The organism is Nocardiopsis eucommiae, assembly GCF_965344335.1.
GTDB classification, from domain to species: Bacteria; Actinomycetota; Actinomycetes; order Streptosporangiales; family Streptosporangiaceae; genus Nocardiopsis; species Nocardiopsis eucommiae.
Genome location: NZ_CBDRIY010000006.1, coordinates 115,343 through 170,791, shown reverse-complemented (window position 1 = coordinate 170,791; position 55,449 = coordinate 115,343). Strand labels below are relative to the sequence as shown.

Below are 55,449 nucleotides of genomic sequence, written 5' to 3'. Positions count from 1 at the left end.
GTCCTGGTCGGCGCGCTCACCAGCGTCTGGATCTTCGAGCTCGTGGAGATCCTCAAGGGCCGCCGCGACATCGAGGAGGTCGAGGGGCGGCTCCAGACCGCTGCCAGCCGACTCCTCTCCTCCTTCTAGGGGGCGGGGCTAACGGGCTAGTCGGTCGGCTGGTCCGCCTCACTCTGGCCGCTGCCGAACAGCAGCCCCAGCAGGTCGCCGAGCAGGCCGGGGGAACCGTTCCCCGGAGCTCCGCCCCCGTCTCCGGGCGGCTCCTCCTCGTCCGCGTCCTCTCCGGGGTCGGGTTCCTGGGCCGGGGGGCCGGGTGCGCCGGGTGCCTCCTCCGGGACCTCGGGGGCGTCGCCGCGTTCGGGCGCCTCCTCACGCTCCTCCTCCGTCGACCCGCTCGGGCCGGTGCTGGGGTCGTCGCTCCCCGACACGTCCGCCCCGGGGCTCTCGGCGTCCGCGTCCCCGGTGACCGTGACCGAGGTCGGCTCTGACCCCGGCTTGCCGTCGGAGGCGGTGGAGGCCGCCTCCGCCTCGGACAGGCCCGGACGCTGCCCCGGCAGGACCGGGCCGGAGTCGATCACGGTGGTGGGGCCGCCCACCGAACTGGCCCACCACCACAGCCCCACCGCCACCGCCACGGTGGCCAGGCCCGAGATCGCGGGCAGCGGCCAGCGTCGGCGCCCGGTGTCGGTGACCTCGTCGAGCGGGTCGTGGTCGGGCGAGGGCAGCGGGGAGCGCGCGTCGTCGCGTACGGGGTGGTCGGCGGTGGTCAGCAGGTCGCGGGGCAGGGCACGGGGGAGCGGGACCTCGACGGGCCCGACCTCCTCGGGGTCCTCGACCACCGTCGCGCCCAGCGGGCGTGCGCGGTGGACCGGGTAGCCGTCCGTGGCGAGCGGCTGCATCGCCGAGGTGATCCGGGATCGCTCCTCGGCGGCGTCGGGTGAGGTACAGGTGTGCACGACCCGGTCGCGCAGACCGGGCGGGGCCCCCGGGGGGCGCAGCAGCGCCAGCGCCGAGGAGACCTGGTGCACCTGGGTCCGCCAGGTGCCGCTCGGGGTGTCCTCGTCGGGTTCGGGCGCGGGGAGCTCCTCCAGCCCCTCCGCCGCGCGGCGGATCGCGGACCGGGACAGTTCGCCGCAGATCCTCGGTTCCAGTCCCAGGACCCGGGAGACGGCCGAGGTGGACAGCGCGTGGCGCAGGTTGAGCTCGACCAGTTCCCGGTGGCTCGCCGGCAGGCGGGAGAACATGCGCGCGACCGGGGCCTCGTCGGGCACGGTGGCCAGCCGGGTGTAGGGGCAGGTGGGCGCGAAACCGCGCTGCTGGCAGGCGGTGCGGACGAGGGCGAAGAGCCAGGGGCCCCGGTCGGCGGGGTCGGTGAGCCTGGACTCCAGCCCGATCCCCGCGACGAAGGCCTCGTGGACGGCGTCGGTGACCGGGTCCTCGTCCGGGCGGTCTCCGTCGTCGGTGTACTGTTCGGGGTCGCCCAACAGGGACCACGCGTACCAGAAGAGCGGCTGCGCGAACGCGTCGTACAGCGCCTCGACGGTCTCCGCCTCCGGTACGCCTGTTTCGTTACCTCTGGTCACGATTCTCCCCCCGCTCCTGAGGTGACGCTAGCGAGGGGAGGCGTCTGGTGTGGGCGAATGGTTCAGCTGTGGCTGGAAGGTGAGACTTCTGTTACCGACCACGCGCGTGCGGCGCCACTCGCACGCGCGCCTCCGCGCACGACGCGTCGGCTACTCGCCGCCCCGTGAGGGCTGTCCGATGGCGACCATCCGCTCCACGGAGCGGCGGGCCCGCTCGGCGGTCCCGGGGTCCACCAGGATCTCGGTGGTGCCGTGGCGGAGCGAGTTCAGCAGCTTGTCGGCGTCGATCATCTTCATGTAGTGGCACTCGGCGCGCGAGTTGACCGCCTCGAACTCCGTGGTGGAGTTGGCGTTGCGCAGCTGGTGCAGCATGCCGGTCTCGGTGGCGATCAGCACCTTCTTGGCCGTGGTGTTCTCCGCGGCGCTCAGCATCCCGCCGGTGGAGAGGACCTTCACCCGCTCCTCGGGGACCGCTCCGCTGCCCACGAGGTAGAGGGCCGAGGTGGCGCAGCCGCACTCGGGGTGGACGTACACCTCGGCGTCGGGCTCGGAGGCGACCCGCTCACGCAGGGTGTGGCCGTCGATCCCGGCGTGCACGTGGCACTCGCCCATCCAGACGTGGATGTTCTCGCGGCCGGTGACCCGCTTGACGTGGGCGCCGAGGAACTGGTCCGGGAGGAACAGGATCTCCCGGTCCTCGGGGATGGACCGGATGACGTCGGCGGCGTTGGACGAGGTGCAGCAGATGTCGGTCTCGGCCTTGACCGCCGCCGTGGTGTTGACGTAGGCGACCACGACCGCGCCGGGGTGCTGGGCCTTCCACGCGCGCACGTCCTCGGCGGTGATCGTGTCCGCCAACGAGCACCCGGCGTTGGGGTCGGGGAGCAGAATGGTCTTCTCCGGCGCGAGGATCTTGGCGGTCTCGGCCATGAAGTGCACGCCGCAGAAGACGATGGTGCTGGCGTCCACGCTCGCGGCGAGCCGGGACAGTGCCAGGGAGTCGCCGGTGTGGTGGGCGACGTCCTGGATTTCCGGGCGCTGGTAGTTGTGCGCGAGGATGACAGCGTCGCGCTCCTCTGCCAGGCGGCGGACCTCGGTGGCCCACTCCTGCCTGGTCATGGTGTCCGCCGTCGCGGTGACCGATGCCATGTCCTACTACTTCCTTGGGGCTGTGGGCACGCCGTGCGGGCGCCGTGCCAGGGGAGATGCGTGCGGAGACCTAGTTTTTGTCTGTCAGGCACAAACCTGGTGAAGCTTAACATGGCGTGGAACGGAAGGGACAGGGTGGATATCCCGGAAGCAAACGGACAGGCCATGGTGGCCGACGCGGGCCCGACCGCGACGGCCGACCCCGATCGGAGGGGAGGGGCGGCGGTGCTCTCGGCGCACGAGGCGATCGCGGTCGTCCTCCAGATCCGCGCGGGAGAACTGTGCGTCCTGTTGTGGCGGCGCGCCCTGCCGCCCTGCGAGGGCGAGTGGGCGCTGCCCGGTGGTCGGCTCGGCGCCGACGAGAGCCTGGGCGCCTCGATCCGCCGACAGCTCGCCCAGAAGGTCGACGTCCGCGACGTCAGCCACATGGAGCAGCTGGAGACCCGCAGCGACCCCCACCGCGACCCCCAGCGCCGCACCCTGGCCACCGCCTACCTGGGTCTGGTCCCGGCGCACATCGACCCCGTGGTTCCGGCCGACACCGGCTGGCACCCCGCCGCCGACCTGCCGCCGATGGCCTTCGACCACGCCTCCATCGTCCGCTCCGGCCGCCGACGGCTGCGCTCCAAACTGAGCTACACCAACCTGGGCTTCGCCCTGGCCCCGCCGGAGTTCACGATGTCGGAGCTGTCGGCCCACTACCGGGCCGCCCTCGGGCACGACGTGGCCGCCACCAACCTGCGCCGGGTCCTCCTGCGGCGCGGGCAGATCGAGGAGACCGGCCGCTCCGTGCCCTCCGGTCGCTCCGGTGGCCGACCCGCCGCCCTCTTCCGCTTCCGCGCGCGGGAACTGGAGGTCACCGACGCCTTCGCCGTGCTGCGCCCGCCGGGCGCCTGAACCCGCCACGGCGCGGGCCCGAGCGGTGGCGGGCCGGGTCCGCGCCGGTACACGCCTTGTACACTCCCTAACCGTGGCAATTCGTACTGTGGTGTTCGACGTCGGCGAGACGCTCATCGACGAGACGCGGATCTTCGCGCGCTGGGCGGACCGGTTCGCCATCCCGCACATGGCGTTCTTCGGCACCATCGGCGCGGTGATCGGCTCCGGCGGCACGCTCACCGACGGTTTCCGGCTGCTCGTGCCCGGGTTCGACCTGGAGGCCGAGAGCGCCCGTTGGCGGGCCGAGGACCCGGAGGGCGTCCGTGAGCACTTCGACGAGCGCGACCTCTACCCGGACGTCCGCCCCGCCTTCAAGGCCATGAACCAGGCCGGGCTGTCCCTGGTCATCGCGGGCAACCAGCCTCCCGAGGCCGGACCCACCCTGGACGCCATGGGCCTGGGCGTCGACGGCATCGGCATCTCCGACGTGTGGGGCACCCAGAAACCGCAGCCGGAGTTCTTCGACCGCGTCCTGGAGCTGGCCGACCGCGGCCGTCCGGGCGTCACCGCCGAGGAGATCCTCTACGTCGGTGACCGCGTCGACAACGACGTCCTCCCCGCCCGCCGCGCCGGGATGGGCACCGCCCTGCTGCGCCGGGGCATCTACGGGTACCGGCACGCCGCCACCCCCGACGCCCGGCGGGCCGACGTGATCGTGGACGACCTTCACCAGCTCACCGACTGGATCGCCGCCCGGGGCTGAGCTCGACCGGAGCGAAGCGCGCGGGATCATACTCCTGTTCGAGTGGGGCGGCGTGTCGTCGTGTCCGTAACCTCCCGGCCTGGGGTACTCTTCCCGGCACGCCCAGGGACGGACCGGGGTCGCGGTCCGGTCACGGTGTCCGCTTCCACCCGTTTGAACCCCGGGCCCAGGGGAAGGCCGCGTATCCGCGTGGCTCCCCCGCGGAAATCCCACAGGCCCCCGAACGGAGACGACCCCGCGATGATCACATTCGAGGGCGCCGCCAAGACCTATCCGGACGGCACCGTCGCCGTCGCCAGTCTGGACCTGACAGTGGAGTCCGGCGGGACCACGGTCTTCGTCGGCCCCTCCGGCAGCGGCAAGACCACCTCACTGCGGATGATCAACCGCATGGTCGAGCCCACCGCCGGAACCATCCGCGTCGACGGCGCCGACATCCGCGAGCAGGACCCGGCCCAGCTGCGCCGCTCCATCGGCTACGTCATCCAGCAGGCGGGACTCTTCCCGCACCGCACCGTCCTGGACAACATCGCCACGGTGCCTCTGCTCCTCGGATGGCGACGCTCCAAGGCACGCGCGCGAGCGGCCGAACTCATGGAACTGGTCGGCCTCGAACCCGCCCAGGCCAGGCGCTACCCCCACCAGCTCTCGGGTGGACAGCAGCAGAGGGTCGGCGTCGCCCGCGCCCTCGCCGCCGACCCGCCGATCCTGCTCATGGACGAGCCCTTCAGCGCCGTCGACCCGGTCGTGCGCACCAGCCTCCAGGACGAGCTGATCCGCCTCCAGCAGGAGCTGCACAAGACCATCGTGTTCGTCACCCACGACATCGACGAGGCGGTACGCCTCGGCGACCGGATCGCGGTCTTCCGGCCCGGCGGCGAACTCGCCCAGTACGACACCCCGAAACGGCTGCTCGCCGAACCCGTGGACGCGTTCGTGGAGTCGTTCATCGGCTACGACCGGGGAGTGCGCCGCCTCTCCTTCTTCCCCGCCAGCGCGCTCTCCCCGCGTGAGGACGTGGTCTTCGACGACGAGGACCGGGTCGAACGCGCCAAGGACGTCGTCACCGGGGACGGCGAACCGTGGGCGCTCGTGGTGGACGCCGACCGCATGCCCCGGGGGTGGGTCAGCGCCGCGCAGCTCGACCGGGCCCCCACCGGTGTGCCGCTCGGCTCACTGGAGCTGGCCCCCTTCGGCCACACCTTCGACGTGGGCGCCGACTCCCTGCGCGCCGCCCTGGACGCCGCAGTGCTCTCCCCGGCGGGACGGGCCGTCGGCGTGGACGACGAGGGCCGCGTCGTCGGAGTGGTCTCCCAGGACGACCTGGGCGCCGCGATCTGGTCGGTGTCCGAGTGATCGCCGCCGACGGCGGGAACTGGGCCGTGGGTGCCTGGGAGTGGGCCGTCCGGGTCACCGACTGGGGCGTGACCAACTGGAGCTACCCGGGCGAACCCGACCGGGGGATCCTGCCCCGGCTCCTGGAGCACATGCGCCTCGCCTACCTGTCCATCCTCATCGGGCTGGCCGTCGCCGTGCCCCTGGGGCTGGCCTGCGCGCGCTGGCGCGGGCTCTACCCGCCGGTGCTCACCGGCGTGAACGTGCTCTACGCGGTGCCCTCCATCGCCCTGTTCTTCCTCATGCTGCCCTACACGGGGTTCAGCGACTGGACCGCGATCGTCCCGCTGTCCCTCTACACCCTGGTGATCCTGCTGCCCAACGTGGTGGACGGTCTGCGCCAGGTCCCCGACCACGTACGCCAGGCGGCGGTCGCGATCGGCTACGGACCGCTCCGGCGCCTGGTGACCGTGGAGATGCCGGTGGCGGTGCCGGTGATCATCGCCGGGCTGCGCGTGGCCTCGGTGGCCACCATCAGCATGGTCAGCGTCGCCTCCCTGGTGGGCCTGGGCGGACTGGGCCAGCTCATCCTCAGCGACGGGTTCCGCCGTCAGTTCGACGCGCCCATCGTGGTCGGCATCGTGCTGGTGGTGCTGCTGGCCTTCGTCACCGACGCCCTGCTGGTCATCGCCCAGTACCTGCTCACCCCCTGGACCCGGGGCAACGGGCGGCCGGGCTCCGGGCTCAGGGCCCGCACGCGCCGAGCCGCCGCCGTGCCCACACCGTCGACCACGGGCGCCGCCGCGCACCCGAGCCCAGCCACGGCGGGGGAGTGACCATGGACATCCTGAACGAACTCGTGGCGTGGTTCTCGGACCCCGCGCAGTGGAGCGGCTCGGCGGGCATCCCGGCCCGGCTGGGCGAACACGTCTACTACTCGCTGCTGGGCCTGCTCATCTCGACCGCCATCGCGGTCCCGATCGGCCTGTTCACCGGACACACCGGCGTGGGCGGCTTCCTCACCGCGAGCCTGGCCAACTTCGCCCGGGCCCTGCCCACCATCGGCGTGCTCTTCCTGATCGTGCTGGCCGCCGGGATCGGGCTCGTTCCCGTCATCGCGGCCCTGGTGGCCCTGGCCGTCCCGCCGATCCTCGTCAACACCCACGAGGGCGTCCGGGGCGTCGAGCCCCGGCTCAGGGACGCCGCGCTGGGCATGGGCATGCGCGGCCGCGAGGTCCTGTTCAAGCTCGAACTCCCGGTGGCCACACCGCTCATCCTGATCGGGATGCGCACGGCCGCCGTCCAGGTGGTGGCCACGGCCACCATCGCCGCCTACGTGGGAGTGGGCGGGTTGGGCCGCTACATCGTCGACGGCCAAGCCCGCCAGGACCTCACGATGATGCTGGGCGGTTCCGTACTCGTGGTGGCGCTCGCGGTGGTCACCACGCTCCTGTTCGCCGGGCTGCGACGGTTCCTCGTCGCGCCCGGACTGCGTGCCGAGTCCGCGGTGGCGCGCTGACCTGGCGGTCTTCGGGCACCGCCTGTCAAGTAGGACTCCCCAGAGAGAAGGTTCGGACATGCACAAGAAGCTCGCCCTCATCGGGCTTCCCCTGGTGTTGCTCCTCAGCGCGTGCGGTGGCAGCGACCCCTACGAGGAGGACGGCGGCGGAGGCGCCGCGTCGGGCGCGGTGGTCATCGGTTCGGCCGACTTCCCCGAGAGCACCCTGCTCGCGGAGCTGTACGGCCGGGCCATGGCGGCCGAGGGCGTGGAGGTCGACTACCAGCTCAACATCGGCAGCCGCGAGGTGTACTACTCGCAGATCGAGTCGGGCAACCTCTCCGTCTTCCCCGAGTACAACGGCGCGACCCTGGCCTACCTCGACGACGAGGCGCCCAGCGCCGACGCCGAGGAGACCAACGCCCTGGTCGAGGAGGCCCTGCCGGAGGGGTTGGAGATCCTGGACTCCTCCAGCGCGGAGAACAAGGACTCGGTCACCGTGACGAGAGAGGTGGCCGAGGAGCACGACCTGGCCAGCCTCACGGACCTGGCCGAGGTGGCCGACCAGCTCGTGCTGGGCGGACCGCCCGAGTTCGAGACCCGCCACCAGGGCGTGGTGGGACTGGAGTCGGTCTACGGGATCGAGTTCTCCGAGTTCCGCTCGCTGGAGGTCGCCCTCCTGACCAAGGCGCTGGAGGACGGCGACATCCAGGCGGCCAACCTGTTCACGACCGACCCGCAGATCGCGGTGGAGGACCTCGTGGTCCTGGAGGACCCGGAGAATCTCTTCGGATCGCAGAACATCACGCCGCTCATCAACGGCGAGCAGGTCGACGACACGGCGCGTGACGCCCTCAACGCCGTCTCCGCGGCGCTGACCACGGAGGAGCTCACCCAGCTCAACGAGCGCGTCGTGATCGACAACGAGAACGCCGCCGACGTCGCCCAGGAGTGGCTGGAGGAGCAGGGCCTGGTCTGACCGCCCGCACGACAGGGGCCCCGGAACCGCATCACGGTTCCGGGGCCCCTCGCACGTCCCGGCGGAATCACCCCAGGGAGTGGTACCGGCCGTCCCAGCGGACCATCGCCGGACCGCGCCGCTCCGCGCCCACCTCGGGCAGGCCCACCACGTCCGCGAAGAACACCGTGTGGTCACCGACCTCCACCCGCTGGCGCACCGAGCACTCCAGCGCCGCCAGGGAGTCGTCCAGCACGATCGCCCCGGTGTGCGCGCCCCGGTGGTGGGACAGGCCCGACACCAGGTGCCGGGCACTGGGGCGGCCCTCGGCGGCGAACCGCCCCGCCACGGCGCGCTGGTCGGCGGCGAGCACGCTCACCGCGAACGCGCCGACCTCACCCACGACCTCGGCAACGTAGCCCTCCCCGGCCACGCTCAACATCACCACCGGCGGATCCGTGGATATCGACACCAGGGCACTCACCGTCGCCCCGATGTCGTCGCGGCCGTCCGCGACGGTCACCACGGTCACACCGGTCGGCAGCAGCGCCATCGCCTCCAGGTAGGCGCCGCCCGGAACGCTCAACGGATCTCCCACGAGCCGGGCATGCTCAGCGGACCGGAGGCGGGCAGCCCCAACCGGGCGGCCAGGTGCTCCAGCGGCCCCCAGGCGCTCAGCACCGTCTGCGGCTCGGCGGAGGCCACGTCCTCGCTGGACTCGTGCTGACGGAGCCGGTCCAGCGGGTGCGCGCGCGGGAAGACACGGACCGGGAGCGCCCCGGACCCGGCCTTGGCGCGGGCCAGCCGCACCGCCGTCTCGACCCCGCCCAGCTCGTCGACCAGACCGTTCTCCAGGGCGTCCGCGCCGGTCCAGATCCGGCCCTTGGCCACCGCGTGGATCTCGTCCCAGGTGCGGCCCCGGGCGGCGGCGGCCTTCGCCACGAAGTCCTCGTAGATGGTGTCCAGCAGCGTGTTGATGCGCTCCCACTCGGAGTCGCTGAACCCGTTCAGGGTGTCGAACATGCTCGCGTGCGGACCCTCGCTCACGGAGTCGGAGGTGATCCCGAACCGCTCCCGGAGCGCGCCCAGGACCGGCTTGCCGATCAGGACGCCGATGGATCCGGTGATGGTGGCGGGCTGCGCCACGATCGCGTCCGACCCCAGCGCGACGTAGTAGCCGCCCGACCCCGCGACGTCGCCCATGGTCGTGATGACCGGCTTGCCGGCCTCACGGGTCAGCTGGCTCTCCCTGCGGATCAGGTCCGAGGCGATGGCCGAACCCCCGGGGCTGTCCACCCGGAACACCACGGCCCGGACCCGGGGGTCCTGGCGGGCGGCACGGAAGGCGGCGCAGACGGTGTCCGAGCCCATCACGGTGCCGCCCAGCGGGGAGCGGCGGCTCTTGCCCAGGTTGATGCCGCCGTTGGCGGAGATGAGGGCGATGTGGTCGCCGTTGTCCGCGAACCGGGGCCGGGGCGGCGGGACGTGCTTGCGGTGGTAGCGGGTGACGAACTGGAGGGCGGGCTCGGGGGAGTCCTCGCCCTTCCGGGCGCGCACCTCGGCGTTCAGCTCCGCGTACACCTCGTCGCGGTAGGCGAGCTGGTCGACCAGCCCGGCCTCCAACGCCTCCTGGCCGAGGATCGGCGCGGTCGCGACCAGCTCCCGGACCCGCTCCTCGGTGAGCCCGCGGCTCTTGGCGACCGCGGTGACGATCTGGTCGTTCATGGACTCGACGAGGCGTCCGGCCGCCTCGCGGTGGGCGTCGGTGTACTGCGTCTGGGTGTACGGGTTGATCGCGTTCTTGTACTCGTGCCGGGCCCCGGCCTCGAACTTCACGTCGAGCCGGTCCAGAGCGCCCTTGAGGAACGTGGTGCGCGACATCAGGCCGCTCAGCCCCACCAGGCCGGTGGGGGACAGGACCACCCGGGAGAACGCGGTGGCCAGGTAGTACGGCAGGTTGCCGTCACCGGCCTCCCCGAAGGTGTCCGCCCAGGCCACGGCGGGCTTGCCGGTGGCACGGAAGTCGGCGACGGTGTCGCGCAGCTCCTGGATCTTCGCGATTCCCAGGGAACGGGCGTCCACCCGCACGACGAGACCGCCCACCTCGGGGTCGCGGGCACCTCTGCGAATGCCCTCGAGCACCTCCAGGTAGTGCTGCTTGCGCCTGTTCATGATCTGGCTGAGGGGGTCGCCCGGCGCCTCGTCGGCGACACCCTCCGTGAGGTCCAGCTCCAGGACCAACGGGCCCTTGGGCTGGGGGCCGAACCGGTTGAGGGACAAGGGATCAGTGATCTTCGCGAGGTCCACCATGGACCCAGAGTAGTGCGGGAGGTGGTCCGGCGCGGAGGGTGTGTCGAGGGCGCTATGGTCGACTGTGCTCCGATCTGTCAGACACGAGGTCGGGGACCGTACGAGAAGGGCGGAACGTACCATGGCGGGCACGACGAACCTGGTTCGGCACCGGCAGGGGGTCGGTCGCGTCGCGGCGGTCGCCGCGGCGTCCCTGCTGGCGCTCACCGCCTGCGGTTCCGACGAGGCCTCCGGCGGGATCGAACTGGAGCGCGGCGAGAGCGGCATGATGCCCGCCATCGAACCGCCCGGCCCGGAGGGGTTCGACACCGCCGACGTGATGGGCGTGGCGATCGAGACCCCCGAGGAGTGGGAGGTCCAGAACGACGGCTCCCAGCTGTGCATGACCCCGCCCGGACAGAGCTCCTGCGCCTACGGCTCGATCCAGCTCGTCCCCAAACAGGCCGACAAGCACCCGCAGAGCTGGCCCAAGAAGGACGACGCCTTCCACGACGACGACGGCTGGGCGGACGACACCGACAGCTGCCGCAGCCTCAACACCGCCGCCTCGGGCAACATCGGGGTCGAGGGCGCGACCCTCACCACCGGGCCCGGCAACGTCTTCGAGCACGCGGACGGGCTCAAGTCCCACCACTCGCTGTGGACCGTCACCTGCGACAACGACGACACCTTCGAGGTGCGTATGTGGTTCCTGCCCGAGAGCGACGTGCTCCTCTACGTGTGGTCCGTGGACGCCCAGTACAGCGCCGTCTACGACGAGATCGCCGCGTCGATGGACACCACGGAGTACCGGAACGGGTAGGGGTGGGGGCGTACCTCTTGCACTGTGCCTGCTGAGACCCGGGCTCTAGGGCGCTCGAACGGGTACCTCCCTCGTGGCGGAGGGTGCGGGGGGACTCATGCCTGTGGTTGGGGTTCAGACGTGTTTTCTTTGGGCCTCCGCTTCGCTTCGGCCCGGGTTCGGCGCCTTTGCAGAGCTGTTCTTCATCCTCGTCTGCGCCTGGCTCGTTCCTCGCTGGCGGCTTGACTCGTCTTGCAGAACACTCTCCGGCGCTCGAACGGGGCACCCCCCAGCGGCGAGGCGTGCGGGCAGCAATCAGGCTTGTGGCGGAGGCTGGCGGCTCAGCTCCTGCTGAGGCCCGGGCTCTCCGGCGCTCGAACGGGGCGCCCCCCAGCGCCTGTGGCGAGGGTGCGAGGTCAGGGCTCACACCTGTGGTCGAGGTGCGGGGTGGGGCTCACCGCTGTGCCCGGGATCTGGAGGGGCTCGGGGGCCGGTTCCGTGCTCCGTGGAGGGGGCTGGGTTTCCGCCCGTGGATTGCCCGAATCGTGTGTCCCGGAAGGGGTCCGAGGACATAGGGTCGTGTTCGGTGAAGCAGTCAACGGAACTTGATGGGGTGCATGCGCTGGTGACCACCATGGGAACGGCGGGACGGGTCGAGCAGTACACGCTGGACAACGGACTGCGTCTGGTGACGGCTCCGGCCTCCACCGGCCAGGTCGCCTCGGTCAACCTCTGGTACGGGGTCGGGTCTCGGCACGAGGTGACCGGCCGCACCGGGTTCGCGCACCTGTTCGAGCACCTGATGTTCCAGGGCAGCGGCAACGTCACCAAGGGCGAGCACTTCGACGTGGTCGAGCGGCTGGGCGGCGACATCAACGCCTCCACCTCGACGGACCGCACCAACTACTTCGAGACGGTGCCCACGCACGCCCTCGACACCGTCCTGTGGCTGGAGTCGGACCGGCTGGCGACCCTGCGCGACGGCATGACCCAGGAGGTCCTGGACAACCAGCGCGACGTCGTCAAGAACGAGCGCCGCCAGCGTTACGACAACCAGCCCTACGGCACGGCCCTGGAGCGCATCCTGCGCCTGGCCTACCCCGAGGGCCACCCCTACCACCACTCCACGATCGGCTCCATGGCCGACCTGGACGCCGCCGACCTGGACTACGTCAAGTCGTTCCACAAGGCGCACTACGGCCCGGACAACTGCGTGCTGACCATCGTCAGCGACCTGGCGTCCGAGGACGTCCTGGCCAGGGTCGAGAAGTACTTCGGCGGTATCCCCGCACGCGAGGAGATCCCCGAGACCCCCGACCCCGCGCTGCACGCCCCCCTGGGCGGCCCCGTGCGGGACGCCGTCACGGAGACCGTCCCGGCCGCCGGGGTGTTCATCGGCTTCCGCGTCCCCTCCTACGGCGAACGCGGCCACGACGCCGCCCAGCTGGCCGCCGCCGTCCTCGGACAGGGCCAGGGCAGCCGCCTGTACCGTTCGCTGGTCGTCGACCGTCCGATCGCCGCCGACGACGGCGGCGGCTCCGCCGACATCCTGCCCTTCCGCTACACCGACAGCCTCCTGCTGGTGAACATGCTGGCCCGCGAGGGGGTGGAGGGCGACGTCCTGGAGCAGGCCATCCGCGAGGAGGTCGCCAAGCTCGGCAACGGGATCACCGACGAGGAGCTCGACCGGGCCCGCGCCGTCCTGGAGCGCGAACACCTGCACTCCATCGCCAGCCCCTCCGGCCTGGCCGACACCATCGGCAGCTGCACCCAGCTGCTCGGCGACCCCGAGCTCGCCTTCACCTGGCCCGAGCGCTGGGCGGACATCACCGCCGAGGAGGTCCGCGCCGCCGCCGCGAACCTGCTCGTCGACGACAACATGCTGATCGTCCGGTTCGACCCCGAACCGGAGACCGCCGCCGAGACGCTCCAGGCGGAAGCCGAGGCCGACGCCGCGGCCCACGCCCAGCAGGCGTAACCGCCCCGTTCCCGCCCAGCCGCAGAAAGAGCCGCAGAGCATGCAGCAGAACCGCCCGGACCTCGGCGCGCCCGCGTCCTTCACGTTTCCCAAGCCCCGGCGGGTCACCGTCGGCGGCGGCACCATCGTCGCCCTCGACGTGCCCGGCCAGCAGCTGGCCTCCCTCCGCCTCGTGCACCCCTTCGGCGGTGCCGTCGAACCGCTGGACGCCATGGGTGTCAGCGCGCTGACCAGCGAGGCGCTGGAGGACGGCCCCGGTGGCAACAGCTCCCTGGCCCCGGCCCTGGAGCGCCACGGCGCGGAGTGGATCGCGCGCGTCAACTGGGACGGCTTCATCACCGGCCTCGACGCGCCCACCAACCGCCTCGGTGAGGCCGTCCACCTGTTCGCGGACGCCGTGCGCCGTCCGGCCCTCAACCCCGACGACGTCGTACGCCGCCGTGAGCAGCTGCTGGAGCGCTTCTGGCTGGACGCCTCCTCCGCCTCCACGCTGGCCATGCGCAGCCTCGGCGGCCAGCTGTTCACCGGCCGTTACGCCACGCCGCTCGCGGGCGGCCCGGTCAAGCTGGCTAACATCACCCCCGAGACCGTCGCGCGCTTCCACGCGGACTCGATCGCCTCGGTCGCCGGAACCCTCGTGGTCGTCGGCGACCTCGCCAACGTGGACCTGGAGGAGCTGGGCCGGATCGTGTTCGGCGACGCCGCGCGCGCGCCCGAGCGCCAGACCACCGAGCCCGCCCCGCCGCCCGGCGACCAGCCGCGCGTGCTCATCGTGGACCGGCCCGGCTCCGTGCAGTCGGCCCTGGTCATCGCCCACCGCGCCCCCTCGCGTTCGCAGGTGGACCTGCCGCGCGCCGAGGGCATCGGGGAGATCCTGGGCGGGATGTTCACCTCCCGCCTCAACATGGAGCTGCGTGAGCGCCTGGGCTACACCTACGGCGCCGGGAGCCGCTTCGACCTGCGCCGCGACAGCGGCGTCTTCTTCATGAGCACGCAGGTCGAGGCAGGGACCACCGCGCACTCGGTCACCTCCTCGCTGGAGCAGGTGAACAAGCTGCGCGACCAGGGCGTCACCGAGGACGAGCTGTCCACGGTCCGCGAGTCCAACACGGTGGGCCTGCCGGTCACCTACTCCACGGCCCGTGCCATGGCCGGAGCGCTGGTCGACATGGTCGTGCACGACCTTCCCGACGACAACGTGGACCGCATCCGCGCCGGGTACGAGAAGCTCACCGCCGAGGACCTGAACACCGCGGCCGTCGAGTACCTTCGTCCTGAGGAAGCCGTCGTGGTGGTGGTCGGTGACGCCGACAGCCTGCGCGAACCGCTGGCCAAGACCGGTGTCGGTCCGGTCGAGGTGCGCACGCCCGAGTCCCTCTGGAGCTGATCGTCCGACTCCTCCCGCGCGGGCACGCGCGCACGCACGTGCACGTGCGTGCCGCCCGGGTCAAGGATCGGAGGGGGAGAGCCTCGTCACGGTATGCGCGGCTCTCCCTCGGACATAACGAAACCGAACCTATGTGTCAGCCATCAGACAACCAGCGGCGTGGCCCCGGCGTCATCCTGGTATAACGAGTGATCCGTGCACCTAAGTGGTGACAGCGACCGCAATGCTCCGCAGGAGGCCACCATGGCCGGTGAATGGACCCGTGGATAACCGTGTCCTCCCTAGAAGACCCGCACACCCAGCGGCCCCAGACGTCGCCCGACTCCGCGCGTCCCGAGGCGGCCGTGGCTGAGCCGGAGGGCGGTGGTCGGCTGCTCAAGGGTCGCTACCAGCTCACCTCCGAGATCGCGCGCGGCGGTGTCGGTACCGTCTGGCGCGCCACCGACCTGGTCATCAAGCGGGAGGTGGCGGTCAAGGAGCTCCGCCTGCCCTCGGACCTGAGTCGCAACGAACGCGAGTCGCTGGTCCAGCGCACCACGCGGGAGGCCAGGGTCGCCGGGCGCCTGGTGCACCCCAGCCTCGTCACCGTCCTCGACGTCGTGGACGAGGACGAGCGGCCGTGGATCGTCATGGAGCTGCTGGAGGCCTCCACCCTGGAGGAGATCATCCAGGTCGGTGGCCCGCTGCCCTACCAGCGCGTGGCCGAGATAGGGCTCCAGCTGATCGACGCGCTCAAGGTGGCGCACAACGAGGGCATCGTCCACCGCGACGTCAAGCCCGACAACGTCATGATCAGCGAGGCGGGCCGGGTGGTGCTGACCGACTTCGGCCTGGCCGCCTGGAACGGCGAGTCCGCGCTGAGCGCCTCCGGACGCATCATCGGTTCGCCCGCCTACATCCCGCCGGAGCGCGCCAAGGCAGGTCCGGTGGGCCCGGAGTCCGACATCTGGTCCCTGGGCGCGACTCTGTACGCGGCGGTCGAGGGCTACCCGCCCTACGACCGCAAGGGCTACATCAAGATCCTCCGTCAGGAGCCGTTGGACGAGCCCAAAGAGGCCACCAACGCCGGTCCGCTCGCCCCGGTGCTCGCGGGGATGCTGCGGGTCGAGCCGGGTGAGCGGCTGAGCGCGGAGAACGCCGCCAAGATGCTGCGGATCGCGGCCCTGGCCCCGTGGGCGCCCGAGCGCACCGACGGGGAACGGACCGCCGAGGCCGCCGCCGGAGGTGAGGACTCCGCCGAACCGGAGGAGCGTGAGTCGGCGCGGGAGCACTTCCGCGCGGGCGCGCACGTGCTGGCCGAGTCCATCAGCGAGCGCCTGCGCAACAGCTCCGAGGCGGTGAACTCGATCATGCTGTCGATCCGCGAGTCCACGGAGACGCTGGGCCTGACCAAGTCGGGCAAGCACTCGGAGCGCAGCCACCTGACCGTGGCCGCCGGTGTGGTCCTGGGCGTGGTCGCCCTGCTGGCCCTGGTCGTGTGGGCGCTCTTCGGCCTGTGACCACCGCACACACGAAGAGGCGCGCGAACGGGTTCGCGCGCCTCTGGTCGTTCCTGGGTCCCACGGGCCCCGCCGAGGGGACGCCGGGGGGGAGTGGGGCCGGCGGGATTCGAACCCGCACTGTACAGCACCTAAAGCTGCCGTCTCCTGCCGTTGGACTACGGCCCCGACGGGGTCACTCTACCGGGATCGGGGACTCGACCGGCCGTCCGGGGCCCGTGGCCTCCGGACGGCCGGTCGGCGGACTCAGACGCCCAGTTCCTTCTTGACGCGGTCCACGTGGCCGGTCGCCTTCACGTTGTAGAAGGCCTTGGTCACCTTGCCGTCGGCACCCACGATGACGGTGGAGCGGATGACGCCCTGGACGACGCGGCCGTAGTTCTTCTTCTCGCCGAAGGCGCCGTAGGCGCGGAGGGTGTCCTTGTCCGGGTCGCCGACCAGGGTGAAGGTCAGGCTCTCCTGCTCCCTGAACCGGGCCAGCTTCTCGGAGGTGTCCGGGGAGACGCCCAGGACGGTGAACCCGGCGGCGGCGAACTCCGCGATGTTGTCACGGAAGTCGCAGGCCTGCGTGGTGCACCCGGGAGTCATGGCGGCCGGGTAGAAGTACAGGACGACGCTCTTGCCGGTGTCGGCCAGGACCTTGCTCAGGGTGACGGGCTGGCCGTCGGCGTCGCTGAGGGTGAAGTCGGGTGCCTGGTCGCCGGGCTCAAGGCGGATGGGGTCGCTCACGTTGTGTCTTCCTGTCTGCTGCTGGCGGACCGCGTGCGACGGTCCGCGTCGTTTCACGCCTCACAGTACGAGATCCGCCTGAGCGCCGGGAGGGCTGGTTCGTCGGCGCTGGTCGTCCGGGCGGATGATCTTCGGTTGCGATTCCGGTTCGGTTCATCCGCTTTGGGATCGACCAACGGTTCGATCACCTATTGTTGAGCCTGTGCTATAGGTTGGTCGTCCTCTGGGACATGGCGCAGCGTGCGCGGGTCGCCCGTGACCCGATGGTGTGTCCGACGGCCACGGACCGGGACACATCCGCTTCGCTTTGGGAGTAGTTCGTCACGATGCCTGGATACACACTCGACGAGGTCAGGGCTCGTACCCTCAAGGAACGCGACTCCTGGTTGACGGTGTACCTGGTCGACCCGATCGCGGTCCGGCTCGTGCGACTCCTCGCCAACCGGACGGCCGTCACCCCCAACCAGCTGACCGTCGTCGCCCTCTTCCTCGGTCTGGGCGCGGCCGTGTGCTTCGCGTTCGGCTACTGGCAGCTCCTGCTCCTGGGAGCGCTGCTCTACTACGCCTGCTTCCTCGTGGACTGCACGGACGGCAAGCTGGCCCGCCTCACCGGCTCGGAGTCGCTCTTCGGAGCCTGGATGGACTACGTCTCGGACCGGTTCCGGGTCCTGGTGTGCGTGGTCGCCCTCATGGGCGGCCAGTTCCGGGAGACCGGCCACGTGGCGTTCGTCTGGCTGGCGCTGGCCGTGGTCTTCCTGGACATGCTGCGCTACCTGAACGCCCTCCAGGTGTACAAGGTCCGCCGTGAGATGCGCTCGCACCTGGCGGCGGCCCTGGAGCGGGCCCGCGCCACCCTGTCCATGCTGGAGCCGGAGCGCGACGCCACCGGCGACGCGACGGGTGGCGGCGGCCGCACCATGAGCGACGGCGGCGAGCAGGCGGTGCTGCGGCACGGCATCGGAGTCCTGGAGCAGATCCTGCGCAGCCAGAACGAGCGGGAGGCGCGCAACCAGCGGACCGCCGGGAAGCAGCCGGACCTGACGCTGCCCAAGGTGGACCTGCACCAGGAGTTCCGTACGCGTTTCCCCTGGTACCAGCGCTTCTGGGCGGCGCTCAACGCTCGTCGGGTCCGGACCCACCTGGTGGGCGGGATCGAGTTCCAGATGGCGGTCTTCGTGGTGGCGCCGGTCGCCGCGGTGGTCTTCGGGCCGCCGGTGATCGGCTGGATCACCGCGTTCGTGGGCGTTTTGCTGCTCGCCTTCGAGATCGCCATCATCTATAAACTGTGGTTGTCCACGCGGGACTTCTTCCGCGTGGTCGACGGAATCGATGGCGCGCTGAGATTCTCCGGTCCGTTCGACGGCGCGGAGGAACAGGGTCGGGACACCGGCTCGGACTCGGACTCTCAGACAACCGTGCGCTAGTGAAGAGAGGCACCCCATGACGGGACACGAGACCGAACCGCGCCAGACCCCCGCCGAACTCCAGGCCGAGATCACCCGAGAGCAGCGTCGGCTGGCGGAGACGCTGGACGAGCTCAGCGTGCAGGCCCGACCGGCCAACATCGCCCGGCGGCAGATCGACCGGGCCAAGGACCGGGGGACCCGGATCTTCGACGAGGCGCGTGCGCTCGTGTTCGGCGGCGGCGCCGTGCGAGTGGAGAGCCGCCTGGTGCACCCCGAGGAGGGCAGCATCGTGGTCAAGGGCGACGACAAGGTGGTGACCACCTACCAGTCGCGCGGCCAGCTGCCCCCGGAGGCGCTCATCCTCATGGCTGGGGTGGGTACGGTCGTCGCGGTGGGCGTCGTCGCCTGGGCGGTCCGCCGCAGGAGGAAGTAGCCGCGTCCGGGCCGTTCCCGGACCGCACCGAACGTGAGGACGGGGCCCGCGCGAACTCTCGCGCGGGCCCCGTCATCGTGTGGTGCGCCGTCGTCCGGGCGCGGGATCAGAGGAAGGTCCGGCCCTCGCCCCGGTAGGTGGGGACGGCTCCCTCGTAGGTCCCGGTGTCGGAGTCGACGAGGTGCAGGGTGTCGAAGCGTTCGCACAGCTCCCCGGCCTTGGCGTGGCGCATCCACACGCGGTCACCGACACGGAGCTCGCGCGCGGCCTCACCGATCAGCGGGGTCTGCACCTCCCCGGCTCCCTCCGTGGGGCTGTAGGAGAGCCCCGACGGCAGATGGGGGACCGGGGGACGGTGGGCGTCGGCCGGGCCGGAGGCCGGGTAGCCGCCGCCCAGGACGGTGGCCACGTTCGGCGCGGGTCGGCGGACGACGGGCAGGGCGAACAGGGCGGCGGGACGGCCCCGGAACGCCCGGTACTGGTCGAACAGGTGCGGTTGGTAGAGGCCCGACCCGGCGGCCAGCTCGGTCACCGCGCGTTCGCGCCCGGTGGTGTGGAGGCTGCCGGTGCCGCCGCCGTTGACGAAACGGGGCGCGGCGACGCCGCGGACGGCACGGGTGATCGCGGCTCTTCGTCTGGCCAGTTCGACGGCGGAGCGGCGCTGGACGGCGCGCAGGACCCGCCCGTACAGGGGACGGCCGGGGGGCGCGTCGCCCACTCCCGCGATCTGCCCCTCGTAGGCCATGATCCCGTCCAGTTCCAGCTCGGGGCGGCGCACGACGGCGCGGGCCAGCGCGGCGGCCTGCGCGGGGGTGCGGACGGGGGACCGGTAGGCGCCCACGCGCAGGCCGGAGCCGAGCGGCTGCCAGCTGGTGTCGATGTCCAGGCAGACCCGGATCGGGGGCGCGTCGGGAGCGCGGTCGGCCCGTGCGGCCGCGTCGCGGATGAGGTCGAGGTGGGCGGTGTCGTCGACCATCAGGGTGATGACGCGGGCGGCGGCCGGTGAGGAGGCGAGTTCGGCCAGGGCGTCGGTGTCCGCCGTGGGGTAGGCGACGAGGATGTCGTCGCTGAGCGGTTCGGTGTCGCCGGTGGCCAGCCAGAGCGCCTCCGGGAGGGTGAAGGCCATGACGCCCTCGTACCCGGGCAGGCCGAGGACGGTGCGCAGGAGTGCCCTGGAGCGTACGGACTTGCTCGCCACCCGGATGGGACGGCCGTGGGCGCGGCGGGTCAGGTCGGCGGCGTTGGCGCGGAAGGCGGCCAGGTCGACCATGGCGAAGGGGGCCTGGATGTCGCGCGTCGCGGCCTCGTACTTCTCACGCAGTCTCGTCATGTTCCCGAGGATGCCAGAACATGAATGAGCTTCATATTGTCCGGAGGGCCCGATTTCGTGCTTTTCCGGTCAGGAGCGGTGACGCGGGATACCCGGAGGGCGGCCCCGTGGGTGCCACACGCTGGATATCCTGGGGCGTCACGGCTGATCAGCCGGTCGACCCCGGGAGTTGTTTCCTTTCATGAACGAGCGCGAGTACGTCCTGACCCTCTCCTGCCCCGACAGTCGGGGTATCGTCGCGGCGGTGGCCAACCTGTTGGCCGACCACGGGTGCAACATCACCGAGAGTCAGCAGTACGGCGACCACTTCAGCGGTCGCTTCTTCCTCCGGACCCAGTTCGTGGCGGAGGCGGGGCCCGCGGGCGCGGTCAGCGAGGACGCCCTGCGCGGGGCCTTCGCGTCCCTGGCCGGTGGGTTCGGCGGCGGCGACGGCGGCTCGTTCGTGGAGTGGGACCTCCAGGCGCGGGACGTGCGCCCGCGCATGATCGTCATGGTGTCGCGGTTCGGGCACTGCCTCAACGATCTCCTGTACCGCCAGCGCAGCGGCCTGCTGGACATCGACATCGCGGCGGTGGTCTCGAACCACCCCGACCTGGAGTTCCTGGCCGACTCCTACGGCGTGGACTTCCACCACCTGCCCGTCACCCCCGAGAACAAGGGTGAGCAGGAGGGCCGGGTCCTGGAGCTGGTCGACTCCTACGACGTGGACCTGGTGGTGTTGGCCCGCTACATGCAGGTGCTCTCCGAGCAGCTGTGCACCAAGATGTCCGGGCGCATCATCAACATCCACCACTCCTTCCTCCCCAGCTTCAAGGGCGCCCGGCCCTACCACCAGGCGCACGCGCGCGGGGTGAAGCTGATCGGCGCCACCGCCCACTACGTCACGGCCGACCTGGACGAGGGCCCGATCATCGAGCAGGAGGTCTCCCGGGTCGACCACACCCACAGCCCGGAGCAGCTCACCGCGATCGGCCGGGACCTGGAGTCCGTGGCCCTGGCGCGCGCCGTGAACTGGCACGCCCAGCGACGGGTCCTGCTCAACGGGGACAAGACGGTGATCTTCGGCTAGGAGCCGCCGCCCGGCCCGGCGGCGTGGCGGCGCGACACGATTTCGGACGCAGGGGTGCCTACGGGCGCCCCTGACGTTTTTCCAGCCCAGCCGGGGTTCCGGAAGTGGTTTTGGGGCAAGGATGGTGACACCGTTACCCTTCTGACCTGCAAATCATGACTCCAAGTGTCTTGTTGGCTACATAGCGTGCGTATAAGGTGTGATGAGGTCGAAACCGTTCCGGTCGTCCCGACCGGGGCGACACGGGTTTCGGACTGACAACCCTGAGCCGTAACGGCTCTGATCAGGGGGACACTCATGGGCAAGCACTTCGACGACGCCGCCGGCAAGGGCAAGGAAGCCCTCGGCAAGGTCACCGGCGACAAGGGCACCGAGGCCGAGGGCAAGTTCGACCAGGCCAAGTCCGGGGCCAAGGACGCCGCCGACAAGGCGAAGGACAAGGCCGAGGACCTCAAGGACAAGGCCGAGGACAAGATCAAGGGCGTCTTCAAGAAGAAGTAGCGGCGTCCAGAACGGCTTTTCGCACTGCGTAGGGGGACCAGTGTCGGACATCAAGACCGAATCCGCGGTACCGAGCGCCCGTGAGTCCAAGGGCGGCCGCGACTCCGATAGCAGGCACGAGCAGGGGCACACCCAGATCGCTGACGGCGTCGTGGCCAAGATCGCCGGTATGGCGGCCCGCGAGATCGGCGGCGTCCACGCCATGGGCGGCGGGGCCGCGCGCGTGGTCGGTGCGGTGCGCGACGCCGTGAGCGGCGGCAGCTCCTCCGGGTCGGTGGCGCAGGGCGTCTCCGTCGAGGTGGGGGAACGCCAGGCCGCCGTCGACATCGACCTGGTCGTCGAGTACGGGGCCGCCATCCAGGACCTCGCCGCCGCGGTACGGCGCAACGTCACCCACGCGGTCGAGCGGATGACGGGCCTGGAGGTCACCGAGATCAACATCCGGGTGGACGACATCCACCTGCCCGGGGACGACGAGTCCGCCGACCGCGGCGACTCCGAGCCCAGGGTCCAGTAGCCGTGGGCGGCGACGACCGGGGCGCGATCGCACGGGCTCTCGCGGAGGGCGCGCTGCGCTTCTCCGACGTGGTGGAACTGTCCTCCGGATCCTTCGGAACCCTGAGCACCGCGGTGCCGGGGGGACGGGTCCGGGGGGTGGCCGTGCGGGACGACCACGTCGAGGTCGGTGTGGTCCTCCGCTACGGGCGACCGCTACCGGAGGTCGCCGCCGAGATCCGCCGGGGCCTGGCCCCGCTGTCCGGCGGCCGCGCCGTCCACGTGTCCGTGGAGGACGTGGTCGCCGGGCTCGGAGACGGCACACGCACCGCCAGCTAGACCTACAAGCAGGGATTAGAGGGGGTAGCCATGTGGCCCATCGTCGGACTGTCCTACGGGACGGTACTCGGGCTCGCTGCGGCGTTCGGCGGGTTCCCCGCCTTCGCGTTGGTACTGGTCCTCGGCCTCGTCGGGTTCGTCGCGGGCCGGGCGATGGAGGGTGAGATCGACCTCGCCGAGATGTTCACACGGCGGTCGGCGTAGACAGGGGTGAGGTCGTGGTCGGGGTTCGCAGTGACACCGTCCCTCGTCAGCGGGGGCACGCCCCCGAGGGGGAGCCCGGGAGGCACACCCGGGTCCGGGACCCCGGAGGCCGCACGGAGATTCCCGGGGCCGCCATCGAGAAGGTGGCGGCCAGGGCCGTCGGGGAGGTCGCCGGGGCACGGGCCGTGCGGTCGAGGGCGGCCCGCGCCAGGGTGAGCGGGGAGATCGTCCTCCTGAGGCTGCGGGTCGGGGTGCGCTACCCGAGGCCCGCCCGCCAGGTGGCCGAAGAGGTGCGCGGCCACGTCAAGGACCGGGTCGAGCGGATCACCGGCAAACAGGTCCACCACATCGACATCGAGATCGCGGAGCTGGTGCGCTGACATGACCACTGTGGAAGAGGCGCTCGCGCGTCCGAACCAGGGGATCGACCGCCGCGCCAAGCGGGTCGCCGTCCACACGTTCCGACCACGCAGGTCCTGGCCGGCGGTCCTCACCGGGTTGCTGATCCTGGTGGTGGCCGTGGTCGCCGCGGCCGAGGTGATCGCCGCGCTCGCGGGCAATCCGCTGCGGCTGATCCCGGTCGGCCCGGCCACGGACTACGCCGCCGCCACGACCTGGTCCGAACCGTCGGTGCAGATCGCCTCGGCGGTCCTGGCGCTGATCGGGTTGGCCCTGATCGTGGTGGCGCTGGCCCCGGGGCGGAGCCGGTGGACCGCGTTGCGTACCGACGACCCGGCGCTGGTCGTCGGCCTGACCCGGCCCGCGCTGAGGCGGGCGGTGGCGTCCGCCGCTCAGGACGTGAGCGGGGTCGAACACGTGCACGTGGCCGTGCGCGGCAACCGGCTCCGGGTTCACGTGCGCACCGGGATGCGTGACTCGCACGGGCTGCCCGCCGAGGTCACCTCGGCCGTGGAGCACCGGCTGGAGGAGTTGGCGCCGCTGCGCAGCATGCGGATCGCCACGCACGTTCGATACGCGGAGGGTTGACCATGGCGCGGGACAGGTCTCGAAGGTCGGCCCGGGGCAACCGCCTGGGCCTGGTGATCGTGGGAGTCGTCCTGCTGGCGGCGGGCCTCGCGGCCCTGGCCGTCGGACGGGGGCTCCTCGGCGGGGACCTCGCCGCCACCCCGCTGCTCGGGGACCGGACCAACGCGGTGCTCGCCCAGCAGTGGGTGCCCTACGTGGCGGTGGCCGTCGCGTTCGTGGCCGGGTTCCTGGCCCTGCGCTGGCTGATGGTGCAGGGCATGAACGACACTGTGGGCCGTCTGTACCTCGCCCGCGACGAGGCGGGCAACGTGGAGATGCCGGAGAGCGCCGCCCGGGGCGCCCTGGAGCAGGAGGTCGCCGACTATCCCGGGGTGCGTCGGGCCCGTGCCCGCCTCACGGAGTCGGGCGACTACCCCCACCTTCGGCTGGCGCTGACCCTGGAGGACGACGCCGACGTGGCGGGGATCTGGCGGCGCGTCCGCTCGGAGGCCATCACCAACCTGCGCGGCGCCCTCGAACTCGACCAGGTCCCCGCCGTCATCCGGATGTCCATGACCGCTCCGGCCAGGAACCCCCGGCGCAGTCTCGCCTGAGCCACCCCGCGAACGGGAAGGGGGCGGCGCCGGAAGCGCCGCCCCCTTCCGTGTGTGCCGGTCAGTCCAGTGCGGGACTACTTCCTTGAGCCAATACCGAGGTGGACCTGTTTCGATGTTCTGGCTCGATCGGAAGTTATGGGAACGACGTGAGAATGGCCGTGCTTTCCACGAGAATCGGTGGGAGGCCGAAAGCGACGTGGAGGCTGGCGGCCACCTGTGCGCTCATGGGACTCATCGCCAGCTGATGACCGTCGAGACGTTCCCGGGCATCTCGGAAAGCTCCTCCGGGGCGCCGGACCCGTCCGTCGGCACCTTGTACCAGCTGGCGGGACCGCTCTGGGGTTCGTTGCGGAAGAGGACCTCGCCGCCGTCGGGAGAGGGCACGACGTGCGAGTTCACCCCGTCGCCGTCGGGGGACAGCGTCCGATCGACCGGCAGGGGCTCCCACAGGTTCCGTGGGGTGGTGGAGTTCTCCTCCTCGTAGCCCTCGAGGGTGGTCTCGGTGAACTCCAGGACGCTCAGCACCTCGTCGTCGAAGAGCAGGGTGTTGGCGTCGAGGGCCCGGACGGTGCCGCTGGCGTCGACGTCCACCTCGGTGGTGCGGTCCCTGTTGAGGAAGTTGAGGGTCAGGTCGACCACGTCGTCGTCGGCCTGGTCCCCGATGTCGAAGAAGGACAGCCCCAGGTCGTTGTTCTGGACCACCGTCGAGCCGTCGAGGACCACGGCCATCGGTGTGCTCTGGCCGTCGTCGATGGCGGCCCTGTCCAGACCGGGCATGACCGTGAGGTGCTCGCACATCTGCTGGGTGTCGCAGGTGCCGAGGTCGGTGAACTCGCCGTTCTCCAGGTCGAGGGCCCGGACGACGTCCTCGCTCTCACCGGTCTCCGACACGAAGACGATCCTGTCCCGCTCCGGGTCGGCCACGGGGTGCAGGTGGTCGGCCGGGCCCTCGGAGCCGGCGTCCTCGGGGGCGGGGCTGAGCGCCGTGAACGTGCCGTCCTCGGCCATGACCCCGAACCCCGTGACGGCGACGCCGTCGACCCTCTCCGCGAAGGTGCCCAGGACCAGGCCGCGTTCGGGGAAGAGGGACGGCGCGCCCGTGTCGCAGGAGGTCTCCAGGGAGAGGCTCTGCGGTTCCACCGCACGACCGTGGGAGAGGTCGTCGGACTCCGCGTGGACGGCCTCGGCCGTGTCGAAGCGGACGCTGGTGATCTCCCGGGCGTCCTCGGGGGAGCGGAGGGTGAACTCCAGCCAGCCGGGCTGGCACTCCGCGGTGAGGATGCCCGGGGCGGCCAGCGAGCCCGACCCCGTGGACCTCTCGCGGGCGGGACCGCTCTCCTCGGTGTCGGGTGCCTCCGTCTCCTCGGAAGCGCTCTCCCCGGGCTCCGTGGGAGCGGGTTCCTCTGTTCTGAGGAGGCCGCAGCCGGAGAGCACCAGGGCCAGGGCGGCCGCGGGGGCGAGCACTCGGAGGGCGGGGGGAATGGTTCTGGAGGTCACGGCCGAAATCTATACCACGGGTCGTCCGGGCGAATTCCCGGAGCGGGGGGAATGGTGACGGAGACGGTCACGTGTTTCTCGCGGGAGCGCGCCGGAAAGCGGCGGACCGCTGGTGATCCGTGACCCCTCCGGGTGGCCGGAACCGGCCAGGAAGGGGCGAGTCTGGTGGCGAGCGGAGCTCAAGCCACCAGACCCGGGGTGCCGACCGACGAGGGCGAGCGGGTGGGAGCTCGAGCCCGGTCATCGGCCGTGCCCCCCGTACAACCAGGGGATGAACCAGGACATTCCCGGCACTGGCTCAGCACTCGATGACGTTGACGGCGAGGCCGCCTCGGCTGGTCTCCTTGTACTTGTCGTGCATGTCGCGGCCGGTGTCGCGCATGGTCCGGATGACCTTGTCCAGGCTCACGAAGTGGCTGCCGTCGCCGCGAAGGGCCATACGGGTGGCGCTGATCGCCTTGACCGAGGCGAGCGCGTTGCGTTCGATGCAGGGGATCTGCACCAGGCCGCCGATCGGGTCGCAGGTCAGCCCCAGGTTGTGCTCCATCGCGATCTCGGCCGCGTTCTCCACCTGCGCGGGGGAGCCGCCCAGGACCTCGGCCAGACCGGCCGCGGCCATGGAGGAGGCCGAACCCACCTCGCCCTGGCAGCCCACCTCCGCACCGGAGATCGACGCGTTCTGCTTGAACAGGATGCCGATGGCCGCCGCCGTCAGCATGAAGCGGACCACGCCCTCGTCGCCCGCGCCCGGGCTGAAGTGCAGGTAGTAGTGCAGGACCGCCGGGACGATACCGGCGGCGCCGTTGGTCGGCGCGGTCACCACGCGTCCGCCCGCGGCGTTCTCCTCGTTGACCGCCAGCGCGTACAGCGTGATCCAGTCGCTGCCGCGCATCGGGTCCGGGTCCACGTGGGTGGGGGCGAGCAGCCCGTGCTCGTCGCAGTTGCCGCCCAGCTGACGGTAGAGCCGGTGCGCGCGGCGGGGCACCTTCAGGCCCCCGGGCAGGCTGCCCTCGGTGGACACGCCGCGACGCACGCACTGGCGCATCGCCGTCCAGATCTCCAGGAGCTCCTCCCGGATCTGGTCCGGCGTCCGCCCGAAGGCCTGCTCGTTCGCGAGCATCAGCGCGCTGATCGACATGCCGGTCTGCTCGCACAGCTCCAGCAGTTCCTCGGCGGAGGAGAAGGGGTGGGGCAGGACGGTGTCGTCGGCCTTGATCCGGTCGGCGCCCGCGGCCCTCTCGTCCACGACGAAGCCGCCGCCCACCGAGTAGTACACCTTCGCGGCCACCTCGGCGCCGGAGGCGTCCAGCGCCAGGAAACGCATCCCGTTGGGGTGGTCGGGCAGGCTCTCCCTGCGGCGGAAGTCCACGTCGACGGCGGGGTCGAAGTCCACCGCCGGGCCCTCGGGGCCACCCAGGAACAGTCTTCGGTCCGACCGGACCCCCTCCACGAGGCGGGGGACGGCGTCCACGTCGACACCCTCGGGGGTGTGCCCCATCAGCCCCAGGATCACGGCGGTGTCGCTGCCGTGCCCCTTGCCGGTGAGTGCCAGTGAGCCGTACAGCTCCGCCCGCACGTGGGTCACGCGCGACAGGAGGTCCTCGGAGCGCAGGCCGGACACGAACGTCCGAGCCGCCTTCATCGGACCGACGGTGTGGGAACTCGACGGACCGATACCGATCTTGAACAGGTCGAAGACACTGATGGCCATGGCTGTCCTCCTCGTTGAGCACAGGGGTGGGGCCGTGGTGACCGGCGCCGTGTGGGCCCGCGCGGCCCACACGGCGGGGACTGCTACAGGTTCGGGTAGAGCGGACGCTTGGCGGCCAGAGCGGTGACCCGGTCGCGCAGGGCGGCCTCGTCGAACTCGGGCTTGAGCGCCTCGGCGATGACGTCCGCGACCTCGGCGAAGTCACCCTCGTCGAACCCGCGCGTGGCCAGGGCCGGGGTCCCGATCCGCAGGCCCGAGGTCACCATCGGCGGCCGGGGGTCGTTCGGGACCGCGTTGCGGTTGACCGTGATCCCGACCGAGTGCAGCCGGTCCTCGGCCTCCTGCCCGTTGAGCTGGGAGTCGACCAGGTCGACCAGGACCAGGTGGACGTCGGTGCCGCCGGTCAGGACCTTGACCCCGACCTTGGAGGCGTCCGGCTGGGTGAGCCGCTCCGCGAGGATGCGGGCGCCCGCCACCGTGCGGCGCTGGCGCTCGGCGAACTCCTCGCTCGCCGCGACCTTGAACGAGACCGCCTTGGCCGCGATCACGTGCTCCAGGGGTCCGCCCTGCATGCCGGGGAAGACCGCGGAGTTGATCTTCTTGCCGAGCTCGGCCCTGGACAGGATCATCCCGCCGCGCGGGCCGCCGAGCGTCTTGTGGGTCGTGGTGGTGACCACGTCCGCGAACGGCACCGGGTTGGGGTGCAGTCCGGCCGCGACCAGACCGGCGAAGTGCGCCATGTCCACCATGAGCAGCGCGCCGACCTCGTCGGCGATCTCGCGGAACCTCGCGAAGTCGAGGTGGCGCGGGTAGGCGGACCAGCCCGCCACGATCATCTTCGGCTGGTGCTCCCTGGCCAGGGCGGCGACCTCGTCGTAGTCGACGGTGCCGTCCTCGTCGCGCACGTGGTAGGCCACGGCGTTGAGGATCTTGCCGGAGTAGTTGATCCGCATGCCGTGGGTCAGGTGACCGCCGTGGGCCAGGTCCAGGCCCAGGATGGTGTCACCCGGCTTGAGCAGGGCGAAGTACACGGCCGTGTTGGCCTGCGCGCCCGAGTGGGGCTGCACGTTGGCGTGCTCGGCGCCGAACAGCTCCTTGGCGCGGTCGATCGCCAGCTGCTCGACGACGTCGACGTGCTCGCAGCCGCCGTAGTAGCGACGGCCGGGGTAGCCCTCGGCGTACTTGTTGGTCAGGACCGTGCCCTGGGCCTCCAGGACCGCCTGGGGGGCGAAGTTCTCGGAGGCGATCATCTCCAGGGTGTCGCGCTGGCGCGCCAGTTCGGCGTCGACGGCGGCCGCGACCTCCGGGTCGAGTTCGCCCAGGGTCTGGTTGAGAAGGTTGTCGCTGGTCATGCTAGTTCTCGCCTTCGGTCAGCTTGGTGTACTCCTCGGCGGAGAGCAGGTTCGCGGGCTGCTCGGAGAAGCGCACCCTGAACAGCCAGCCACCCTCGAAGGGCTCGGAGTTGATGGTCTCGGGGGCGTCCTCGAGCGCCTCGTTGACCTCCACGACCTCTCCGGTGACGGGGGAGTAGATGTCGCTGACGGACTTGGTGGACTCCACCTCGCCCGCGGTCTCGCCGGCGGTGACCTCGTCACCGACCGCCGGGGTCTCGACGAAGACGATGTCACCCAGCGACTCGGCGGCGAAGGCCGTGATCCCGACGGTGGCGATCCCGTCCCTGACCGCGATCCACTCGTGTTTGGCGGTGTAACCCAGCTCCGTGGGAACGCTCACTTCAACTCTCCTTGGAGGTGTTCCATTTGTCTGCCGTGCGCCCGTACGGCGACCCGGCCCGGCCTACGCCTGGCCACGCCCCGACCGTGCCGGTCCCTGGTGGGGATCCGGCCGCGCGGGGCGTGCAGGTTCTCGGGTCCGCCGGTGGCGGCCCCGCTTCCTACGACTGCCGCTGGTAGAACGGCAGCTCGACCACGTCGACGTCCTCGCCCCGTCCGCGCACGTCCACGGTGAACGCGCCGGTCGAGGTGTCGAGGTCGCCGTCCACGTAGGCCATGGCGATGGGGCGGCCCAGGGTGGGGGAGGGGGCGCCACTGGTGGTGACTCCGATGACGGTGCCGTCGCGCAGGACGTCCTGGCCCTTGCGGAGCGGACGGCGGCCGCGCGAGGCGAGGCCGATCAGACGCCGGCCACGGGCGGTGCGCGAGGCCTCCTCCAGCGCGGCGCGGCCCACGAAGTCGCCCGGCTTGTCGAGCTTGACCACGCGGCCCAGTCCGGCGTCGAAGGGGGTGAGGTCGGCCGAGAGCTCCTGGCCGTAGAGCGGCATCCCGGCCTCCATACGGAGGGTGTCGCGGGAGGAGAGGCCGGCCGGGACCAACCCGTGCGGGGCGCCCTCGGCCATGAGCGCCGCCCACACCTCGGGGGCGCGGTCGGCGGGCCGGACGAAGATCTCGAACCCGTCCTCGCCGGTGTAGCCGGTGCGGGCGAGCAGGACCGGTACCCCGGCCACGGTGTGCTCGTACCCCGCGTAGTAGCGGATGTCGTCCAGATCGGCGTCGGTGAGCGGGGCGAGGATCTCCACCGCGCGCGGGCCCTGGATCGCGATGAGCGAGTAGTCGGCGGACTCGTCCGCGACCTCGACGTCGAAGCCGGAGGCGCGCTCGGCCAGGGCGGAGGCGACCACGGGCACGTTGGCCGCGTTGGCCACGACCAGGTACTCGTCCTCGCCGAGCCGGTACACGATGAGGTCGTCCAGGACCCCGCCGTCCTCGGCGGTGATCATGGTGTAGCGGGCGCGGCCGACCTTGACCTTGGACAGGAAGCCGACCAGGGCGTGGTCGAGGGCCTCGGCGGCCTGCGGGCCGGTCAGCCGGATCTCGCCCATGTGGGAGAGGTCGAACAGCCCCGCGGCCTCACGGACGGCGGTGTGCTCGGCGGTCTCGCTGCTGTAGCGGAGGGGCATCAGCCATCCGGCGAAGTCGACGAGCGTCGCCCCGGCCTCTTCGTGGATCTTGTGCAGCGCGGTGAGACGCGGCGCGGTCGCGGACTCTGACATGGGCACTCCCGAGAGGATGGGTGTCGTGCGTAAGGCGTTGCCATCCTCCCCCTCTGTCATGGGTGCCTGAGAGCTTCACCGCGCGCTCGGCGTGGTTTGCACCTTCGGCGAGGGAACGCGTCCCTGCTTTCCAGAGTGGTCTCGCCCGTACGGTCCGCTGTGCCTGAGAGGTTGTCTTCGGGGAGGGATTGCTCCTTCGGCGGCCCACGCTGGATACGCGGACACTCTCCCGTACGGGGTCAGCAACACACTCAGCCTAGCAGCGGAGAACTGGGGCGCCCAAGACTGCCCGGGCGGTTGTGGACGACCGCGCCACCCCGGCTCCGACAGGCCGGGACGACCTTCGCGACACGGTCCGCCGAGGTCACGAAGCGTGGTGTGTGACCACCGTGCATGCCCTAGCTTTGTGGGTGGACGTTCCTTCGGACAGCCCTGTGGAGGAGACGAGTGCGTACCGACACCGAACACGCTCCCGGGAGGCCGGGGCACGCCCCCGGCCGTTTCGCCCTCGGAGCGGCGGGTTGTGCCCTCACCCTGTTCGGCGGGGTCGCCTGCGCGGCGACCGACGACACGGAGCCCGCCCAGGGCACCGTCGGCAACCCCGTACAGCTGGGCGACGTGCAGACCGTGGAGCGTGAGGACCTGGAGGCGGTCTTCGCCGAGGCCGGGGTGAAGGGGACGTTCGTGCTCTTCGACGCCGGTGACCGGTCCGCCGTCGTCGTGAACCCGGACCAGGCGGACGAGCGCGCCGTGCCCGCGTCCACCTTCAAGCTGCCGAACACGCTGATCGCCCTCCAGACCGGCGAGGTGTCCGACGTGGACGAGGTGATCTCCCCGGAGTCCGGCGACGAGCTGAGCCTGCGTGAGGCCCTGCCCACCTCCGACGTCCCGGTGCACCAGGAGGTCGCGGACCGGATCGGGTACGACCGGATGTCCACCTGGGTGGACCGGTTCGACTACGGCAACCGGAACGTGGGCGAGGAAGGGGCTACGGACCGCTTCTGGCTGGAGGGCCCCCTGGAGATCTCCGCGCTGGAGCAGGCCACCTTCGTCGCGGAACTCGCCCGCGAGGAACTGCCCGTGGACGTCCAGCACCAGCGCGCGCTGCGCGACCTGCTCCTGGTCGAGGAGGGACCGCACCACCAGCTCTTCGGCCGGACCGGCCTGGGCGTCGACGTGGACCCGGTGCCCGGCTGGTGGGTGGGCTGGGTCGAGCAGGGCTCCGACCTGCACACCTTCGCGCTCCGTCTGGAGGTCGAGGACCAGGAGGACGCCGACCTGCGCGAGTCGCTGGGCCGTGAGCTCCTGGTCGCCCTGGACGTCCTCCCGGCCGCCTAGGAACGCCGAGGGGCTGCCCGGGGCCGCCGGGGGCGACATCGCTTCTCGGGTCCTTTCGGCCCGTGAGACGACCAGACGTCCCGAGGGGTCGGGGGGACGCCTCGACCGTTCTCGCGGGAGAGGGATCGTGGCGTGCGGCCGGGTCGGCGGAGGGCGCCGATCCGGGGGACAGGTGTCCCCGCTCTCCCGCCCCGAACCTACGGGTCGCCCGGGGACCGGAGCTGGACCGGGACGGACCGCACGAAGCGCTGGTAGGCGTCGGTCACCCCGCCCATGAACTTGAACGTGCGCAGCGTCATCCGACGGTCCGCGATGCGCAGTCCCGGCAGCTCCTCCAGCAACCTGCGCTCCACCCGGGTGAGGTCGGGGGCGTCGCGCAGCCACAGGATGAACAGCGTGTTCTCCGGACCCGCGATGGTCGTGCACAGACGCACCTCGGGGATGCGCTCCCCCAGATCGGGAACGGCGTCCAGCACGCTCGGGTCCACGGTGCCCCACAGGGTGGCGGCGCTCGGCCACCCCATGTGCGCTCGGGAGATGTCGCAGCGCAGCCCGAGGAGGCCGTCGCGCAGGAGCCGGTTGATCCGCCGTGCGGCGGTGGTGGGCGCGACGTCCAGCCGGTCCGCGATGGCCTGGTAGCCCAGCCGGGCGTCCCGGCACAGCAGGTCCACGATCTCCTGGTCGAGCTCGGTGACGCGTTCGTCGCCCACAGGGTCACGCAGGGTGGGGGCGAGGGCGCGCAGCCGACGACGTTGCGCGGGCGACAGGGCGCGGACCTGCCACAGGTAGGCCTCCCGAGGGACCTCCGTGACGACGTGCACCCGGTAGGAGACCACGTCCGGGATGCCGCCCACCCAGTTGAGCAGGTAGTCCGCCAGACCCGCGCCGGGCACCACGGTGAGCATGAGCTGGTGGGAACCGGCCACGAACTGGATGCTCAGGGTGTCGCGGTCCTCGGCCAGCGCCGCCGCGACCCGTTCGACCGATCCGTTGCGGCAGCTCAGCTCCACGTAGCTGAGGTGCCGCCGTGCCATCACCCGGCGACGGGGGAACGCGGCTATACGGGCCAGACCCTCCTCCTCCAACCTCCTCCAGCGTCGGGCGAGCGTGGTGGGGTCCGCGTCCAGCACCGGTCCCAGCTCCGCCCAGGTGGCTCTGGGGGCGAGCTGGAGCGCGTTGATCAGGGTCAGGTCGAACTCGTTGGGCATGCTCGATTCCGGCAGGATCCACCTCCTCGATAGCGGTATCCGGCGATTTCCGCAGGCTACCGGAGCATCCACGTAGGTTTCCGCAAGATCAGAAGCGCGGCCCTGAGCTGCGAGTCCTCGGTTGGGTGCGCACCGTCGCGTCCGGGCGGCCGCGTCGCGGCGCCGGGAGCGGGTGCGGGGAGAAAGGTGGCGTCGATGACCTCGGCTGTCAGGACCCTCGTGGTCCGCAACGGAACCGTGATCGACGGGACCGGAGAGGGCCCCCGCCACGACTGGGCGCTGGTCCTGCGTGACGGACGGATCGACTGGATCGGCCCCGCCGACCAGGCGCCGCACGTCGGCGAACCCCACGAGGAGGTCGACGCGGCCGGGGGCACGATCCTGCCCGGCTTCGTCGACACCCACGTGCACATGACCATGTCCGGCGACGGCATGAACCCCGCCGACCTGATCGACCAGCCCCCGCACTACGGCTACTTCACCGCCATCCCGCGCCTGCGGGCCACCCTCGACGCGGGGGTCACCAGCGTCCGCGACCTGGCCGGACTCGACCAGGCCGTGGTCCGCGCGGTCGAGGAGGGCATCGTCGCCGGGCCGCGCGTCACGACCGCCTACCGGGCGCTCGGCCCCACCGGCGGCCACGGCGACTTCCGCACGTGCTGCGGCTTCGACTACGGCACGGTCCTGGGCCCGGACGGGGCCGTCTCGATCAACACCGACGGCCCCGCCGAGGCCCTGCGCGCCACCCGCGAGGTGATGCGCAAGGGTGCCGGGGTCATCAAGGTGATGGCCAGCGGCGGTGTGTGGAGCCCCCAGGACACCCCCTGGCACGACGGCCTCAACGTCGAGGAGATGTCCGCGATCGTGCGCGAGGCCGCCAGCCACGACATCCCCGTGGCCGCGCACGCGCAGAGCGCCCGCAGTATCCGCAACGCCCTCACCGCCGGGGTCACCAGTGTGGAGCACGGCTACGAGATCGACGAGCTCGGCATCGAACTCATGCTGGAGAACGGCGCCTACCTGGTGCCCACCCTGTCCACCGCCACCACCCCGCCCGACCCCGCGAAGTCGGCCGACTACGCGGTCGCCAAGAAGCTCAGGCTCCAGGAACACCTCGGCGAGAACATCACCGCCGCCGTCCGGGCCGGGGTCCGCGTGGCCCTCGGCACGGACTCAGGTATCTGCCCGCACGGCCGCAACCTGCGCGAACTCGCCCTTCTGGTGGAGCACGGCATGAGCCCCATGGGCGCCCTGCTCGCCGGTACCCGCGACGCCGCCGACCTCCTCGGCCTGAGCGAGGAGATCGGCACCCTCGAACCCGGCAAGCGCGCCGACGTCGTCGTCTGCTCCGGCGACCCCCTCGCGGACATCAGCCTGCCCGGTGACCCCGACAACGTCACCGTGGTCATCAAGGACGGCGCGGTCCACAAGGACACCACCGGCACGCGGCCGGGCACGGCGAACTGACCCCGGGACCCTCCCCGACCCCTTCATCCCAGAGGTGACCCATGAGCACCCCACGCTCCCAGCGGGGCGGCGCCGTCGAGACGCGCCCCGGCTTCCTCACCCGCTCCCTCGACGGCATCGAGCGCCTCGGCAACAGGATCCCCGACCCGTTCGTCCTCTTCCTGCTGCTCTTCGCGTTCGTCGCCGTCGCGTCCTCCGTCCTGTCCGCGCTGGGCGCCACCTACGAGGTGCCCGGCAGCGAGGACGGCGCCCAGCGGGTCCAGGGCTTCTTCACCACTGAGGGACTCACCTGGCTCACCACCAACCTCGTCCCCAACTTCATCGGGTTCCCGCCCCTGGGCGTGGTGCTGACCATCCTCCTGGGCGTCGGCATCGCCCAGCGGACCGGGCTGCTCAACACCCTCGTCCGCCGGGCCTTCAGCGGGGCCCCGCAGTGGCTGCTGCCGTACGTGGCCGCCCTGGTCGCGGTCTCCGGCAGCATCATGAGCGACGCCGCGATGGTGGTCATCCCGCCGCTGGCCGCGATGGTCTTCAAGGCGGCCGGACGCCATCCCGTCGCCGGTCTGCTCGGCTCCTTCGCCGCCGCCATGGCCGCGTTCAGCTGCAGCCCCTTCATCACCAGCACCGACGCGCTGCTGTCCGGCATCACCAACACCGCCGCCGCGTCGGTCGAGGGCCTGGGCACCACCCACGTCAGCCCGATCTCCAACCACTTCCTCACCTTCACGATCGCGATCGTGCTCAGCGTCGTGGCCGGTCTTCTCATCGACCGCGTCCTCGAACCCGCCCTCGAACGGCGCGGGGTCAGCCGCGAGCAGACCGGCACGGAGGACGGGACCATCGCGAACGGGACCGCCGAGGAGCGCCCCGACCTCAAGATGGACGCCGAGCTCACCCCGAGCGAGCGCGGCGGGCTGCGCTGGGCCGGGGCCGCCCTGGTGCTCACGGTCGTCGCGGTCCTGCTGGTCACCCTTCCGCCGGGGGCACCCATGCGCAACGGGGACGGCACGTTCCTGCCCGAGTCCCCGCTGCTCAGCTCCGTGGTCTTCCTCGTCTTCCTGACCCTGGCCGTGCCCGGCGTGGCCTACGGCGTGGCCACCCGGGCGATCCGGGGCGGGGCCGACGTGGCGCGGATGATGGGGCACACCGTCAAGGAGATGTCCGGCTTCATCGTCCTGGCCTTCGTGATGGCGCAGTTCCTGGAGCTGTTCAACTGGACCGGCCTGTCCACGTGGATCGCGATCAAGGGCGCGGAGGCCCTGGAGTCCACCGGGTTCACCGGGTTCGGGGCCGTCCTCTGCTTCATCCTGCTGGCCTGGCTGATCAACTTCTTCATCATCTCCGGCTCCGCGCAGTGGGCCCTGTTCGCGGTGGTCTTCGTCCCGATGTTCGCCCTGCTCGGCTACGAGCCCGGGTTCGTCCAGGCGGCCTACCGGATCGGTGACTCCACCTCCAGCGTGCTCTCGCCGCTCAACCCGTACGTGATCATCGTCCTCGGCTTCCTCAAGTCCTACGAGCCCAGGGCGGGCATCGGCACCGTGATCGCGCGCTGCCTGCCCTTCTCCCTGGTCTTCCTGGTCATGTGGGTCGCCGTCTTCGCCGTGTTCTTCTTCGGGGGCCTGCCGATCGGCCCCGGCATGTACCCGCAGCTGTAGTCCGCGGGCCCGGGACGGGCCCGCCCCCGCACGCACACCGACGCAAGGAGACCGCCATGACCCGTGCCAGGACCCTCTACCGGGACCTCACCCTCATCGACGGCACCGGGGCCGCGCCCGTCACCGACGCCGCCGTCGTGGTCGAGGACGGACTGATCGCCTACGCCGGACCCGCCGCCGACGCCCCCGCGCCCCGCCCCGGGGAGACCGTGGAACACCTGGGCGGCCGCACCCTGCTCCCCGGGTTCATCGACACCCACGTGCACTTCGGGTTCTCCGACGGTCGCGCGCTGGCCACCAACAACGCGTCCGTCTCCCGCAGCCTGCACGCCCTCGAGTCCGTCGAGCGGATGCGGATCACCCTGGAGGCGGGCGTCACCGGAGCCCGGGACCTCGGCGGAGCCGACGCCGGATTCCGTGTCGCGCAGGAACGCGGCCTGATCCGCGGACCGCGCCTGAGCATGGCGCTGCGCCTGATGAGCCACACCGGCGGGCACGCCGACTTCACACTGCCCTCCGGCGCCAACCCGCACGACTGCGAGCACACCGCCGCCGAGATCGCGGACTCCCCACAGGAGGTCCGGGTGGCCACCCGCAGGCTGGTCCGGGACGGTGCGGACGTCATCAAGGTGTGTGCCACCGGCGGGCTCTCCAGCCCCTCGGACGGGCCCACCGACGAGGGGATCACGGAGGAGGAGATCGCCGTGATCGTGGCCGAGACCGCCAGGCACGGCGGACGTCCGGTCGCGGCGCACGCCCAGGGCGCGGCGGGGATCAGGAACGCGGTGCGCGGCGGGGTCGCCAGCGTCGAGCACGGCTACCTGATCGACGACGAGGGCATCGACCTCATGCTGGAACGCGGCACCTTCCTCGTGCCGACCCTGACCACGTTCGACTTCGAGGACCGGGTCCACCTGATGACCCGGAAGGCGGTCGACACGAAGCGGGCGCTGGCGGAGGAGACCTACCGCAGGATCTCCCACGCGGTCAGCCGGGGGGTGCGGGTCGCGATGGGTACCGACGCGGGCATCTCCGAGCACGGCCGCAACCTGCGCGAACTCGCCCAGCTGGTGTCCGTGGGGCTGTCACCGATGGAGGCGATCCAGGCGGGTACGCGCAACGCCGCCGAACTCGTGGGCACCGCCGACCGGACCGGCACGGTCGAGGCCGGCAAGCTCGCCGACCTCGTGGTGTGCGAGGGCGACCCCCTCGCCGACGTCGCGCTGTTGGGCGACCGCTCCCGCGTGGTGCTGGTCGTCCAGGGCGGTGAGGTCGTCAAGGACACCCGGGGCTGACCCCCGGGTTCCCGTCCGGCCCGGGTCCCCCGACACGGTCGGGGAACCCGGGCCGACGTCAAGGGCCCGGCACGCCGTCCTCGTGCCGGGCCCCGCGTGCGCCGGGACTCAGGCGGCGTTCTTGCGGCGCTGGCGGACCGCCTCGGCCAGGTTCTCCAGCACGCCCTCCGTGGTCTCCCAGCTCATGCACTTGTCGGTGATGGACTGGCCGTAGGTGAGCTGGGACGGGTCACCCAGCTTCTGGGCGCCCTCCTCGATGAAGCTCTCCAGCATGACGCCGACGATGCCCCTCTGGCCCTCGGCCACCTGCGCGGCGATCACCCGGGCCACACCCGCCTGGCGGATGTGGTCCTTGCCGCTGTTGGCGTGGCTGGCGTCGATCATCAGGCGACGCGGCAGCTTGGAGCCCTCCAGCACGTCCAGGGCCGAGGCGACCGACGCGGGGTCGTGGTTGGGGCCGCCACGTCCACCGCGCAGGATCACGTGGCAGTCCGGGTTGCCGTCGGTGACCACGACCGAACCGGCGCCGGCCGGGTCCACACCGAAGAACGTGTGGGAGGCGGCGGCCGCGCCCACGGCGTCCACCGCCACCTGCACGTCGCCGTCGGTGCCGTTCTTGAAGCCGACGGGGGTGCTCAGACCGCTGCTGAGCTGGCGGTGCACCTGGCTCTCGGTGGTGCGGGCGCCGATCGCGCCCCAGGAGACCACGTCGGCGATGTACTGCGGGGTGATCGGGTCGAGGAACTCGGTCCCGGCGGGCAGACCCAGGGCGTTGATGTCGATCAGGAGCTGACGCGCGGTGCGCAGGCCCCGGTGCACGTCGTAGGTGTCGTCCAGACCGGGGTCGTTGATCAGGCCCTTCCAGCCCACCGTGGTGCGCGGCTTCTCGAAGTACACGCGCATGACCACGCACAGCTCGCCGCTCACGGACGGCACGAGGTCGCGCAGGCGACGCGCGTAGTCGAGCGCCGACTCGGTGTCGTGCACCGAGCAGGGGCCGACGACCACGAGGAGGCGGTCGTCCCCGCCGTCCAGGACGCGCTTGACCTCGGCGCGCGAGCTCTCCACGAGGGCGGTGCTCTCCTCGCTCATGGGGAGCTCAGCGAGCAGGTCCTGGGGGGCGATGAGCGGTTTGTAGCTCGCCACCCGTGTGTCGTTGGTGCTCGTCATCGTTTCCCCTGGTCCCATCGCGTCGATCGCCTGGCGGCAGATGCCCGTGCCGCACCACGACCGTAGCGCGGTCCGACGGGGCTGACACGGTCGCGGTGGGAATTCGGCGGTGAATCCGGGGATGGGAAAGGCCACACCGGTGCTTTCCCGGGAAGGCGTCCCAACCCGCGAGACACAATGGCTCGTCCGCCATTTCCGCGGGGGGCACCACCGGCCCCGCGTCGTCAGTCCTTCAGGCCCGGGAGGTCCTCCTCCCAGTACTCGTGCGGGTTGCGCACCCCGTCCGCGACCGTGCCGCGCTCGGCCTCGGCACGGCGCAGGCGGACCCGGCGGATCTTGCCCGATGAGGTCCTGGGCAGGTCGGTGAACTCCAGGCGGCGGACCCTCTTGTGGGGTGAGAGGCGCTCCCGGGCGTACTCGAGGATGGCGCGGGCGGTCAGGGCGTCGGCCGCCACACCCTCGGCCAGCGTCACGTACGCCTTGGCGACCGACAGCCGCAGCGGGTCCGGTGAGGGCACCACGGCGGCCTCGGCCACGTATTCGTGCTCGATCAGCACGCTTTCCAGCTCGAATGGTGAGATGCGGTAATCCGAGGCCTTGAACACGTCGTCGGTTCGGCCGATATAGGTAAGGGAACCGAGTGAATCCCGCGTGGCGATGTCACCGGTGCGGTACAGTCCGCGCCGCGTCACGTCCCGCGTGGAGCCGGAGGCGTCGGCGTAGCCGCGCATCACCCCCACGGGGCGGTCGGCCAGGTCCACGCAGATCTCGCCCGTGTCCGAGGGCTCCTCCGTCTCCGTGTCGAGCAGGACGACGTCGTAGCCGGGCATGGGGCGCCCCATGGATCCCGGGACCACCTCCTGGCCGGGCCCGTTGCCGACCAGCAGGGTGGTCTCGGTCTGCCCGAAACCGTCGCGCACCGTGAGTCCCCACGCCTGGCGCACGTACTCCACGATCTGCGGGTTGAGCGGTTCCCCCGCCGCCACCACCTCCCGCAGCGGCACCTTCCAGGCCCCCAGGTCGGCCTGGACCAGCATCCGCCACACCGTGGGGGGCGCGCACATCGTGTGCGCGCCGCACCGTACCGCCGCGTCCAGCAGGGTCGCCGGGTCGAACCGCTCCTGGTTGACCACCAGCACCGTCGCCTCGGCGTTCCACGGCGCGAACACGCTGCTGTAGGCGTGCTTGGCCCAGCCGGGGGCGGACACGTTCAGGTGCACGTCGCCGGGCCGTACCCCCAGCCAGTACATGGTGGACAGGTGCCCCACCGGGTAGGAGCTCTGGGTGTGGGTGACCAGCTTGGGGCGGGCCGTGGTGCCGGACGTGAAGTACAGCAGCAGGGGGTCGTCCGGTTCGGTGGGATGGGGCTGGGTGAAGTCCAACCCCGAGTGCTCAGAGTCCGGGTAGCTGAGCCACCCGTCCATGTAGCCCACGCAGATCCGGGTCCAGTGGCCGCGCAGGAGCTCGAAACGCTCGGTGTGCTCGGGCGAGCAGATCACGTGCGCGACCTCGCCCCGGTCCAGCCGGTCCACCAGGTCGGCGTCGGACAGGTTGGTGGCGGTCGGCGTGACCACCGCGCCCAGCTTGACGGCGGCGAGCAGGGTCTCCCACAGCTCCACCTGGTTGCCGAGCATGAGCATGATCCGGTCGCCGGGGTGCACCCCCTGGCCGATCAGCCAGTTCGCCACCTGGTTGGAGCGCTCGGACATCTGGCGGTACGTGTGGTGCGTCTCGGTGCCGTCCGCCTCCACCAGCCACAGCGCGGTGCGGTCGGGGCGGGTGGCGGCCACGTGGTCGAAGTGGTCCAGCGCCCAGTTGAACCGTTCCGGCCGGGGCCACGTGAACTCCCGGTGGGCCGTCTCCTGGTCCTCCCGGTGCTGTAGGAGCAGGTCCCGCGCGGCGCGGAACTCCCGTGCCCCCTCGGACATCTCGTGCGACATCGAAGGCCTCCGGTTCGGGGGCGGCACGCGGAGCGCGCCGCTCACGGGCTCCCGGCCACCGGACGGGTGGCCAGACGAGGTGTGCCCCGGTTCTACCCGGAACCGGACATCCCGACCCATCGGTCGCGTCGGTCCCGGTACTGATCGGGAGCCCCGGGGCGCGGAATCCGGGATGTCCGTCCAGCACCGGCCCCTCTAGGATGGTCTGCCATGGAGGAACTGCACGGACACCACGCCATCTGGCGCTTCGACGAGGAGACGGTGCGGATCGGTTTCGGTACCGGTCGTAAGGTCCCCGCCCTGTTCAAGGCGTTGGGCCACTGCTCCGTGCCGCTGAGCGCCGTACACGACGTGGAGTTCGACCCGGGTGACCGCAAGCAGGGCTGGCGGCTCCGGCTGCGCCTGGTGGAGGGAGCCGACCCCTACGCCCCGCTGGAGACCGGCGGCAGCGGCGGGGCCTCCACGCCCCTGGTCCTGACCGGCCCGCACGAACGCGAGCTGGTCGCGGAGTACTGCGCCGACCGCATCACCGAGTCGGCCCGTTACGCCCGGGAGGCCCGCTCCTCCCCGATCGATCTCGCCCAGGTCGCCAGGGCCCTGGTGGCGGGGCTGCCCTATCAGGCGCGCACCGGAGAGGGCTCGGCGTCCTTCGACGGCGAACGGGTGCGGCTGGTGTGGGACGGCTGGATGGCCAGCACCGCCAAGGGCCAGGAGAAGTCGCGCGAGTTCGCCGTCTCCGAGATCGACTCCCTCCAGTGGTTCCCCCAGCGCGACTTCGACGAGGGCTTCCTCCGGGTGGTGCTGCGCGGGGTGACCATGCCCGAGGCCTCCGGTCTGGAGAACGACTTCTTCACGCTGGCCTCCCACGGCCTCAAGGGCAGCGAGGAGAGCCTGTTGATGGCCGCCACCGTCAACACCCACATCGCCCTGGCCGGTGAGGAGGACGCCGACGAACCGTCGGGGGGCGCCCCCGAACTGGCGGCGGCGCCCCCGGCCGAGGGCAGCGACGAGATCTTCGCGAAGATCCGCGAGCTCGGCAGCCTCCACGCCGAGGGGCTGCTGACCGACAGCGAGTTCAGCAGCAAGAAGGCCGAGCTCCTCGACCGGCTCTGACTCCCAGCCACCACCACGAAAGGGCCACCCTGTGCGCACCCTGTACCCGCCCATCGAGCCGTACGACTCGGGCATGCTCGACGTCGGTGACGGACACCGCGTCTACTGGGAGCTGTGCGGAAACCCGGCGGGCAAGCCGGTGGTGTTCCTGCACGGCGGCCCGGGCGGCGGATGCACCCCCGACCACCGACGGCTCTTCGACCCGGAGAAGTACCGGATCCTCCTGTTCGACCAGCGCAACTGCGGACGGTCCACCCCGCACGCCAGCCGCATGGACGCCGACCTGGCCACCAACACCACGTGGGCGTTGGTCGAGGACATCGAGCGCCTGCGCGAGATGATCGGTGTGGAGGCCTGGCAGGTCTTCGGTGGCTCCTGGGGCAGCTGTCTGGCGCTCGCCTACGCGCAGAAGCACCCCGACCGCGTCACCGAGCTGATCGTGCGCGGCATCTTCACCCTGCGGGACCAGGAACTGCGCTGGTTCTACCAGGAGGGCGCCTCGAACCTCTTCCCGGACCTGTGGGAGTCCTACCTGGAGCCCATCCCGGAGGAGGAGCGGGACGACCTGATCAGCGCCTACGCGCGCCGACTGGAGTCCCCGGACCGGGAGGTGCGCCTGGCGGCGGCCCGCGCGTGGAGCGTGTGGGAGGGCTCGACGATCACGCTGCGTCCCAACCCGGTGCTGCGCGAACACCACGCGGACGAGGACTACGCCCTGGCCTTCGCCCGGATCGAGAACCACTACTTCCACAACAAGGGGTTCTTCACCCCCGAGCAGCTCATCGAGGGCGCCGAGAGCATCCGGCACATCCCCGGCGTGATCATCCAGGGGCGCTACGACGTGTGCACCCCGGTGCGCACTGCCTATGACCTGCACCGTGCCTGGCCGGAGGCGGACTTCCACATCGTCGACGACGCGGGGCACGCCTTCAGCGAGCCCGGCATCCTCGACCTCCTCATCGAGGCCACCGACCGCTTCGCCGAGTAGCGGACGGGGTCGCGCCCGCCCGGGCGCGACCCCTCGGCGGCGGTTCGGCACTGGTGGTGCCGTCGGGCGTGACGGCGGTCGCGCCCGGTGGGTTCGTGGTTAGGGTGTTGCCACCCGCAGACCCCCACGGGCCCACGGCCCAGGAGAGAAGGACCAGATGCGAGTAGAGGTCGACTACGACCGGTGCGAGAGCAACGCCCTGTGCATGGCCGCCGCCCCCGAGGTGTTCGAGGTCAGGGACGACGACTTCCTGTACCTCCTGACCGAGGAGCCGGGCGAGGAGCTCCGCGAGAAGGTCCTCAGGGCGCAGCGGACCTGCCCCAAGCAGGCCGTCACCGTGACGGGGTGACCCCCGCCACGGCGAGGGCCTCGTCCCAGGTGGTGGGCTTCTCCAACAGGCCGCGGTAACGCATGGTGCGTGGGGTGGAGCGCAGCCCGAGCACACCGGTGAGCATCCCCCCACGCCCCAGGAACGCGACGAACTTTCGGTCCTCCGGTGACCCGTGCACGAAGGCGACCTCATCGGCGGGCGCGCCCTGGCCCAGGAGCTGGATCTTCTTCCGGTACTGGTCGGACCAGAAATAGGGCACCGGGGTGAACGGCGTCCGCCCCGATCCGGCGAGCAGGTTGCGGGCGGCCGCCTCCCCCTGTTCGCTGGCGTTGGTCCAGTGCTCCAGCCGGATCCGGCCGCCGTAGCGCGGGTGCGGCCAGTTGGCGAGATCCCCGACCGCGTACACGTTCGGTACGGAGGTCTCGGAGTACCGGTCGCACACCACCGACCCGTCCTCGAACAACGCGACGCCCGAACCGCGCAACCACTCGGTGTTCAGGTGCACGCCCACACCGGCCACCACCAGGGAGGCGTCGATCGCGGAGCCGTCCGCCAACCGGACCCGCTCCACCCGGCCCGGCCCCTCGAACGCGCTCACGCCCACACCGAGGCGCACGTCCACGCCGTTCTCCCGGTGCAGGTCGGTGAGGATCCCGCCGATCCGGGGGTCGACCACCCGGGTCAGCGGGGTGGTCGCCGCCTCGATCAGCGTGACCTCCATGCCCACGGCGCGGGCGCTCGCGGCCACCTCCGCGCCGACGAACCCCGCTCCGACCACCACCAGGTGCCCGGCGGAGTCGAAGGCCGCCCGGACCGCCTCGGCGTCGTCCAGGGTGCGCAGGACGTGCACCCCCGCCAGGTCGGTGTCCGGACGCCGGGCCCGCGCGCCGGTGGCCACGATCAGTCCGTCGTAGCGCAGCGAACCCTCCTCGCCGGGTCCCTGGACGCGTACCTCCCGTGCCGCCGGGTCCAACCCCACGACTCGGGTATCGAGGCGGAAGTCCAGGTCGAGGCCGTCGATGACGGAGTCCTCACGCAACTGGAGCCCACGATGCCCGGCCAACCAGCCGGGGCCGCCGTGGGCCGGGTCCAGACCGACGCCGGTCAGGGCCTCCTTGGACAGCGGAGGCCGCGAGTAGGGCCGGTGGGCCTCCTCACCGACCAGGGTCAGACGCCCCTCGAACCCCCGCTCCCGCAGGGCCTCGGCGGCATGCAGACCCGCCATTCCCGCACCGGCGATGACGATCTCGTTCAGGGTGTCCGACACCGATCTCTCCTTACAGTCGTCCCGTCGTCACGGAGACTAGTCACATTCACGTCGATCAGATCCCGGCCGCCAGCCGTGAATCCCGCTTCGGGTCCTGGCCCCAGCCGTGAGTCCCGCCCGTCCACCTCTGCCGCAAGGGGGGTGCTCGTTCGGGCGCCGCCAGGGTTCTGCAAGACGAGTCAAGCCGCCAGCGAGGAACGAGCCAGGCGTGGACGAGGATGAAGAACAGCTGGCTTCTTGGGCGCCCGAACACGGGCCGAAGCGAAGCGGAGGCCCCAAGGGGTACCGCCGAACACGGGCCGAAGCGAAGCGGAGGCCCAAAGAAAACAGAACTACAGGGCCCGGACCTCGCCCACACGCGCCCCGCCGCCGTTCACCGGTGTGGTCAGGCGGTCGCTCACCGGGCCGACGTCCACGCCCAGGGCGCGCAGGGCGGTCAGGCCGACCACGACTCGGGATCGCTCCTCCGCGTCTCCGTCGCTGATCTTGACCGCGACGGTCTCGCCGGTGGGGGCGTTGAGCACGAGGACGCCGTCCGCCCCGATCTTGGAGACCAGCCCGGGCATCCGCGTCATGAGGTCGGTGTCGACGCGTTCGGGGCCGGAGACGTACTCGGGGTGCGTGCTCATCGCCTCGATGATCCGGCGCTCGTGGGTGCCCTCGGGGGACAGGCGCATCCCCTGGACGCCCCGGGCCAGGCCGGTGAGGGTGACGGCGAGCTGGGGGGCGCCGCAGCCGTCGACGGCGGTGTGGGCCACGCTCTCCCCGCACATGTCCTCGGTGGCCTCGCGGACGAGCAGCTGGAGGGGGTGCTCGGGGTCGAGGTAGTCGTCCGTGCTCCACCCCTGCGCGACGCAGGCGGCGAGCATGCCCGCGTGCTTGCCGGAACAGTTCATGTACCGGGACTCGGGTGCGCGCCCGGCGGCGACGAACGCCCGACGGGCGGTGGGCGCGCCGGGGACGGCGGGCGGGCACTGGAGGGCGTCGGCGGTGAGTCCCACGGAGGCCAGGACGCGCTCCGCCTCGGCGGCGTGGAACTCCTCGCCCCCGTGGCTGCCCGCGGCGATCGCCAGGGAGGGGCCCTCCAGCAGGGCGCCCGCACGCAGCATGGCGAGCGCCTGGAAGGGCTTTGCGGAGGAACGGGGGAACATGGGGTCGTGCACGGGGCCGCGCGCGAAGGCGATCTCACCCTCGGCGGAGAGACCGATCACCGCTCCGTAGTGCACGCCCTCGCGCATCCCGGACCGGACGACCTCGGCCAGGGGGGCGTAGCTGGGCAGCGGTGACTGGTTCATGCGGCTTCTCCTCGCCGTTGAGGCTGTGCGGTTCGTGCCCGTTGCTCCCGGGCACGCGTCAAAACGTACACACACCCCTCCTTCTTCCCGATCGGCGGTGTGCCGTCCGTGGGGCCCTCGCCCCGTGCGGCGGCCGGTGTCGGGCACGGGCAGTAGGGTCGTGAGCCGACGTTGATCGACCACAGGGAGTAGGGACAGACGATGGGAACGCTGCGGACGGGCGCACTGACCCGGAGAAGGGTCGGCACGCGGGCGGCGGACCTGGAGTACGCGGTACTCGACGTCGAGACGACCGGGCTGGATCCGCGCGAGGGCGCGCGGTTGGTCGAGATCGCGGTGGTGAGGGTGCGCGGGGACGGCACCCTCGTGGAGGAGTTCAGCACCCTGGTGGACCCCCGGGCCCCCGTCAGGGGACAGGAGTTCCACGAGATCGGGGAGGGCGACGTCGTCGGCGCCCCGCGAGTGGAGACGATCGTGCCCCGCGTCTCCCAGCTGCTCTCCGGCGCCGTGGTGGTCTGTCACAACCTGGACTTCGAGGAACGCTTCCTCACCGCGGAGCTGGTGCCCGCGGGGCTGCCGCGCGGGCTGTCGGGGCTGTGCACGCTGCGTGCCCTGCGGTCGCAGCTGGACCTGCCGCGCTACTCGCTGCCGCGCGCCACCCACCTGCTCAGCGGGGAGTGGCCCACCGGTCAGCACACGGCGCTCGGTGACGCGCGCGCCTGCGCCAGGCTGCTCGTGGAGATGATCGCGAACGCCCCCGGCGAGCTGCGCTACACGGGGCCGGAGCCGCGCCTGCTCCGGGCCGTCGGGTCGTCGGCGGAGGACGCACCGGACGAGCCGGTGCGCTGGAAGCCCCGGACCACGCCTCTGACCGGTGGCCTGGCTCCCCTGAACACCTGGAACGCGCGCTGGCGCCGGAGCGAGCTGGACGCGGCGCTGTGCGGGGGCGCCTTCCGTGACACCGACAGGGAGGTCGCGGAGTCGGCCGCGCGGCGCGGGGCCCGGCTGCGGCGCCGGGTGGCCGCGGCAGCGGCGGTGACCGGAAGGATCGCGGCCACCGCCGCGGGCGGGCTGCTGCTGCGTCTGGCCGGAGTGCACGGCGGCCACCGGGGCCGCGCGCGCTGAACCGGCCGCTTCGGGCCGGTGCGGTCAGAGACCGGACAGGCTGAGGAAGAACGCCACGATCAGCGCGCTCCCGCCCACCGCGGTGAACAGCGCGCGCCCCTGTTCGGTCAGCCGCGCGGAGACCAGGCACACCCGTGGGGGCGTGCCGGTGCGTTGCGCGGTGGCGACCCCACCGGCGGAGCGTGGATCGGGCAGGCGACCGGGCACGAAACGGGGCACCTTGTTGAAGAGGGCGAGCGACACCAAAGCGGCGCCGAAGGCGATCAGCGTGAGGGACACGAGGAGGAGGGCCTAACTGAACTCGGCGGCGGTCGGACGGGTACGCCCGGGTGGGGGTCGGGCAGTGCCGGTCGTTCCCGCTTCCGAGGGCTTCATGCCGCCGGGCCATGGCCGCTCACGGCCACCCTTCAGTTAGAACCTGACCCTTATGACTGAGGGTGATTCAGTCGGAACTCTGTGTGTCCATCTGATGGTTCGAGGGGAGGATCGTGTCCACCGTTTCGGTCCTCACACCGAGGGCGCGGAGCACGAAACGGGTCACCAGGGAGTGGGTGCCGTCGATGTCGACCTCACCGTTGACCAGGGGCAGCCGCTGCGAGCCCACCATGGACAGGGTCAGCCCCGCGACGCGTTCGGCGGGCATGCGGTCGAACTCCCCGGCGGCGGCGCCCTCCTCCAGGATCTCGGTGAGCAGGCGCTGCATCGGGGCCACGTGCGCGGCCAGCGCCTGGTAGGCGTCGGGCCCCAGGCTGGCGCCCAGCTCGGCGGCGGGCGGGTGCGGGTGCGCGACGATGCCTTCCAGCTGGAGGCGGACGAAGGCCGACAGTCGGCGGGCGGCGGAGACCCCTGAGGGGAGCTCGCGCTTGTAGCGCTCGACGAACGCGCTGCTGACCTGCTCGGTGAAGGCGAGGAGCAGCGCGGGCTTGTCCGGGAAGTAGTTGTACAGCGCGGTGCGGGTGATGCCCGCCGCGTTGGCCACGTCGGTCATGGAGATGCGGTCGATCCCCTGTGACCTGGTCAGCTGCTCGACGGCGTCCATGATGCGCTCCCGTGTGCGGGCACGGTGAGCGGCGATGGTCGGAGCCGTGATCTTGGGCATGACTCCTATGGTGGCACGCCAGGGGAGTGCCGGATGTTCCCCCGGGCGCGGCCGGGGGCGCGGGTCCGGTTCAGGCGTGCCGCCTGCCGAGGTCCGCGAGCACCTCGGTGTTGAGTTGGTAGGCCAGCCGGGTCTCCCGGACGAGGAGGTCGGCGGTGCGCTCGTCGAGGTCCAGGGAGTCGAGGCGCGCCCGGTACCCGGCCCGGAACTTCGGGAGGCTGCCCAGGGCGTCGAAGACGTAGAAGGCCACGCCGGCGTCGTCCGAGAGGCCGTACGCTCCGGCCGCGATCCGCCGGATGAACTGCCCGCCGGAGACGTCGCCCAGGTAACGGGTGTAGTGGTGCGCGACGAACCCCGCGGGGTGGTCGGCCATCTGTTCGATGCGCGCGACGTAGGTCCGGGTGGCCGGGGTGGGGGAGACGTGGTCGCGCCAGTCGGCGCCGAGCAGGTGGGCGAGGTCGGTCTCCAGAGCGGGGACGCGTTCCAGTTCGGGGTAGTGGAAGCGGCCGGCGACGGGGTCCTCGATGAGCTGGCGGCCGACGCGCTCCAGGGCGACGTACGCGAAGTAGTGCTGGGCGACCATCGCGGTGTAGCCGTCCAGGGGGAGCTCGCCCTCGGTGAGGGCCCTGGTGAAGCCGTGGTGCTCGGCGGCCGCGTGGTCGTTCCAGGTGGCGGCCTTCAGCCGCGCGGAGAACGGTTCGGCCGTGGGGTCGACCGCGGTGGGGGCTTCGGCCGTGGCGCTCATGGTCACCTTCACCTCTCTTTCCGGAATCTTTATGACATGATGTCATTTAGGTGGTTCTGGTTGTCAAGATGGATGCGACACAGTGTCAGAAAAAACGTGACACAACGCCCACTCGACGTGTCCTGTGTCACTGTGTTCACGTGCTTTCGCACGGGCACCTGCACGCGCTGACCACCTGCGCGACCCCTCCGCGACGCCGGGCCGCCTCGCCCGCGCGGTTCCTCCGACACCCCCGAACCCGGTGGTTCCGCCTCCCGGGGTTGGATGTGTCTCGTCTCGTCCGCTGGTCAACTGGTCGCCGGGGCGATTATCGTTTGGGTGTCGTGCGGTCCGAACCACCGCCGGGATCCGAGGCGTGCGCCTCGGGTACGCGGCGTGACGGACTCCCACGGCCCCGTGGACCTTGAGGCGATGAGTGGATACCAGGAGAACAGGGCACGATCACCTGACAGTGATCGGCGACGACGCGGCCCGAGCCGCCGACGGCGCTGCGACACACGGCAGCGCCGCCCTGGGTGACGACACCGTTCTGGACGACCGGGTGGAGGCTACCGTCGAATCAGTTGACGTCCTGCTGATCGAAGACGATCCCGGCGACGCCTTCCTCGCGGAGGAGCTCCTCGCGGACACCGCGCTGACCACCAGGATCACCTGGGTCTCCACCCTGAAGGCCGCCCGTGAGCACCTCACCGGTTTCCGCGGCTGCGTCCTGCTGGACCTCAACCTCCCGGACGGGCACGGGCTCGACCTCCTGCGCGAGGTCCTCGAAGGCGCGCCCTCCGCCGCGGTGGTCGTCTTCACCGGCCTCGACGACGAACACGAGGGCATCGCCGCGGTCGCCGCCGGAGCCCAGGACTACCTGGTCAAGGGCCAGGTGGACGGCTCGCTGCTGGCCCGCAGCCTGCGCTACTCCCTGGAGCGGCGCCGCGCCGACGAGAACGCCCGCCAGCTGCGCGAGGCCCGCATGCGCGCCCGCGAGAACATGCGCCTGGAACGCGGCCTGCTGCCCCAGGTCCTGCTCGACAGCTCGCCCCTGAGCCACCGCGCCTACTACCGCCCCGGCCGCAAGCGCGCCCTGGTCGGCGGCGACTTCTACGACGCGGTCGAGAAGGATGGCACCACCCACGTCATCATCGGTGACGTCAGCGGCCACGGCCCCGACGAGGCCGCCCTCGGCGTCAGCCTGCGGATCGCCTGGCGCACGCTGGTCATGAGCGGGGTCGCCGAGGAGCGCGTCCTCCCCAACCTGGAGGACCTCCTGGTGAGCGAGCGCGCCCAGGAGGAGATGTACGCGACGCTGTGCATGATCAGCCTGGACACCGGCAGCGACCGCGCCCGGGTGCGCGTGCTCGGACACCCCCCGCCCATGATCGTCAGGGACGGGGTCGCCGAGGAGATCCAGGCCGTCCCGCAGCCGCCCCTGGGGGTCTTCCCGGTCGACCAGGACGAGTCGACCGAGGTAGTTCTGCCCGAGGGTTCCAGCATGCTCTTCTACACCGACGGCCTGGTCGACGCCTACGACGGTGGTCCGCCCGCGCGCCTGGAGGTCGCGGGCCTGCGCCGGATGGTGAACGGTGTCCTCAGCCAGGGCGTGGCTCTGTACAACCTGCCCGAACACCTGGTGGACGAGGCCGAGCGCAGCAACGGCGGCCCGCTCCAGGACGACGTGGCGATGCTGCTCATCAACCACGGAGAGCCGCAGTGAACCCCTCCGGGGAGGAGGACCGCACCATGGAGACCGACTCCCGGACCGGAGACACCCACGACGGTGAACCGGACGAGGGGGGCCGGACCTCCGTCGGCGGCGCCCCCTTCGTGAACGCCTCCCCGCACGAGCGCGTCCACTCCAGCCGCCACTCCTGGAGCCTGCGCCGCAGGGTCACCAGCCTGCTGACGGTGGTCGCCGTCGTCCTCGTGGTGGCCGTCTCCGTCATCACCCTGGCGGCCTTCCAGGCCAGGGACTCCCTGGTGCTCCAGGTCGACTCCCTGACCCCCGGCCTGAGCACCGTCGAGCAGACCCGCTCGGCCTACCTCAGCCAGGACCACGCCCTGCGCGGGTACATCCTCACCGGCGACCGCGACTTCCTCCAGCCCTTCGTCGAGCAGCGCATGTCGCTCGCGGAGCACCGGAGCGCGCTGGCCACGCTCGCCGAGGAGAACCCGGACATCGCGCCCAAGGTCAACGAGCTCATCGACGCCGGGGACGTCTGGAGCGAGCAGTTCGCCGAACCCGTCCTGGAGGAGGTCCGCAGCGGCGAGACCCCCACCCAGGAGGACCTCCAGCGCGGACGCGTGCTCTTCCTGGAACTCAACAGGGCCGCCGACGCCACCACCAACCACCTCACCAACGAGATCCAGGAGGCCCAGAGCGGTCTCACCCTGGCCACCCAGCAGGTCGTGGCCCTGCTGGTGCTCGTCGGCCTGGTCGTGGTGTTCCTGTCGGTGTTCCTGTGGGTCATGCTCCAGCAGTGGGTGCTGCGCCCCCTGGAGGAGCTGGCCGGGCACATGCGCCAGGTCTCCGAGGGCTACTACGCCCACCGCATCTCGCTGCACGGGCCGCCCGAGATCGTCCAGCTCGGCCACGACGTGGACGCCATGCGCGAGCGCATCGTGCAGGACCTGGACGAGGTCGCCTCCGCGCGCCGCAAACTCCAGGAGCAGTCCACCCTGCTGGAGCACCAGACCGAGGAACTGCGCCGGTCCAACCTGGAGCTGGAGCAGTTCGCCTACGTCGCCTCGCACGACCTCCAGGAGCCGCTGCGCAAGGTCGCCAGCTTCTGCCAGCTCCTCCAGCGCCGCTACCACGGTCAGCTGGACGAGCGCGCCGACTCCTACATCGACTTCGCGGTCGAGGGCGCCAAGCGCATGCAGACCCTCATCAACGACCTGCTGGCCTTCTCCCGGGTCGGGAGGACGAAGAACTTCGCGCCGGTCGACCTCAACGTGGCCCTGGACGACGCCCTGAGCAGTCTGGAGACGCGTCTGGAGGAGGCGGGCGCCGAGATCTCCGGCGACACCCTGCCCACGGTCCAGGGCGACCGCACGCTGCTCACCCAGGTCTTCTTCAACCTGGTCGGCAACGCCGTCAAGTTCCGTGGCGAGGACGCGCCCGAGGTGCGCCTGAGCGTCGAACGCCAGGGCGACGAGTGGGTGTTCTGCTGCTCGGACAACGGCATCGGTATCGAACCGCAGTACGCCGAGCGCATCTTCGTCATCTTCCAGCGCCTGCACACCAGGGAGAAGTACACCGGAACCGGCATCGGCCTGGCCATGTGCAAGAAGATCGTGGAGTTCCACGGCGGCCGCATGTGGCTCGACACGGGCCCGGAGAACGCCGAAGGGGCCGAAACCACCGACGGCACGGACTCCGGGCGGACCGGAACCCGCATATGCTGGACCCTGCCCGTAGACACCGAGGCGGAGAAGGAAGAGCCGGTTGCCCTGGAGGGAACCGAACCGACCGACGACGTCGATAGTGGTGACGAGGGCACCGAGGTCGCCGAGCCCGCCCCCACGGACGAGGCACCGACGGCCACACGAGAGTCCGGCGGCACCGAGCCGGAGACCGAGACCCCCACGGGCAGTGACGCCGAGGGGGAGTCGAGTCCCCTGCCCGGCGGCGCTGGCGGTACGGTTCCACCCGGTCACGGGGCGGGACCCGTATAGGGGTCTGGAAGCTTGAGCGAGGTCATGTTGGTGCATCCCATTGAGGTGCTGCTGGTCGAGGACGATCCCGGTGACGTCCTGATGACCAAGGAGGCGTTCGAGGAACACAAGCTGGGCAACCGGCTGCACGTGGTCTCGGACGGCGTCGAGGCGCTCCGCTTCCTGCGTCGCGAGGGCGAGTTCGCCGACGCGCCCCGGCCCCACCTGATCCTTCTCGACCTCAACCTGCCGCGCAAGGACGGCCGGGAGGTCCTGGAGGAGGTCAAGAACGACGACGACCTGGCGCACATCCCCGTCGTCGTGCTCACGACCTCGGAGGCGGAGGAGGACGTGCTGCGCAGCTACCGCCTGCACGCCAACGCCTACGTCCCCAAGCCCGTGGACTTCGAGCAGTTCATCAGGGTCGTGCGGCAGATCGACGACTTCTTCGTGACGGTGGTCAGGCTGCCCAAGGGCTGATCCGTGAACCGACCGGGGACGGAACCGTCACTCACCGCGCCGGATCGGGTGGGTGTGGCGGTTTTTCGTTACGGTAAGGGGCATGAGCCTGCCGGAACCGCGTGAACCCACTGGTCCCTACCGCGTCAGTGTCGTGTGCCTGGGCAACATCTGCCGGTCGCCCATGGCCGAGAAGGTGCTCACCGCCGACCTCGAACGCGCCGGAATGAACGGCCTCGTCAGGGTCGACAGCTCCGGCACGGGCGACTGGCACATCGGGGACGGGATGGACACCCGAGCCGCCGCCACCCTGCGCGTGCACGGGTACCTCACCCACCACACCGCCCGCCAGTTCCATCCCGAGGACCTGGCCACCCGTGACCTCGTCCTGGCCATGGACCTGGACAACCTCGACGACCTGAGCCGGGTCGTCGACGAACGCGGTCCGGAGCTCGGCTTCGACCCCTCCCGGCTGCTCCTGTTCCGCTCCTTCGCGCCGGGCGGGGGGCCCAACCCGGAGGTCCCCGACCCCTACTACGGCGGGGACGACGGGTTCACCGCCGTCCTGAACATGGTCGAGGCCGCCTCCAAGGGCCTCACCGGGGAACTCGTCACCCGGTTGCGGGGCTAGTCGCGTGGACAGGGAGCCGATCGTGCGGTCCTTCGGGGGCACCGGTGACGGACCGGGCAGACCGGGCCGAGACCCGCAGACCGGCACCCTCGCGGACCGGGTCGAGGCGCTGCTGGACACCGAGGTCCGACGCGCCGCCAAGGCCGGGACCAGCCACGACTGGACCCTGTCCTACGTGGAACTGGCCGACGGCACCCGGCTGTTCGTGAAGTCCCAGACACGCGGAGCCGAACCGGCCGGGGCCCTGTCGGCGGAGGCGCGCGGTCTGGAGTGGCTCGGCCGGTGCTTCGGCTCCCCGGTGCTCCAACCCCTGGGCTGGGACGAGCGCCTGCTCGTGCTGCCCCTGGTGGAGCAGGACGAACCCACACCCGCCGCCGCCGAACGGCTCGGGAGACAGCTGGCCGGAACCCACCTGACCGGTGCGGACGCCTTCGGCGCGGACTGGCCCGGCTACATCGGGCCGCTGCCGATGGACAACACCCCCGCGCGGCACTGGCCGCGCTTCTACGCCGAACAGCGGCTGCGGCCCTACCTGCGCCAAGCACTGGACCAGGGGGCGCTCACCCCCACCGACGCGCGGGCGATCGAGCGGGTGGTGGACGCCGTCGACGAGCTGGCGGGGGAACCCGAACCGCCCGCCCGTATCCACGGGGACCTGTGGAGCGGCAACGTGCTCTGGCGCTCCCGGGACGCCGTCCTCATCGACCCGGCGGCGCACGGCGGCCACCGGGAGGCGGACCTGGCGATGCTGGCGCTGTTCGGGCTGCCCCACCTGGACCGGGTCCGCGACGCCTACAACGAGGTCGCGCCGCTCTCCGCCGGTTGGCGCGGCCGGGTGGCGCTGCACCAGCTGCACCCGCTCCTCGTCCACGTGTGCCTGTTCGGCGCCGCCTACCGGACCACCGCGCTGGAGGCCGCGCGGACCGCGTTCCGCGCCACCTGAGTCACCCCTTGACGCTGCCCGCGAGGAGTCCGCGCACGAAGTAGCGCTGGAGCAGGAAGAACACGAGCAGCGGGACGACGATGGACACGAACGCCCCCGCGGTGAGCCGGTGCCAGGCCTCGCCCCGGGTTCCGGCCAGCTCGGCCAGCCGTACCGTGAGCGGCGCGGTGGAGGTGTCGCCCCCGGCGAAGATCAGCGCCACCAGCAGGTCGTTCCACACCCAGAGGAACTGGAAGATGCCCAGGGAGACCAGGGCGGGCGCGATCAGCGGCAGCGCCACCTTCCGGAAGATGGTCCCGTGCCCGGCCCCGTCCACCCGGGCGGCCTCGAAGAGCGACCTCGGCAGCTGGGACAGGAAGTTGTGCATCAGGAAGATCCCCAGCGGAAGACCGAAGATGGTGTGCGCCACCCACACGTTGGTGAACGCCATCGCCCCGGTGAGCTCCCACGCGGGCAGCAGTTGGACCCCTCCCAGCGACACCCCCTGCGAGAAGAAGCGCAGCAGCGGCACCAGGGACATCTGGATCGGCACGACCTGGAGGGCGAAGATCCCCAGGAACACCCAGTCGCGGCCCCGGAAGTCGATCCAGGCCAGCGCGTAGGCCGCCAGCGCGGCCAGGCCCAGGACGAACACCGTGGAGGGCAGGGTGATCACGAAGGAGTTCACGAAGTGGCTGGCCAGACGGCCGTCGTTGGCGCTGCCGAAGAGCACGTCCCGGTAGTTGTCCAGGGTCACCTCGGGAGAGCCGAAGAACGTCCACCAGCCGCTGGCACGGATCTGGTCGGCGGGCCGGAACGACGAGACGAACAGTCCGGCGGTGGGGAGCGTCCACAGCACGGCGATGACCAGCGCCGCGAGGCTGGCCGCGCGCCCGCTGAGCCGTCCGCGCACCCGGGCGGCGGCGCTTCGGTTCCGCTCGACGTGATCGATGCTCATGCCAACTCCCTGGCCTTGCGGTTGCGCCGGATCTGGAGGACCACCAGCGGGACGACCAGGACGAAGAGGACCACCGCCAGCGCGGATCCCTGACCCACCTGGCCCTGGGAGAACGCCTGGCTGTACATCTCGTTGGCGATCACGCTGGTGCCGTAGTTGCCGCCGGTCATGGTGCGGACGATGTCGAAGATCTTGAGGGTCTGTACGGAGATCGTGATGAGCACGACCACGAGGGTGGGCCACACGGACGGCAGGGTGATGCGGGCGAACAGCTGCCAGGCCCCGGCACCGTCGATGCGGGCCGCCTCCACCGTCTCCGTGGGGACGGCCTTGATCGCGGCGGACATGACCACCATGGCGAACCCGGCCTG

At 71.3% G+C, this 55,449-nt stretch carries 55 protein-coding genes, 1 tRNA gene and 1 riboswitch (2 of these 57 only partly in view); of the genes, 34 read left to right on the top strand and 22 right to left on the bottom strand.

What is annotated here, in order from left to right; all coding sequences use genetic code 11:
• A protein-coding gene (locus tag ACRWK8_RS05840; RefSeq protein WP_378737587.1) for a TetR family transcriptional regulator crosses the window boundary here: on the top strand, positions 1–129 show its end. The gene continues 510 nt to the left of window position 1, outside the view; the window shows 129 of its 639 coding nt (coding positions 511–639); its start codon lies off the left edge, out of view; its stop codon occupies positions 127–129.
• Positions 130–146: 17 nt separating this feature from the next.
• Here ACRWK8_RS05840 and ACRWK8_RS05835 read toward each other — a convergent pair whose 3' ends face one another.
• Together ACRWK8_RS05835 and nadA are read right to left on the bottom strand one after the other, a co-directional pair.
• Complete coding sequence (locus tag ACRWK8_RS05835; RefSeq protein WP_431868784.1) at positions 147–1,583, bottom strand: RNA polymerase sigma factor; 1,437 nt, start codon at positions 1,581–1,583, stop codon at positions 147–149.
• A 150-nt stretch (positions 1,584–1,733) separates the two neighbouring features.
• The gene (gene nadA, locus ACRWK8_RS05830; protein WP_378737583.1) at positions 1,734–2,732 is read right to left on the bottom strand and encodes a quinolinate synthase NadA; all 999 of its coding nucleotides are present in this window, start codon (positions 2,730–2,732) and stop codon (positions 1,734–1,736) included.
• Between the two features lie 165 nt (positions 2,733–2,897).
• Here nadA and ACRWK8_RS05825 point away from each other — a divergent pair, with 165 nt between their 5' ends.
• The 6 genes from ACRWK8_RS05825 (at position 2,898) to ACRWK8_RS05800 (ending at position 8,186) form a co-directional block, all read left to right on the top strand.
• The gene (locus ACRWK8_RS05825) at positions 2,898–3,629 is read left to right on the top strand and encodes an NUDIX hydrolase (protein WP_378737581.1); all 732 of its coding nucleotides are present in this window, start codon (positions 2,898–2,900) and stop codon (positions 3,627–3,629) included.
• Between the two features lie 88 nt (positions 3,630–3,717).
• Entirely contained in the window at positions 3,718–4,374 is a 657-nt protein-coding gene (locus ACRWK8_RS05820; RefSeq protein ID WP_378737644.1) for an HAD family hydrolase, read from the top strand.
• Positions 4,375–4,614: 240 nt separating this feature from the next.
• The gene (locus ACRWK8_RS05815) at positions 4,615–5,730 is read left to right on the top strand and encodes an ABC transporter ATP-binding protein (protein WP_378737579.1); all 1,116 of its coding nucleotides are present in this window, start codon (positions 4,615–4,617) and stop codon (positions 5,728–5,730) included.
• Positions 5,727–6,545, top strand: a complete 819-nt coding sequence (locus ACRWK8_RS05810; RefSeq protein WP_378737577.1) for an ABC transporter permease — start codon at positions 5,727–5,729, stop codon at positions 6,543–6,545. The genes ACRWK8_RS05815 and ACRWK8_RS05810 overlap by 4 nt, the downstream gene beginning before the upstream one ends.
• 2 nt (positions 6,546–6,547) lie before the next feature.
• Positions 6,548–7,228: an ABC transporter permease gene (locus tag ACRWK8_RS05805; RefSeq protein WP_378737576.1), complete on the top strand. Its 681-nt coding sequence runs from the start codon at positions 6,548–6,550 to the stop codon at positions 7,226–7,228.
• Positions 7,229–7,286: 58 nt separating this feature from the next.
• A complete protein-coding gene (locus tag ACRWK8_RS05800; protein ID WP_431868780.1) occupies positions 7,287–8,186 on the top strand; it encodes an ABC transporter substrate-binding protein in 900 nt (299 codons plus the stop codon).
• Positions 8,187–8,253: 67 nt separating this feature from the next.
• Here ACRWK8_RS05800 and ACRWK8_RS05795 read toward each other — a convergent pair whose 3' ends face one another.
• Positions 8,254–8,751, bottom strand: coding sequence for a flavin reductase family protein (locus ACRWK8_RS05795; protein ID WP_378737572.1), 498 nt, complete (start codon positions 8,749–8,751; stop codon positions 8,254–8,256).
• The gene (locus tag ACRWK8_RS05790; protein ID WP_431868778.1) at positions 8,748–10,475 is read right to left on the bottom strand and encodes a S49 family peptidase; all 1,728 of its coding nucleotides are present in this window, start codon (positions 10,473–10,475) and stop codon (positions 8,748–8,750) included. The genes ACRWK8_RS05795 and ACRWK8_RS05790 overlap by 4 nt, the downstream gene beginning before the upstream one ends.
• Positions 10,476–10,596: 121 nt before the next feature.
• Between ACRWK8_RS05790 and ACRWK8_RS05785 the strand changes: the two genes are divergently transcribed.
• From ACRWK8_RS05785 to ACRWK8_RS05770, 4 genes are all read left to right on the top strand, one after another.
• The gene (locus ACRWK8_RS05785) at positions 10,597–11,277 is read left to right on the top strand and encodes a hypothetical protein (protein WP_378737568.1); all 681 of its coding nucleotides are present in this window, start codon (positions 10,597–10,599) and stop codon (positions 11,275–11,277) included.
• 613 nt (positions 11,278–11,890) lie between these two features.
• Complete coding sequence (locus ACRWK8_RS05780; protein WP_378737642.1) at positions 11,891–13,234, top strand: M16 family metallopeptidase; 1,344 nt, start codon at positions 11,891–11,893, stop codon at positions 13,232–13,234.
• Between the two features lie 40 nt (positions 13,235–13,274).
• Complete coding sequence (locus tag ACRWK8_RS05775) at positions 13,275–14,621, top strand: M16 family metallopeptidase (protein ID WP_378737566.1); 1,347 nt, start codon at positions 13,275–13,277, stop codon at positions 14,619–14,621.
• 344 nt (positions 14,622–14,965) lie between these two features.
• Positions 14,966–16,120 carry a serine/threonine-protein kinase gene (locus ACRWK8_RS05770; RefSeq protein WP_431868798.1) on the top strand — a complete coding sequence of 385 codons (1,155 nt, stop codon included), beginning with the start codon at positions 14,966–14,968 and terminating at the stop codon, positions 16,118–16,120.
• A gap of 94 nt (positions 16,121–16,214) precedes the next feature.
• Here ACRWK8_RS05770 and ACRWK8_RS05765 read toward each other — a convergent pair.
• A tRNA-Leu gene (locus ACRWK8_RS05765) sits at positions 16,215–16,288 on the bottom strand.
• A gap of 78 nt (positions 16,289–16,366) precedes the next feature.
• The gene (gene bcp, locus ACRWK8_RS05760; protein WP_378737564.1) at positions 16,367–16,849 is read right to left on the bottom strand and encodes a thioredoxin-dependent thiol peroxidase; all 483 of its coding nucleotides are present in this window, start codon (positions 16,847–16,849) and stop codon (positions 16,367–16,369) included.
• Positions 16,850–17,175: 326 nt separating this feature from the next.
• Between bcp and ACRWK8_RS05755 the strand changes: the two genes are divergently transcribed.
• Together ACRWK8_RS05755 and ACRWK8_RS05750 are read left to right on the top strand one after the other, a co-directional pair.
• Positions 17,176–18,273 (top strand): CDP-alcohol phosphatidyltransferase family protein, encoded by a 1,098-nt coding sequence (locus ACRWK8_RS05755; protein ID WP_378737562.1) that lies wholly within the window; start codon positions 17,176–17,178, stop codon positions 18,271–18,273.
• 16 nt (positions 18,274–18,289) lie between these two features.
• A complete protein-coding gene (locus tag ACRWK8_RS05750; RefSeq protein WP_378737560.1) occupies positions 18,290–18,688 on the top strand; it encodes a DUF3618 domain-containing protein in 399 nt (132 codons plus the stop codon).
• 106 nt (positions 18,689–18,794) lie between these two features.
• Here ACRWK8_RS05750 and ACRWK8_RS05745 read toward each other — a convergent pair whose 3' ends face one another.
• The gene (locus ACRWK8_RS05745) at positions 18,795–20,018 is read right to left on the bottom strand and encodes an alanine racemase (protein ID WP_431868774.1); all 1,224 of its coding nucleotides are present in this window, start codon (positions 20,016–20,018) and stop codon (positions 18,795–18,797) included.
• Between the two features lie 181 nt (positions 20,019–20,199).
• On the opposite strand from ACRWK8_RS05745, the gene purU reads away from it, so the two are divergent.
• The 8 genes from purU to amaP all read left to right on the top strand — a co-directional run bounded on the left by purU (position 20,200) and on the right by amaP (position 24,206).
• Positions 20,200–21,087: a formyltetrahydrofolate deformylase gene (gene purU / locus ACRWK8_RS05740; protein WP_378737556.1), complete on the top strand. Its 888-nt coding sequence runs from the start codon at positions 20,200–20,202 to the stop codon at positions 21,085–21,087.
• 297 nt (positions 21,088–21,384) lie between these two features.
• Positions 21,385–21,588, top strand: a complete 204-nt coding sequence (locus tag ACRWK8_RS05735) for a CsbD family protein (RefSeq protein ID WP_378737553.1) — start codon at positions 21,385–21,387, stop codon at positions 21,586–21,588.
• 40 nt (positions 21,589–21,628) lie between these two features.
• A complete protein-coding gene (locus ACRWK8_RS05730) occupies positions 21,629–22,105 on the top strand; it encodes an Asp23/Gls24 family envelope stress response protein (protein WP_378737551.1) in 477 nt (158 codons plus the stop codon).
• 2 nt (positions 22,106–22,107) lie between these two features.
• The gene (locus ACRWK8_RS05725; RefSeq protein ID WP_378737549.1) at positions 22,108–22,422 is read left to right on the top strand and encodes an Asp23/Gls24 family envelope stress response protein; all 315 of its coding nucleotides are present in this window, start codon (positions 22,108–22,110) and stop codon (positions 22,420–22,422) included.
• A 30-nt stretch (positions 22,423–22,452) separates the two neighbouring features.
• Positions 22,453–22,626 carry a hypothetical protein gene (locus ACRWK8_RS05720; protein ID WP_017546417.1) on the top strand — a complete coding sequence of 58 codons (174 nt, stop codon included), beginning with the start codon at positions 22,453–22,455 and terminating at the stop codon, positions 22,624–22,626.
• 14 nt (positions 22,627–22,640) lie between these two features.
• Positions 22,641–23,006 carry an Asp23/Gls24 family envelope stress response protein gene (locus tag ACRWK8_RS05715; protein ID WP_378737547.1) on the top strand — a complete coding sequence of 122 codons (366 nt, stop codon included), beginning with the start codon at positions 22,641–22,643 and terminating at the stop codon, positions 23,004–23,006.
• Position 23,007: 1 nt separating this feature from the next.
• Positions 23,008–23,613 (top strand): DUF6286 domain-containing protein, encoded by a 606-nt coding sequence (locus ACRWK8_RS05710; RefSeq protein ID WP_431868770.1) that lies wholly within the window; start codon positions 23,008–23,010, stop codon positions 23,611–23,613.
• 2 nt (positions 23,614–23,615) lie between these two features.
• On the top strand, positions 23,616–24,206 hold the full coding sequence (amaP, locus tag ACRWK8_RS05705; protein ID WP_431868768.1) for an alkaline shock response membrane anchor protein AmaP: 591 nt from the start codon (positions 23,616–23,618) through the stop codon (positions 24,204–24,206).
• Between the two features lie 234 nt (positions 24,207–24,440).
• Here the strand turns inward: amaP and ACRWK8_RS05700 are convergent, their stop codons facing one another.
• From ACRWK8_RS05700 to gcvT, 5 genes are all read right to left on the bottom strand, one after another.
• Positions 24,441–25,706: a hypothetical protein gene (locus ACRWK8_RS05700; RefSeq protein WP_378737541.1), complete on the bottom strand. Its 1,266-nt coding sequence runs from the start codon at positions 25,704–25,706 to the stop codon at positions 24,441–24,443.
• Between the two features lie 298 nt (positions 25,707–26,004).
• Positions 26,005–27,417 carry an L-serine ammonia-lyase gene (locus ACRWK8_RS05695; protein WP_378737539.1) on the bottom strand — a complete coding sequence of 471 codons (1,413 nt, stop codon included), beginning with the start codon at positions 27,415–27,417 and terminating at the stop codon, positions 26,005–26,007.
• 83 nt (positions 27,418–27,500) lie between these two features.
• Complete coding sequence (glyA, locus tag ACRWK8_RS05690) at positions 27,501–28,769, bottom strand: serine hydroxymethyltransferase (protein WP_431868765.1); 1,269 nt, start codon at positions 28,767–28,769, stop codon at positions 27,501–27,503.
• A 1-nt stretch (position 28,770) separates the two neighbouring features.
• Positions 28,771–29,151: a glycine cleavage system protein GcvH gene (gene gcvH, locus ACRWK8_RS05685; RefSeq protein WP_431868763.1), complete on the bottom strand. Its 381-nt coding sequence runs from the start codon at positions 29,149–29,151 to the stop codon at positions 28,771–28,773.
• Between the two features lie 160 nt (positions 29,152–29,311).
• The gene (gene gcvT / locus ACRWK8_RS05680; RefSeq protein ID WP_378737533.1) at positions 29,312–30,427 is read right to left on the bottom strand and encodes a glycine cleavage system aminomethyltransferase GcvT; all 1,116 of its coding nucleotides are present in this window, start codon (positions 30,425–30,427) and stop codon (positions 29,312–29,314) included.
• Between the two features lie 140 nt (positions 30,428–30,567).
• Positions 30,568–30,669: riboswitch (glycine riboswitch) on the bottom strand.
• A gap of 205 nt (positions 30,670–30,874) precedes the next feature.
• On the opposite strand from gcvT, the gene ACRWK8_RS05675 reads away from it, so the two are divergent.
• A complete protein-coding gene (locus ACRWK8_RS05675; RefSeq protein ID WP_378737531.1) occupies positions 30,875–31,765 on the top strand; it encodes a penicillin-binding transpeptidase domain-containing protein in 891 nt (296 codons plus the stop codon).
• Positions 31,766–31,962: 197 nt separating this feature from the next.
• Here the strand turns inward: ACRWK8_RS05675 and ACRWK8_RS05670 are convergent, their stop codons facing one another.
• Positions 31,963–32,973: an Lrp/AsnC family transcriptional regulator gene (locus ACRWK8_RS05670; protein ID WP_431868760.1), complete on the bottom strand. Its 1,011-nt coding sequence runs from the start codon at positions 32,971–32,973 to the stop codon at positions 31,963–31,965.
• Positions 32,974–33,168: 195 nt separating this feature from the next.
• Between ACRWK8_RS05670 and ACRWK8_RS05665 the strand changes: the two genes are divergently transcribed.
• The 3 genes from ACRWK8_RS05665 to ACRWK8_RS05655 are packed head-to-tail and all read left to right on the top strand — an operon-like array spanning position 33,169 to position 37,390.
• Positions 33,169–34,440, top strand: a complete 1,272-nt coding sequence (locus ACRWK8_RS05665; protein WP_431868758.1) for a metal-dependent hydrolase family protein — start codon at positions 33,169–33,171, stop codon at positions 34,438–34,440.
• 41 nt (positions 34,441–34,481) lie between these two features.
• Entirely contained in the window at positions 34,482–36,095 is a 1,614-nt protein-coding gene (locus tag ACRWK8_RS05660; RefSeq protein WP_431868756.1) for an AbgT family transporter, read from the top strand.
• A gap of 56 nt (positions 36,096–36,151) precedes the next feature.
• A complete protein-coding gene (locus ACRWK8_RS05655) occupies positions 36,152–37,390 on the top strand; it encodes a metal-dependent hydrolase family protein (protein ID WP_431868754.1) in 1,239 nt (412 codons plus the stop codon).
• A 108-nt stretch (positions 37,391–37,498) separates the two neighbouring features.
• Here the strand turns inward: ACRWK8_RS05655 and ACRWK8_RS05650 are convergent, their stop codons facing one another.
• Both ACRWK8_RS05650 and ACRWK8_RS05645 read right to left on the bottom strand, forming a co-directional pair.
• Complete coding sequence (locus ACRWK8_RS05650; protein WP_431868752.1) at positions 37,499–38,560, bottom strand: 3-deoxy-7-phosphoheptulonate synthase; 1,062 nt, start codon at positions 38,558–38,560, stop codon at positions 37,499–37,501.
• Positions 38,561–38,784: 224 nt separating this feature from the next.
• A complete protein-coding gene (locus tag ACRWK8_RS05645; protein WP_378737519.1) occupies positions 38,785–40,500 on the bottom strand; it encodes an AMP-binding protein in 1,716 nt (571 codons plus the stop codon).
• 210 nt (positions 40,501–40,710) lie between these two features.
• Here ACRWK8_RS05645 and ACRWK8_RS05640 point away from each other — a divergent pair, with 210 nt between their 5' ends.
• From ACRWK8_RS05640 to ACRWK8_RS05630, 3 genes are all read left to right on the top strand, one after another.
• Positions 40,711–41,613 (top strand): DUF4429 domain-containing protein, encoded by a 903-nt coding sequence (locus tag ACRWK8_RS05640; RefSeq protein WP_378737517.1) that lies wholly within the window; start codon positions 40,711–40,713, stop codon positions 41,611–41,613.
• Positions 41,614–41,644: 31 nt separating this feature from the next.
• On the top strand, positions 41,645–42,601 hold the full coding sequence (gene pip / locus ACRWK8_RS05635) for a prolyl aminopeptidase (protein ID WP_378737515.1): 957 nt from the start codon (positions 41,645–41,647) through the stop codon (positions 42,599–42,601).
• A gap of 157 nt (positions 42,602–42,758) precedes the next feature.
• The gene (locus ACRWK8_RS05630) at positions 42,759–42,950 is read left to right on the top strand and encodes a ferredoxin (RefSeq protein WP_378737513.1); all 192 of its coding nucleotides are present in this window, start codon (positions 42,759–42,761) and stop codon (positions 42,948–42,950) included.
• Here the strand turns inward: ACRWK8_RS05630 and ACRWK8_RS05625 are convergent.
• Positions 42,934–44,199: an NAD(P)/FAD-dependent oxidoreductase gene (locus ACRWK8_RS05625; RefSeq protein WP_431868748.1), complete on the bottom strand. Its 1,266-nt coding sequence runs from the start codon at positions 44,197–44,199 to the stop codon at positions 42,934–42,936. The two genes, ACRWK8_RS05630 and ACRWK8_RS05625, sit on opposite strands and share 17 nt — an antisense overlap.
• 332 nt (positions 44,200–44,531) lie before the next feature.
• Entirely contained in the window at positions 44,532–45,494 is a 963-nt protein-coding gene (locus ACRWK8_RS05620; protein WP_431868746.1) for an asparaginase, read from the bottom strand.
• Between the two features lie 201 nt (positions 45,495–45,695).
• Between ACRWK8_RS05620 and ACRWK8_RS05615 the strand changes: the two genes are divergently transcribed.
• The gene (locus tag ACRWK8_RS05615) at positions 45,696–46,619 is read left to right on the top strand and encodes a 3'-5' exonuclease (protein ID WP_431868744.1); all 924 of its coding nucleotides are present in this window, start codon (positions 45,696–45,698) and stop codon (positions 46,617–46,619) included.
• 24 nt (positions 46,620–46,643) lie between these two features.
• Here the strand turns inward: ACRWK8_RS05615 and ACRWK8_RS05610 are convergent, their stop codons facing one another.
• From ACRWK8_RS05610 to ACRWK8_RS05600, 3 genes are all read right to left on the bottom strand, one after another.
• Positions 46,644–46,898, bottom strand: coding sequence for a hypothetical protein (locus tag ACRWK8_RS05610; RefSeq protein WP_378737505.1), 255 nt, complete (start codon positions 46,896–46,898; stop codon positions 46,644–46,646).
• Positions 46,899–47,061: 163 nt separating this feature from the next.
• Positions 47,062–47,718: a TetR/AcrR family transcriptional regulator gene (locus ACRWK8_RS05605; RefSeq protein ID WP_431868742.1), complete on the bottom strand. Its 657-nt coding sequence runs from the start codon at positions 47,716–47,718 to the stop codon at positions 47,062–47,064.
• Between the two features lie 70 nt (positions 47,719–47,788).
• Positions 47,789–48,463: a biliverdin-producing heme oxygenase gene (locus ACRWK8_RS05600; protein WP_431868740.1), complete on the bottom strand. Its 675-nt coding sequence runs from the start codon at positions 48,461–48,463 to the stop codon at positions 47,789–47,791.
• A gap of 445 nt (positions 48,464–48,908) precedes the next feature.
• Here ACRWK8_RS05600 and ACRWK8_RS05595 point away from each other — a divergent pair, with 445 nt between their 5' ends.
• The 5 genes from ACRWK8_RS05595 (at position 48,909) to ACRWK8_RS05575 (ending at position 54,141) form a co-directional block, all read left to right on the top strand.
• Complete coding sequence (locus tag ACRWK8_RS05595) at positions 48,909–50,168, top strand: PP2C family protein-serine/threonine phosphatase (protein WP_378737638.1); 1,260 nt, start codon at positions 48,909–48,911, stop codon at positions 50,166–50,168.
• On the top strand, positions 50,165–52,129 hold the full coding sequence (locus ACRWK8_RS05590) for a sensor histidine kinase (protein WP_378737499.1): 1,965 nt from the start codon (positions 50,165–50,167) through the stop codon (positions 52,127–52,129). The genes ACRWK8_RS05595 and ACRWK8_RS05590 overlap by 4 nt, the downstream gene beginning before the upstream one ends.
• A 24-nt stretch (positions 52,130–52,153) precedes the next feature.
• A complete protein-coding gene (locus ACRWK8_RS05585; RefSeq protein WP_026129711.1) occupies positions 52,154–52,588 on the top strand; it encodes a response regulator in 435 nt (144 codons plus the stop codon).
• An 82-nt stretch (positions 52,589–52,670) separates the two neighbouring features.
• On the top strand, positions 52,671–53,198 hold the full coding sequence (locus ACRWK8_RS05580; RefSeq protein WP_378737497.1) for a low molecular weight protein-tyrosine-phosphatase: 528 nt from the start codon (positions 52,671–52,673) through the stop codon (positions 53,196–53,198).
• 4 nt (positions 53,199–53,202) lie between these two features.
• A complete protein-coding gene (locus ACRWK8_RS05575) occupies positions 53,203–54,141 on the top strand; it encodes a fructosamine kinase family protein (protein ID WP_431868737.1) in 939 nt (312 codons plus the stop codon).
• Between the two features lies 1 nt (position 54,142).
• Here ACRWK8_RS05575 and ACRWK8_RS05570 read toward each other — a convergent pair whose 3' ends face one another.
• Both ACRWK8_RS05570 and ACRWK8_RS05565 read right to left on the bottom strand, forming a co-directional pair.
• Positions 54,143–55,078, bottom strand: coding sequence for a carbohydrate ABC transporter permease (locus tag ACRWK8_RS05570; RefSeq protein ID WP_378737493.1), 936 nt, complete (start codon positions 55,076–55,078; stop codon positions 54,143–54,145).
• Positions 55,075–55,449, bottom strand: the 3' end of a protein-coding gene (locus ACRWK8_RS05565) for a carbohydrate ABC transporter permease (protein WP_431868735.1). 603 nt of this gene lie beyond the right edge of the window; the window shows 375 of its 978 coding nt (coding positions 604–978); the start codon falls outside the window, past its right edge; it ends in the stop codon at positions 55,075–55,077. The genes ACRWK8_RS05570 and ACRWK8_RS05565 overlap by 4 nt, the downstream gene beginning before the upstream one ends.

Bases quoted from the DNA above. Each gene is read 5' to 3' on its own strand.
- ACRWK8_RS05755 (WP_378737562.1), top strand. From the start codon at position 17,176: ATGCCTGGATACACACTCGACGAGGTCAGGGCTCGTACCCTCAAGGAA.
- ACRWK8_RS05750 (WP_378737560.1), top strand. From the start codon at position 18,290: ATGACGGGACACGAGACCGAACCGCGCCAGACCCCCGCCGAACTCCAG.
- ACRWK8_RS05665 (WP_431868758.1), top strand. From the start codon at position 33,169: ATGACCTCGGCTGTCAGGACCCTCGTGGTCCGCAACGGAACCGTGATC.
- ACRWK8_RS05640 (WP_378737517.1), top strand. From the start codon at position 40,711: ATGGAGGAACTGCACGGACACCACGCCATCTGGCGCTTCGACGAGGAG.
- ACRWK8_RS05585 (WP_026129711.1), top strand. From the start codon at position 52,154: ATGTTGGTGCATCCCATTGAGGTGCTGCTGGTCGAGGACGATCCCGGT.
- ACRWK8_RS05650 (WP_431868752.1), bottom strand. From the start codon at position 38,560: ATGACGAGCACCAACGACACACGGGTGGCGAGCTACAAACCGCTCATC.
- ACRWK8_RS05605 (WP_431868742.1), bottom strand. From the start codon at position 47,718: ATGCCCAAGATCACGGCTCCGACCATCGCCGCTCACCGTGCCCGCACA.
- ACRWK8_RS05580 (WP_378737497.1), top strand. From the start codon at position 52,671: ATGAGCCTGCCGGAACCGCGTGAACCCACTGGTCCCTACCGCGTCAGT.
- amaP (WP_431868768.1), top strand. From the start codon at position 23,616: ATGGCGCGGGACAGGTCTCGAAGGTCGGCCCGGGGCAACCGCCTGGGC.
- gcvT (WP_378737533.1), bottom strand. From the start codon at position 30,427: ATGTCAGAGTCCGCGACCGCGCCGCGTCTCACCGCGCTGCACAAGATC.
- ACRWK8_RS05710 (WP_431868770.1), top strand. From the start codon at position 23,008: ATGACCACTGTGGAAGAGGCGCTCGCGCGTCCGAACCAGGGGATCGAC.
- ACRWK8_RS05745 (WP_431868774.1), bottom strand. From the start codon at position 20,018: ATGACGAGACTGCGTGAGAAGTACGAGGCCGCGACGCGCGACATCCAG.
- ACRWK8_RS05805 (WP_378737576.1), top strand. From the start codon at position 6,548: ATGGACATCCTGAACGAACTCGTGGCGTGGTTCTCGGACCCCGCGCAG.
- ACRWK8_RS05570 (WP_378737493.1), bottom strand. From the start codon at position 55,078: ATGAGCATCGATCACGTCGAGCGGAACCGAAGCGCCGCCGCCCGGGTG.
- ACRWK8_RS05825 (WP_378737581.1), top strand. From the start codon at position 2,898: ATGGTGGCCGACGCGGGCCCGACCGCGACGGCCGACCCCGATCGGAGG.
- ACRWK8_RS05790 (WP_431868778.1), bottom strand. From the start codon at position 10,475: ATGGTGGACCTCGCGAAGATCACTGATCCCTTGTCCCTCAACCGGTTC.
- nadA (WP_378737583.1), bottom strand. From the start codon at position 2,732: ATGGCATCGGTCACCGCGACGGCGGACACCATGACCAGGCAGGAGTGG.
- ACRWK8_RS05775 (WP_378737566.1), top strand. From the start codon at position 13,275: ATGCAGCAGAACCGCCCGGACCTCGGCGCGCCCGCGTCCTTCACGTTT.
- ACRWK8_RS05615 (WP_431868744.1), top strand. From the start codon at position 45,696: ATGGGAACGCTGCGGACGGGCGCACTGACCCGGAGAAGGGTCGGCACG.
- ACRWK8_RS05660 (WP_431868756.1), top strand. From the start codon at position 34,482: ATGAGCACCCCACGCTCCCAGCGGGGCGGCGCCGTCGAGACGCGCCCC.
- ACRWK8_RS05785 (WP_378737568.1), top strand. From the start codon at position 10,597: ATGGCGGGCACGACGAACCTGGTTCGGCACCGGCAGGGGGTCGGTCGC.
- ACRWK8_RS05780 (WP_378737642.1), top strand. From the start codon at position 11,891: ATGGGAACGGCGGGACGGGTCGAGCAGTACACGCTGGACAACGGACTG.
- ACRWK8_RS05815 (WP_378737579.1), top strand. From the start codon at position 4,615: ATGATCACATTCGAGGGCGCCGCCAAGACCTATCCGGACGGCACCGTC.
- purU (WP_378737556.1), top strand. From the start codon at position 20,200: ATGAACGAGCGCGAGTACGTCCTGACCCTCTCCTGCCCCGACAGTCGG.
- ACRWK8_RS05670 (WP_431868760.1), bottom strand. From the start codon at position 32,973: ATGCCCAACGAGTTCGACCTGACCCTGATCAACGCGCTCCAGCTCGCC.
- ACRWK8_RS05620 (WP_431868746.1), bottom strand. From the start codon at position 45,494: ATGAACCAGTCACCGCTGCCCAGCTACGCCCCCCTGGCCGAGGTCGTC.
- ACRWK8_RS05800 (WP_431868780.1), top strand. From the start codon at position 7,287: ATGCACAAGAAGCTCGCCCTCATCGGGCTTCCCCTGGTGTTGCTCCTC.
- ACRWK8_RS05645 (WP_378737519.1), bottom strand. From the start codon at position 40,500: ATGTCGCACGAGATGTCCGAGGGGGCACGGGAGTTCCGCGCCGCGCGG.
- ACRWK8_RS05600 (WP_431868740.1), bottom strand. From the start codon at position 48,463: ATGAGCGCCACGGCCGAAGCCCCCACCGCGGTCGACCCCACGGCCGAA.
- ACRWK8_RS05630 (WP_378737513.1), top strand. From the start codon at position 42,759: ATGCGAGTAGAGGTCGACTACGACCGGTGCGAGAGCAACGCCCTGTGC.
- glyA (WP_431868765.1), bottom strand. From the start codon at position 28,769: ATGACCAGCGACAACCTTCTCAACCAGACCCTGGGCGAACTCGACCCG.
- ACRWK8_RS05720 (WP_017546417.1), top strand. From the start codon at position 22,453: ATGTGGCCCATCGTCGGACTGTCCTACGGGACGGTACTCGGGCTCGCT.
- ACRWK8_RS05695 (WP_378737539.1), bottom strand. From the start codon at position 27,417: ATGGCCATCAGTGTCTTCGACCTGTTCAAGATCGGTATCGGTCCGTCG.
- ACRWK8_RS05735 (WP_378737553.1), top strand. From the start codon at position 21,385: ATGGGCAAGCACTTCGACGACGCCGCCGGCAAGGGCAAGGAAGCCCTC.
- ACRWK8_RS05655 (WP_431868754.1), top strand. From the start codon at position 36,152: ATGACCCGTGCCAGGACCCTCTACCGGGACCTCACCCTCATCGACGGC.